Genomic DNA, 52,732 nt, shown 5'->3' with positions numbered 1-52,732 from the left:
GGCAGCGGGTTCACGATTAGATTCAGCGCCACTACATCATAACAGCCTGTTACAGTGTTGGTCACACGGGCATATACCGTAGCGGTAGAAGACTGGTAACTCATCGGGTTGGTGATCGCGTTGGTACCGGCCGCTGCGTTTGCCGCATCGGCATAGAACGCAAGGCTGTACTGCGCAGGGTCAAGCGTACCGTAGATCTCTGCCGCTTTGGTGTTCAGGTTGAAGGTCGCGATACCATCGGTATCACTCGTTCCGTCATCACACAGCTCATAGTCCGCAGGTGCTGTCGCAACCGGTGTAGGGTTGACGATCAGCTGTACCGTTACGATGTCGTAACAGTCCGTAAGGTCTGATTTTACCCTTAGGTATAAGGTCTGCCCATTAGCCGTAAGGTTGTTGTAGGCATTGGTGTTCGGTACTGCATTTACACCAAACTCCGCATCCTGTGGTGTTTCGTGTACCGTTACCGTTACATCAGTAAGGGCACTCTCTATCGCCTGGATCGTGGCGGTAAGGTCAAAGGTTGCAAAACCGTCATTGTTGACATCACACTCGGCTAGTGGGGCCGGTGGCGTGGCTATAGGTGCAGGGATAACGTGAAGCAGTACGCTTGCCGTGGTCCAGCAGCCTGTAGCTGCATTGGTGATCCTTGCATGGATCGTATTGTTGTCCGGGGAAGGGTATGGCGATGCCAGCGGGGTACCACTTCCACTCTGGGCTTCAGGGCCTGTCTCATAGAATACTACCGTATAGCCTGAGGCGCCTGCAGTAATCGCTGTAGCGATCTCATCAAGATGGAACCATGCATTGCCCGGTGTTTCCTCACACTCGGTCGCTTCAAAGTCTGAAGGGTCTGTGCTTAATACCGGTAGCGGATTTACCACTACATTGAAGGAAGCGATGCTGCGGCAGCCAAAGCCTGTAATAACAGCTACCCATACCGGTTGGCTATTGGGAGTCGTATTGCCGAAAGTGGCAGGGCTTGCTATTGGATTATTACCCGACTGAGCATCGGTTGAACTAAGGTAATATGCTGTAGTTAATGTTGTATCTCCTCCCGTTGCCTCAAGGTCTTTGCTTGTCAGGTCAAACACCTGCAGGCCATCGGTATCGTCATCACATAACTCATACGCTGTCATCACCGGGATAGCAGGTCGTGGGTGTACGATCAGCTGGATCGGTACTACAGAACGGCAGTTGGTCGTGGTGCCCGTCTGTACAACACTCGCATAGACTGTACCCAGTATACTGTGGTAGTTTGTTGGGTTAGCAATGGCATTCACGCCAAACTCTGCGGCTGCCTGTGTGCTGTGGTAGGTGATCGTAAGACCGCTCTGGCCGTTTAATATCTCTACTCCTGCTGGGGTAAGATCAAAGTACGCATAGCCGTCAAAGTTGTCCGCACACTCCTCTAATGGGGTAGCTGGGGAAACTGTAGGTGACTGACTTGTTACAAGATTAAGAGTCGTATAACTAACACATGCTCCATTTGAAGCAGATTCTACCCTAACATAAACTGTTTGGTTTGCAGAAATACTTTGATAAGGCGAAGTTAAACTAGCTGTATCATTTTGAGCATCAGCCTGAGTAAAATGATATGTAATCGTATATGCGGTATTGCCTCCTGAAATAGCTGCATTATTGCTATCAAGGTCAAAAATTCCAAATCCGGGTGCACATACTTCCATAGGTTGTGGAGCTGTTACCTGAGGTATTGGACTAACATTGATTGTATCCTGGAAATTTATAGGAAAAACACAAAATGGCGCATTAGGATCAGTTACACTTATAATTGTGTAATTGGTATTGGAAGTAAGTGAAGGAAGCGTAATTGTAGCTTCTCCTGTAGCATCCAAAACTACATTCTGCGTTGTTGGGTTCCCTTGTATTGTATATTGAACAGAAGCATTAGCTGAACCATTTAATACAATTATCCCGTCCTGGTTTGCACAAATAGGAGAATTGGTCGAAGCTCCAACTGTAAGAGGTGTGCTAAGATTAACCGTAACAGAACCATTTAATGTCTGGCTACAGACTACAACTCCACTTGAATTTACAATACTCGCATCAATTAAAGAATATGTTGTATTTGCAGATATGGTCTGAGGAAGAACAAAGTTTCCACCTGCATTTAATATCGCAGACTGAGGACTCCCTCCATTTATAGAATAATGGAAATTTGCATTAGGAGTACCACTAAATGTTATATTAAAACTTTGTCCCGGGCAAACTACTAACTGGGACGCTGAAACAGTAACATTAGGAACCGGATAAACCACCAGAGTAAAATCGGTAACAGTAAAACATCCACTTGAATTGTTTACTACTCTTGCAAAAATCTGTTGAGGGTTTGACGTATTAGAAATAATATTTCCTAAAGGCGACACACCATCGACAGCATCTGCATTAGTCGCATGGAATGTAATTGTATTATTTACCTGGTCAGCATTGATTTGTGGCCTTAAAGCCCCTAAATCAAAAATTCCAATGTTTGGAGTTGTACTGCATGTTCTTACTTCTCCAAGGTCATTAGCTGTTGGAGGTGTTGGAAAAGCACCTGTACCGGTAGTAGCTGTACCTGTCCAGTTTATCTGAAAACCTCCACTTCCTGAAGGTCTGTCAATTGCTATATAATAACTTTGCCCGGCAGTTACATTTAACCAGCGAACATAACCGTTACCATTAGCTCCGGGACCTGATTGCGTAATTGTAGTTGAACCATACATCCCTGTATGATTGTTAGAAAGACCCGCCGCAAGAGGATTAGTAGTACAACAACGTATTGGACTACCTAACGATCCACAAACTGCATTAGCAGGGAACACCCAAAAGTCATAATCTACAACCAATGAGGGGTCATCAGGTATCAAATCGAAACCTAATGTACCTGTCTGTACAATGTTAACTTTCAACCAAATTGAGTTACTTTCAAAGCCTCCGCAAGAAGAAATTTCCTGAGTATCTCCGGGGCCGGTTGAATTAGAAGAAAAACTTCCATTTCCACAAATAGTAATTGCGTCGGCACAATCATTTGGCTGGTTCTGACCTATTGCAACAAAGCAACTCAGCAAGAGCAAACCTAAAGCAAAAATCTTATTCATTTAGCATTTTTAATTAAAGCGGCAAAATTAGGCAGTCTTAAGAGACTACCTAATTTTTTCGCAGTTTATTTTTTTGGATTTTACAATTACCCGCCCATAACAGGCGGGATAACTGATGTAATCAAGCTACCTAATTTTGCCTGTTTATGTAAATCCAGCCGGTTGAGCTACTTCCATCAGTTTTTTCAATACTGTAGAAATAAGTTCCATCCGGTAGTTCATTATTATTAGTATCCTGACCATGCCATTGGTTTAAATAACCTGATCCATAATCAAATACTTTTTTACCATATCTATTAAAGATTGAAATTGTCTTCACTCCAAAACCTGACAGGTTTAGATTATCATTAAGTCCGTCACCGTTTGGAGATATTCCGCGTGGTATTTCGCACATAATACTTACAACTGTATAGCCAACCTCATTAGAGCAATCTCCAGAACTTACTGTAACCGTAAAATTCAATGGTACTTCTAAAGATTCCATAACTGCATATTCAGTTACATTAAACTCTGCATTGTTACTTACAGTTGCACCGTTTTCGTTTTTCCATGTATAATTTACTGTTGAAGGATCTAAAGAAGCATTAACAGGAACGACAGACAACCATGTATTATTGTTTCTGCATTCTTGCGATACCGTTGCTTCAAGATTACCAGCTACAATAACTGTTGCTGAGTCACTTCCTCCTGTATTACATGTAGTCTGGTTAGCATTTACAGTGTATGTTATCACATAAGTTCCAGGATTACTGTTTACAACATCAATCTCTCCTGTTGAAGGATCAAGTATTAAACCCGAAGTCGAACTAAATGTTCCTCCGGTAGTAAAGCCTACTCCTAGTTCAGGCAGCGTATTGTTACTTTCAAAACAATATACATCCTCATAAGTAAACGCTATTACAGGTACTATTCCCTGAACAAGTTCGACTGAAGTTGTAAATGTTCCTCCATCTGTACATAAAACTGCATCTACAGGTAATATGTAAAGAATATCATGTATTCCCGGTGTTGCCGTAGTAAGATCTATTACACCAGTTGTTGCATCTACTGAAACAGTTGTTGAACTGAATACCCCACCTATTGTAAACGAATCAGCAAGAACTGGCACTAATTCATTTCCAGAGTTGATACATGCAGGATTTTCATAACTAAATGTTACCACCGGCGAAGCTAAAGCATTAATGATAACAGTAACAGTAGTACTTCCTGCTTCAAGACAGTCATCCTCTAAAACAGTATATGTCACATCATAACTACCTGCTACTGCAGATGTCAAATCTATCTCTCCCGTAAGCGGGTCAATAAATAAACCTCCAGTTGCACTGAATGAACCTCCTACATAGAAGTTAGTATCTAATGCAGGTGTAGGATTCGTTTCGGCAATACAATACTCTGCCGCATAAGTAAACGCTGTTACAGGAACTGTAGGCTGAACAAGTGTAATCTGGAATGTTGAAGTACCTCCATTAGCACACCCCGAAAGACTAAGGTCTTCTAATACAGTATAAGTAACATCGTGTGTTCCTGCTGTAGCAGTAGATAAATCTATTTCACCTGTTAAAGCATCGACAGTAAGTGTTGTTGAAGCAAATGTTCCTCCTGTAGTAAAGCCTGTAGCAGTTACCGGCAGTAATGCAGCAGCATTGTTAAGACATACATTATTTGGATATGTAAAGTCAACAACAGGTGTAGATGGTTCATTTATTGTTATCGTAACAGAGTTTGTTCCAGGGTTGATACAATCAACAGCAGCCACATCATAAGTCACATTATAAGTACCGGCAGTACTTGCAGAAAGATCAATTGCTCCTGTAATTGCATCTATAGAAAGTCCTGCAGGCGTAGCAGTAAATGTTCCATTTTGAGCAAAATCAGCATCAAGTGTAATTACCGGATCAGCGGCAATTGAGCAATAAGTTGTAGCATCATAAGTAAATCCAACCACCGGGTTAGTCTTATCATTCACGTTTACATCAATCTGTGCCCTTACCCCTTCACATCCTGTACCGTCTAGATAAGCAACATAATAAGAAGTAGTGCCCACAGTCGTTGTACCAGGTGTTGGAGCTGTTGCAAGTGCAGTTCCTCCTGTAGCAACATTATACCAGGCAAGTGTATAGCCCGTAAGTTCGGAAGCAGTAAGAGGAGTCGCTACAGCATCAATACAATATTCTACCGGAGTAGTAACTGCAGGAATTTCGTCATTAGCCACTTTGTTTATCACAATGGTCTCTTCACAGTAACGTGTTTTCCATGTAAATGTATAATCACCTGAAAGAACAAAACCTGAAATTGTAGTTGTAGCAGCATTTGGTGTACCAAACACAACTTCTGAAGGGTTATTCTCATCGGCTATCCACTGCCCTACTCCACGTGCGCTTACTGAAGTATTGTTAATATTACAAGCAAGTGAATGAGGCTGTGTAAGTATTTCATTGTTAGCTTTAATACTTACTGCATCAAGTACGTTTCCAATACCATTATTTTTAGCCCTGAACATAATTCTTGTTGTTGTCTGGCCAACAGGTATATCATAAACACCTGTATGTACAGTCCATCCTGAAGTACTTGGATTATCTTCAAGTAACACAAATGGACCGGCTGTAGGCCCCATAAACATCTGAACCGCATTGTTTTGACTTCTTGCCGCCTGAGCATAGCTATAAGTAAGCTGTGTGATTTCAGTAGTATTAAAATCCTGGTACATACCTTCAATATTTACCATATCAGCAGGATCATAAACATTTGATGAATTTGCCAGCAATTGTGTAAGTTGTCCTCCATCATAAGGGGTTACACCTGAAGTTGCAGAAGCATCCTGAAAATAAATAGAATGATATAAAGCATCAGTACCCGCTATTTTATTTCGCCATCCCGGAACAACCTGCTCCCTATACATACTACCTACCCCAAATCCTACCTCCGGAGTTTCAAAACTACTATTGGCAAGACCTATTGTACAAGGATCAGCAGGAGTTTTAACACACACATCAAATGTATAAGCCCTGGTATTTGCAACAGGAACCGTATTATCAATTCCATTGTTGTTTAAAGTAAGTCTTACTTTATAAGTATCGCCAACAATAGTTGCCGCAGAATATGCTGCAGTTATTATGTTTACATTACTACAAGCCATTTCTTCCATAACAGAACCATTTACATGATATAATGTCATTGTAATATATGGCTGCTGAGGATTCCCTGTAGAGATATAATAATCACCCGAGAAATTATTAAGCTCCACTATATGAGCTGTTGATGTAGCCTGGAACTGATACCAAATATCTCCGTGGTTAACACCTGTACAAGTCATTGGATCTGTCGAAGGCGTAGCCCCATAGAAAGTAGCGTTAGCTGAAGAAACTTCGCAAACATCTCCTGTGTTAACAGGAACTGTTACAGCTTTTGCAGCAGAATCATTTCTTACAAACTTCTTAGGACCTGACCAGAAACTCTTATCTGTAGTACCACAAACCGCTCTTACAAAGAACTCATAACTACCATTTTCAGGTACATTAAAGTCAGAAGCCAATGGAGTATAAGAATTTGTTGTTACAAGTGTACCTGATTGCGGTAATGTACCATTGTTAAGTGGTTGTATAAACACTTCCCATTGAGTTTCTGTACCTCCAGCTGTCCATGAAAGAACACCATCGTTAACAGTCAATGCTGTTGGATTAGGACATGTAACAGGGCTGCAAGAAGCGAATCCTGTATATACAACATCATTCATTGACTGAGACAGGTTTGTACTTGTCCAAATTGTTGTACTACCCTGCATAATGGTTAGATAGGCACCTGCATACTGAGACTGTACCGTACCAATAGCGTCCCATAATAAAGAATACTCAACACCATCGCATAGAAAAGCTGTATAAGTTTGCGATGCACCTGCCGGAGATGAACTTGATAATGTAAACGACTGTGTTATCACACCATTTTGAATAAGCTGTATCTCTCCCGAAATACCACCTGCATTAACATTCCCTAAGGTAAAAGTATATTCACATGCTGTATCAATAGGACAAAGCGTTGTAAAAGTAACAGGACCAACCCAAGGGCTGTCTTCTGTTGCACAAGCAGCTCTAACGTAGTAATCATACATTGTTGCAGCGGTTAATCCTGATTTGGTATATGGATTTGCAGTAACCGTCGTAAGGTAAGCCGGGTTACCATCTCCTACCGGAGCAGCAAGCCCCGAAGGCTGAACATAAACATCCCAAGAGGTTTCAGTACCTGTAGTATCCCATTTTAATTGTACCTGTGTATCAGTAAGATTTTGTATTGTAAGGTTTGTAGGTTGTGAACACACCGGAATGTTTTCTATTACAACTTTGTCAATTACAACAATCTGACCTCTATAATTCCATGGATTTGCCGGTTTTTGAGGTATATGCCATGCAATATTGATATTACCCGTTACTCCGGCAGGAAGATTGATAATCTTCTCTTTCCATTCTGTATTTGTAAGCGGCGCATCATTATCAGTTGTATACAGCATTGTTGTAAAATTAGCCGGCTCTACTCCCGTAGTAGACAACATTACTTCAAGATCATCACTAAAAAATGAATCATTTACCCTATAGTAATATTTAAGGCGCTGCCCGGCGGTAATAGTAATTGTCGGAGAAATTAACCAGTCGTTATTATCACCGTTAGTTCCTGTAAATACTGCTGCTGCATGAGCCCCTTCATAAGGATTTGTAGTTGAATTCGTTCCCCATTTGTAAGCATCTGTATTATCGTTGCGTATTAACCAGCATTGCTCTGTTGTTGAGTCAGGGTTAAATGTCTCTATAAACGGAGCTGCTATAGGCATACATAATGTTTTAAACCTAACAGGACCTATCCAGTTGCTTTGATCAGTACTGTTACAATATGCTCTTAGATAAACTTCATACTGAGTGTCAGCAAGTAAATTTGCTGGAGTTGTAAATTCCGGATCAGCAGTAACCATTGTACCTGTAGAAGGTATTCCGGAACCTTGCGGTTGTACCGCTATCTGCCATTGTGTTTCAATAAAACCTTTAGTCCATGTAAAATGAGCATTGTTAGTTGTAATGTTAGAAACAACAATTGTTGATGGATCAGGACAAGCCGGAGCTTCATCTACTCTCACATCATCAATATATAAATTGGCGGTACCCGGAGGTGTAACCACATAACTTGGTGGTACCCTAAATGCAATATACACAGGCCCGTTGGCATTAATATAAAGGGTTTTCTCTACATAATCAACATTCGTAGTTTCTGTCAATGCAGAAATAACAGTGAAACTTGAAGGATTAGTATCCGTGGTAGACATTAAGATTTCCAGTCCATTCCTTGGTGTAGAATGGAATACGCTGGTTACCGATTTATACTTAAACTTAAGCTCTTTTGTACCTATAACATTAATTGCAGGTGTTATAAGCCAGTCATTATAAGACGTAGGGGCATTGAATGCAGGTCTAACCAACTGTGCCTCTGTTGCTCCCATTGTAAAAGTAGAGCCTCCATTGACATCGGTAATAGTCCAGCAGAATTTATGAGAATTTGCAGCATCTCCATTATTGAAATTCTCTACAAAAGGAACATTAAATACCGTACATAGTGTATTGAATGTTACAGGACCTATCCAGTTACTTTTTTGGGTAGAAGAACAGTATGCGCGTACATAATATTCATAAGCAGTAGATGGATTTACAGTAGCTGTGTAGGGATTAGAACTTACTAATATTCCATCAACTGTAGGAACACCTGAACCAGCCGGCTGAATAGCCACTTCCCATTGCGTCTCAGTATCACCTGCTACCCAGGCTAATTGTGCCGTAGTAGTAGTTACATTGCTTACCATTGGAGTGAGCGGATCAGGACATGCTGGTTTATCTTCAATAAATACGTCGTCAATAGAAATCCTTGTAGCAGTATTACCTGTGCCCGGAGTTACAATAAAGGCAATATTAACAGGCCCTGTTATTGATGTAGGAATATTTATAATTCTTTCTTGAAATGCCGTCATTGAAGCGAAAGAAGTTTCCGGCATAAGTACAGTTGTAAAGTTATCTACTCCTACCCCTGTCGTAGAAATTTTAATAGAATATTTTACATTACCGTTTACAGCCTGATGCTTATATCGTAACCTTTTCTGACCACCTGTGAAGTTTACCTGAGGAGTAACAAAATAATCATTATTGTAATTTTGGTTACTATTTACTGCAATAGTAGCATAAGACGAAAGGTAAGTCCATATCAAACCATCATTATTTACATCTATAGCTGTCCAGCATGCTGCCGGTACCGTTGCCGATGTTCCTGTAAAATTCTGTGAATATGGTGTAGGGAACATTGTACATTGTGTAGTGAATTTGTATGCAGTACTCCAAGCTCCCGGAGTTCCTCCACAAACCGAACGAACATACAAATCATATGATGTACCTGCTGCTAAACCTGTATTAATAAGATTATCAATGTTTGTAGTTGTTGGTGTACCTGTCGAAGCTCCTGTTGGCGCAGCAGAACCCGCCGTCTGAACCCTGTATTCCCATGCCGTAGATAAATTACCTACATTATCCCATGAGAACTTAACACTGGTTTGCTGTAAATCTTTAAAAGTAAATAAAGATGGAGGTGCACACGGAGCCGTATTAATCTTTAACGTAAATGCCATACTCGCAGTTGGTGTCAATTGAGAGGACATCACTACAAGATAGGTTTTACCTGCCTCAACATAAATGTTAGGAATGGTTTTAGTCACATTAGCTGCAGAACCATTAGTCCCACCAAGACAAGAAACGCCTACATTAGCACAACCTTCATATACCAAAACAGCCCAAATATTATTAGGTCCGGTTGAAACATTGCTAACATTTAAAATACCGTTTTGAGGAGCTGTATACGAAAAAAATGCCTTAGCCCCATTCAGATAATTTTGAGTAATTGCCGGCGAAAGGCAGTTTGAACCCTGTGTAGTATAACTAACAGTACTGTTTTGAAATGTATTCAGGTTTCCTGAATATGTATAAGGGGCACCTGTGGCAGGCACTATTATAGGATATGCACATGAAGATCCCGTTGCAAACGTACTAAAATTATATGCTGTCCATCCACTAACAGACTGCGAGCATATCGTTTTAATATAAGCAACATAATTTGTACTTGCTGTTAATGGTCCGGCTGAATAGGTTGTTCCTGTTACAGGGATACCAATCGATGAAGCACCGGGTGCAGGTACAGCTGATGGCTGAACAATTATTTGAAATTGTGTAGCTGTAGGATGTGTCCAGTTTATTGTAGCTGAAGCGTTTGTTACCGCTGTCGCCGATATTGTACTGGCTACAACCGCATCACAAACCTGAGCTGTTTGCAGGCTCACATTATCTATAAACCATGTATCAGCGTTTGGAGTTGCAGCATTTTGATTGTTTACTAAAACAAATGCTACATAAATATTAAGCCCAGGAGCAATACTCCCGGGAATGGTTACCACTTTTTCTTCATAAGTGTTACCATTACTCAATTGCGCTTCCGTATACGAAGCAAGTACCGTGGTAAAACTGCTGATGTCTGTCTGGCTCGCAGTAGACACCCTTACCTCATAAACATTCCCAAAATCAGTTGTGCTGGATTGTTTTGTAAAAAATCGCAGCTCACCATTGGTTGGCACGGTAATTTGGGGAGTTACAAGAAAATACCTGGCAGTATTACCATTGCCAATATTTTCCGCAGATGGATCGATAAAAGCAGCACCAGCACTGCCTAAATAACCATCCGTAGAAATAGTCCATGGAGTTGTGCCAACACCGTTGTTGGTTTGCGCCCATGTTGCCGGCATGCCACTGTCAAAATTTTGTGTAGCAAGCTGTGCAAATCCTGAAGTTGAAATGAAACCCAAACAAATAATCAGTAATAAGCATCTGAAAGTTTTGCCTGAATTCCAAAAACGACTTACACCTGAAAAAAAATCAGGTGGTGATTCAAATAGTTTTTGATTCATAGTTTAATAACGTTTTTGTTAGTTTAGCTAAAACAAATCTTGCTATAATATTCTTAATATACTAATAATATGCTTTTGCAATTCGGTAATTTCAAAACCATAATAAAGTTACAAATAATTAATAACAAGCACTTTACAAAACAAAAAACATTATCATAATGCAATCAGGCAAAACGCCAAAAAAGCATGACATAAATCAAAATAATTGTTAAAAATGAATGGAAAGTAAAAAAATGATTCTTTAAACGAATCGAATTTTTCTTATAAAAATTATCAGCTTAAAGATTGTTTTCTTAGGGTATCCTTAATTCTTTTAACCTCTAGTTTTAGAGTTTCAGATGATTTTCTATTTCGTTTGAGATACGAGAAAAGCAGGTAAGACAAAAAGAAAAATAATAAAATTTCAAGCCCAATCATGATATTATACCTTATCTGCATTGTACTCAATTTTTCATTATTAAGTGTTGTAAATTCTTCAATAGCATCGCCGGTAGATTCTCTTTCAGAAGAGCGTATTAATGCCTGATTCTTTAAAAATAACTGATTGTATTTTTGGTATTCCGCCCAATTACCAACCTGTTTGTAATTATTAGCCAGATTAATATAAATCCCTCTGTTCAATATAAGATCACCAACATTTTTAGATATCTCGGAAGCTTCCAGAAGTACCTCTATAGCTTTCTGATTATTTCCCTGATTATTATAAACTTCTGCGAGCCCTTTAAGCGCAAAAGCTTTTAAACTTTTAGCGTTTACATGGTCTGCATATTTTACTGCCTCATCAAAATTCTCTATTGCCTTGCCATAATCTTCCAGAGCAATATAACAATTCCCTTTGTTATAGTATGTTATACTCATATTAGGATACGTTGAGAGCTCAGAAAAACTTTTAAATTTTTCTATTGCTTTATCAAAATAACCTATTGCAATATCACAATTCAACTGCTCTTTATAGATCATTCCCCTTACGGCATAATTATTACCTCTTGTAAGGTTAAATTTTTTATCATCATGCTTTAGCAACAAAAGTTTATCACATTCGTCAAGGCATTCTATTGCCTTATCATATACTTTCATTTGCTGGTAACGCACTGCATTACGGCTCAATACAATAATCTGTAAATCGGTATTATTGCTTTTTTTTAGGAGGTCGTTTGCAATCTTAAAAAATTGTAACGATTTCTCATAATCTCTTTTAGAAGAATAGGCATCAGAGATTAATAAAAGAGCTTCTACTTTATCTTCAAGAGAGCTTTCATTGCTACTATACAGTGAATCACCTAGTTTAATAACATACTGAGGCTTTTCATAAATATTCATTTTAGCCTTGGCAAATAAACTGTCGGTTTCAGGACTCCTTTGAGAAAAAGCAGGCAAAGTACCCAATAGGGTAAATATCATTATTACAAATTTCCTGTAACCTGTTTGTGACATATTTATGCTTTTTTCTCTGTGACTTCCTTACCAATCAAATCTATAAAAACGGTTGGAGCTATGCCCGTAATCGTTTTAAATACAGTAGCAAAGCTACTATGTGAGGAAAAACCAGATTCCTCTGCAAGATAACTTATCTTATAATTTAGATATTCAGGTTCATTCTTCAGCTTTTCAATGATGTAATTTATCCTTAACTTATTGATATAAGCATTAAAATTATCATTGTAATGCTTATTAATTATCTCCGAAAGGTATTTTGTATTTACATCAAGTTGTGCCGCTAACGTGGCCAACGACATATCTTTATTTATATACTTCGTTGATGCTTCAAATTTTTTCAGTTTGGCCAGGATAACATTCTCAGTTTCTGTAGAAATAGTAATTCTTTTATTAACCTCCTTCTTACCTGAATCTGATTGAATCAGCAATTTATTACTCACTTCAAGATATCCTATTATTTCCTTTAGCTGTCTTCTTTTAGACCTGTTTATCCTGTAAATCACAACACCGGCCAAAGCCAGCGTCAATATTAATATTAGCCCAACATAAGTAATAAATTTGAGCCTGGATTCTTCCTGAGTAAAAATAATATCCTGCTCTTTGTTTAAAAGGCTGTATATGGTATTAACAGCTTCATTTTCCATATTAATGTTTAGATCATTAATAGTAAGAAAACTGCTAAAATATTTTTGATGATCAATTTTATTATCCATTGCGAGACAACACTCTGCAAGCTGATAGGTTACAATTTCTTTTAGAAGCGGATTGTTAAGCCTTTCAATCTTTTGTAAAGCAAGTAGTTGTACATCTAATGCCTTTTTGTATTCTTTTTGGGCAAAATACATCTGACCGGTGCCCAATAAAACTTTAATTTCGAAAACAGTATTTGGTCTTCGTTGTTTTATATAAAAATCAAATGCCTGTTTAAAATAATTCCCGCTTTCAGTAGCTCTGCCTAAATAATTTAAAACAGTACCTTTTATAAGCATCAAATTAGCATTACAGCTGTAAGCATCAGCAATATTTTTATTGTCAGATTCTGCTTTGTCAATTAATTTTAACGAAGCATTGTATTTCTTTTGAAGTAATAAAGCTTCTGCTCTTTCCAACTCACTTCTTACACTAACCGAGCGTATATAATCATTATTATTTATACTTGAGAGTCTTTCGGAAACATCATTCAGATATATTTCCATCTGGCCATATAACTGAAGTTTACGGCATAAGTCAGCTTTAACAAAATCAACTTCAATAGTAAGAGAATCACTTATTTTTTTATTGCTGCCGGCCTCAAAAATATAAGTAGTTGATTTTTGAAGATCACCCTTTGCCTTATAACTATTTGCAAGCAAAAGATTTAGTAGTGCTTTATTACTTTCTGAAAAATCTTTTTTAAGTAAATGGTTAGCTATTTTAATCGTTTCATCCGGATCAGAAAAAACCAGTTCATTGGCTTTTATGAGCAATAGCCTTTCTTCAGTACTTTCCTGCGAAAAAGCCTGAATGCCAAATAGCATCATAAAAAAACAGTGAAATATATTTATAGGCCGTTTAATAAGCCTTAGATAGAGTTTCTTCATATATCGAATTGGGGCAATAAAATAAAAGTCAAAAAACTAATATTCTTTTCACAAAGATAACTACAATTAAAATTGAATTCTTAAAATTAAAACATTATTGCAGCATTCAAATTGTGAAACAAATATCAAATTTCAAAGATTTTTGATTTCATTTAACTTCATAAACGAATAACGGGGCTAAAAGCCCCGTTATTACAAACATTAAACAATTTTCATAAGAAAGTCATTTACCCAATTCTTAATTAGCGATCTGCTTGAATTTTACAGCTGTACCTCCACCTGCAGCAAGATTAATTTCTAATACTGTTTTACAGTCAACTTTTTTAGAATTAATACTCACAGGATAAGGATTTGATTTGTAATCAGCTCCTGCCCCATCTGCATATATTTCAGCCATATATGTTTTACCCGGCTCTAAAAAGTCTAAAGTCAGGTTTAATTTTCGGCTATCTTTATTGGTTATAGCTCCCATATACCAGTCGTTACCTTTCCAGTCTTTACGCGCCATAACTACATAATCACCAATTTTAGCATCCGGTACTTTAGTTTCAGACCAGATGCAAGGCACCTGCTTAATAAATTCAAATTCAGGTTTACCTTCATAGTTTTCAGGTAAATCAGAAGCCATTTGCAATGGACTGAACATAATAACATACAATGCCAATTGTTTAGCTAGAGTGGTCTGAACTTTTGCTCCCTGCGGTGTCTTGTAACTAAAGTCAAATGTACCAGGAGTAAAATCCATAGGTCCGGCAAGCATTCTTGTAAAAGGCATAATGGTAGTATGCTCAGGAGTATTTCCACCATCATCAGACCATGCATCATATTCCTGACCTCTTCCGCCTTCCTGAGCCATAAGATTCGGGTAAGTGCGCTGTAATCCCGTACCTTTTACAGGCTCGTGATTATCTATCATAATATGGTGTTTAGCCGCAGTCTCAATCACTTTCCTGTAATGACGTACTCCATACTGGCTATCATGCCATTCTTTTTTATCAAGATATTTATTAACATAGCCTGTTTTTACACAATTAACGCCATATTTGTTATACATTTTAAAAGCCTCTTCCATCTGGCTTTCATAATTTTTTGTAGCTCCGGCAGTTTCATGATGCCCAATTAGGCGAACATTTTTAGATGCTGCATATTTGGTAATTTCCTCTATATCAAAATCCGGGTAAGGCTTTAGAAAGCTAAAGGCAGAACCGTCAGCTGTCCAATCACCATCCCAACCTACATTCCATCCTTCTACAAGTACACCATCCAAACCATTTTTAGCGGCAAAATCAATATATTCTTTAGTTATTTTCGTAGTAGCTCCGTGTTTAGGTCCTTGTCCCCAGCTGAATTTTTCAAGATGCATTCCCCACCATATACCAATATATTTTGATGGCTCTATCCATGACGTATCCTTAATTTTTGATGGTTCATTCAGATTAAGCGTAAGTGTAGACGTTACTAAATCTCCCGGTTTAATTCCTACCATAATTGTTCTCCATGGCGTATTGAATGGAGTTTCAGCATATACTTTTACTCCATTTGCCCAAGGCACAAGTTCGCTTTTATACTGATTGCCTTTGGTTTTAAGCAATGTCATTGAAGCAAAATCAGTAAGATCAGCCTCATGAATAGCAACATAAAGCTTGTTTTTCATTTCAAAAGTAGCCGGAGTATTAATAGTATCGGTTTTACTCATGGTTGTTTTCCTGTAAAAGCTCTCATAGTAGCTGTTCTCACGGTGTACAGGTATCCACCAAACATCGTTGTCATCTGCAAAAGTAAATTGGGTTACCTCGTTAGCTATCTTAACCTTACCAAGCTTAGGCTGTTTAGGAAAATGATACCTGAATCCAACCCCATCATCAAAAACCCTGAAAATAACATCAACCAGCCTTTGATCACCCTTTTCTTCTTTCAGGTGAACAATAAGTTCATTGTGATTATCTTTTACTTTCTTAAATTCTCCCCAAGGCTGTTCCCAGGTTTGATTAACTGAATGTTCTTCAGTAGTAACAACCTTAAAACCCTCAGTCATTTTGCTCAATTCCTGAAACTCAAACCCCATTAAAGACGGTTCAATTACCGATTTCCCATTTGTAGAAAAACTATATTGAGGCTGTCCTGATTTAGTCAGGCTAAAAACCAGTTCATTATTTTTACCAGGTGATTTTACCGTATATTTTTTTTGGGCATTACAAGACAACGAGACAAAGACAAAGGCTGCCAGGCAATACTTATAAATTGTATTTTTCATTATTTAATTTTAGTTAATTATAACTATTATATTTCATTTAATATTTGTACTGCTTTATCAGGCTGCATTGAAACAAAATAACCAAAAGCTTTATTCAGCTTGTTCTGAACAACTGAATTTCCTTTGTATTGTTTTCTAAGATTATAAAGTTTACTGATTTCGCTAAATCCAACATTTACGTTTTGTACACCCGCAAAGGCTTTAATTTTTTCTACATAAGTATAACCAAACTCAACCGTAGGCTCTATCATGGTACCTTCGCCGAAATCGTTCCATGTTATCAACTGAAGATAATCAACATTAGCGTTTTGAGCCATAGATAATGTAGCATCAAGCGTAGCTCCATTGTTATGATCTATCGTCCAGCCTATAGCATCTCCGCCACCTCCCTGAAGATAATAGTCGTTAAATCCCGGATAAGCGCTACCAATGGCTATTCCCAGATTTGGCATTCTGTTAGCATAAAAATTACTTATATGAGAATTATCCTGATAAACCCATGAATATTCGCCCGAAGCATTTTCTCCGGCATCAGCCGATTCATACCATAAGGTTAAAAAAGTAGGTTTCGGGTTAAATCCGCTCAAAGCATTAGTCCAGTCAGAAGGCTGTGTAAGCGTTATCGGCCCAAAGCATAACAACAAAGGTTTATCGTTGATTTTTATATAATTAGCGTCGTTAAAATAGTTATTCTGCAAATAGCTGAAATCGGTCTTAGCTGCACTAACTACTGTAGGTGAAAGCCCTGCATCAACAATATTGGTTAAAAACCTGTCTTCATAAACTATTGCATATTCCAGTCCAACTTTATCAAGCATTGCTATAAGCTGCTCGGCATTTTCTTTGTTGATTCTGTAATCATTTAAATTATAAGTACCATACCAATCAATAAGAACACCATCAATTCCGGCATATTTCATCATTAACAGGTGGTTTTCTATCACGGCTGCATCACCCGAGTGATATGGCCCAATTAGAGGATAATAATGAGAGGCAATTTCTCTTCTTCCGTTGGCATCAATTATATCGGGATTTTTATTTCCCATTTTCCAGTGATAACCCCACTGCTGGTCTGCACTACTTTCTTTGGTTTCAAACCAAGGCATATAATGCATGTATATCTTAGTATCGTTCGTTTTGGAAACAGCAACCGGATCTAAATTCTCAGTTGGTGCTGTATCGCCAGGCTTATCGTCCTTACTGCAGCTTAATGCTACGGTAATGCTCATAAAACCGACAATTAAAAATGTTGTGTATTTTTTCATAGATGTTTTGTATGTGGAAAAAATGCCAGCCCTTCTATGACTAACCCAAACACAGAAGAGCGGCATTTAAAAAATCTAATAACCTGTATTTTGTACAAGGTTGGCATTGGTATCCATTACCGCTTTAGGAATTGGGAAAATACCTCTGTATTCAGGTGTAGTTCCTTTTTCCCACCATGGCTGGAAATAAGTTCCGAATCTGATATTATCAGTTCTTCTTCTTCCTTCAAAAATAAATTCACGAAGAAGCTCTTTATCAATAAAGTTTAGATCTATCGTTGCAGGCATCTCTGTACCGGCACGGTCGGTAATTTGCTGTACAAACGGAGCAGCAAGTCCAGGCTGGCCAAGTCGAACATAACATTCTGCCTGCATCATCAAAATTTCAGCGTAACGGATTACAACCAAATCATGGTCACGCTCCCATTGTTCACCTGCTTTCATTTCATATTTAGCAAGTCTTACACCTTCGTTTTGTTTCGCGTTTGTAAAGTCAACAATATCCTCTGTGTAAGTAAGTGGTAAACCACTATCCATCAAAAGAACAGATCCTGTTGCCAGGTTTATCTGATCACCCTCCAGCATTGCTTTCTTTCTCTTATCAACATCTTCAAAAGAAGAATAAACTCCAGGTTCTGCACTCATCCCATTTGCGCTCCAAGGGTAATCTCCCGTTGCCGAAATAGTAAATCTATGCAGGTAATGACAGCTCATTGAGCTCATATAGTTACCTACAGTTCCTGCTTTTTGGTCATAAGGAATTGCAAAAATAATTTCCGGAGATGTTTGATTGTTTGTAAGGAAGCTTGCAAAATAATCAGGTGTTAATGTATAACCTGATATATTCTGACACATATTAATACAGTCCTGCCAACGTGCTGTTCCAACAAAAGCTTCAGAGTTAAGATATAATCTTGCCAATAAAGCATAAGCAACATTTTTAGTGAACTTAGAATATACCACGTTTGATTTAAGATATGGTAATGCATTCAGTAATTCCGATTCAACAAAGTTATATACTTCCTGACGGCTAGAATTTGAAGGAAGTCCGGTATCTTCAAAGTTGGTCACGATTGGCACGTTTCCAAACATATCCAACAGCATATAATAATAATATGCCCTTATCGATTTTAGTTCGGCATAAATAGGAGCTTTAGCCTCATCTGTTAATCCAGCTTTATCTACCTGATATATGATAGCATTTACTTTAGCAATACCTGCATAACAATACCTCCACGCAGATAGTATCGCTCCATTTTCAGGATCCCATTGGTGGCGCTGTAATTGCTGATAACGGCCTCCGTCATACCAGTCAGTTCCCCTTGTAGGTATTACTGCTTCATCTGAAGCAACCTCGTTAAGGAAAAATACATATTCACTTCCCGGAAACGAGTTTGAAATCGCATCACTAAATCCTCTAAGCGAAGAATATGCACCGCCAACCAGCGCTTCAATCTCTGTTGGCGTTTTTCCAAATTCGTCATCGGGTATTCTGTCATACAGTTCTTCATCAAGATTGGTACAAGATAAAGTAAAGAGCGAGCTAAAAAATACCGCTGCTATTATTTTGACTTTCATTTGATATATTTTATAGTTTATCTATTCTGTTAGTTGGCAAGCGTAAAGTTCAATCCAAAAGTGATTGTTCTTGGTCTTGGATAGTTGTTAAACCTGTCAATTCCCGGATTATCAAGTCCGCTGAAATTAACTTCAGGATCTACTCCTTTGTAATTAGTAAATACTGCAAGATTTTGTCCTGTAACATATAATCTTAGTTTAGAGGTCGATTTCATTGGCACAGTATAACCCAGAGTAACAGTTTGTAATCTGAAGAATGAGCCATCTTCAATCCAATAGCTTGAATACTGTGGTGAAGATTTGATACCACTTGTAAGGTAATCATCAGTTACATTGTATGATGGAAGTCTGTTAGGATCATTAAGCATCATATCGGTTGCATTAAGTACATCCTGACCAAACATTCCATATCCTGTAAAGCCAAAATCAAAGTTTTTATAGGTAAAGTTCATTCCTAAACCTAAACTGAAATCAGGCTGTGCAGTACCAATTTCCTGATCTTCGTCTCCCACAATTATGTTTCCGTTCTCATCAAGCCCTTCACTCTTAGGTCCCCAGAAAGTTCCAACAGGGTAACCCTCTTTAATGATTTGAGAAAATTGGTTAGACATTCCTGAAAGTCCGTGTAAAGAACCGCTGTAAATAACATCCGTTTTATAGGTCTGGTTAGACAGTCTTTCAATTTTTTGCTTGTTTTTAGCAAAATTAAAGTTGGCATCCCAAGTAAAGTTCTCTTTCTGAATAATGTTTGCATTCAGCGTTAGCTCGATACCTTTGTTCGAAAGGTCTCCAACATTGGCAAGCATTGTACCTACTAAATAAGGAGGCTGCGGTACCTGATACGTATATAAAAGGTCGTTTGTTTCTTTGTTATACCATTCGAATGTACCTGTAATCCTGTTGAATAAACTGAAATCAACACCTATGTTAGTTTGTTTCGTAGACTCCCATTTAAGATCAGGGTTAGGGTTTTGTACAGGAGAGTAAGCAAGGCTCCAGTTTCCTGTAGCAGGATCGTAATAGCTATCACGTCCAACACCAAGAATTGAAAGCGATTTATACTCGCCAATACCGTCCTGGTTACCTGTAACTCCATAACCTCCCCTAATTTTTAAGTTTGTCAGCCAATTTCCTGAAGATTGCATAAACTCCTCTCCAGTAATTCTCCATGCTGCAGATACCGATGGAAAAGTACCCCACTTGTTATTTGCACCAAAACGGCTTGAACCATCCCTTCTTACAGTACCTGTAATCATGTACTTGCTATCAAAAGAGTAGTTAGCCCTTCCGTAGAAAGAAACAAGATCTGATTCTCCTTTATAAGAATAAACATCCCCTAAACGATAGTTGTAACCGGCACCTAAATTATTATAGCTGAAAAGATCGGTAACAAAACCACTTCTCTGAGCTCCAAAACCTTTGTAAATATTGTTATAGTAAGAATAACCACCTGTAGCGTTAACATTATGCTTTCCGAAAGTTCTGGCATACGTAAGGTAAGCTTCTATCTGAGCATTAGTATACTCTCCATACGTTTTTTGCGCATATCCGTTCTCTGTTCTTCCTTCCATAACAGCATAGCTAGGCTTATATGTATCACCCTGAGTAGCATTGTGCTCCAAAGAAAGGTTAACTGTAGCGGTAAAATCATTTAAAAATTTAGCTTCAGTTTTAAAGTAACCTAGCACCCTGTGTCTTTCACTGTCAGCAGTTCTGTTGTTCATAATCTCAACAGGGTTTTCGTTAAGTGTTCCACCTACTTCAGTGTAGTTGCCATTAGCATCTCTTAAAGGGATTGTAGGATTCAGGTTGAAAGCTCTTTCAAAAATCCTGTAGTCAAGCGGATGCCATTTATCGATATTAGCAAAAATACCTGTATCAAATTTCAGGGCTTTATTTGCAGAGTACTGATATCCTGAAACATTAGCACTTAAACGCTCAAGTCCTGTAGTTTTTATTACACCCTCATTATTCAGGTATAATAGTGAAGAACGAAAACCACTCATTTCAGTACCTGAAGAGATACTTATGGTGTGCGATTGTGTAAAGGCTGTTTGTTGCAGCTCTTTTTGCCAGTTAGTGTTTCCACCATAATCTACAGCATCAGCAAGATTGTTCTCTCTTACATATCCTCTCCACTGATCTGCTGAAAGTAAATCAAGGTTATTTGATGCCTGGCTTATACCGGTATATCCGCTATAAACAAAGCTTGTTCCTTTAGTACCACTTTTAGTAGTAATGATGATTACACCATTAGCTCCTCTCGAACCATAAATAGCCGTCGCAGAAGCATCCTTAAGTACATCAACCGACTTGATATCTGAAGGCTGAACAATGTTTATATCAACACCAGCCACACCATCTACAACAATCAAAGGATTGTTACTCGCTGTTAACGATGTACCACCTCTTAATCTTAAAGTAGCGCCGCTACTTGGATCACCTGTACTTTGTGATACGGTAAGACCCGCAACTTTACCTTGTAAAGCCTGTTCGGTCGAAGTAATAACACCTTTTACAAGATCTTCTCCTTTTACTGTAGATATTGCACCTGTAAGATCAGATTTTTTCATGGTACCATAACCTATTGAAACAACTTCAACCCCCTGAAGCATAATAGCATCTTCTACTAAATGAATGTCAAGTGTTGATGCAGAATCATCTACAACTACATTTTGCGAAGCAAACCCAACAGAAGATATTACCAGCGTGCTTCCAACATTTGCTTCAATAACAAATTTTCCATCTGCATCGGTAGCTACTGCATTAGTTGTTCCGGCCTCAAGAACGTTAACTCCCGGCAGCGGTACATTAGTATTATCATATATGATACCCGTAACAAGTCTTTTTCCCTGTGCAAATGCGCCTACAGAAAGAAAAAGCATAAAGATTAAAAGTACCAATGATGTATTAGCCCAGTATTTATGCTGGACAGTATTTGTATTTGTACTGTTCATTAGAATTGGTTTTTGATTAGCTTAGTTAGTCCAGTGGTTTTAGTAGTATGTTAGTATCAGTAATTACCCTGCCATTGTTGTCAACAACATTAACATGTATTTCTGTCACATTTACATTCTGAAGTTTTGTAACCAGATCAACAAAACCTTTAATTTCACTTACACCTCCTGAGAATTCTCCGGTAATTACTACATCTGAAGCAGTAATAGTATAAATAAGCTTATTAACGTTCGATTCATTATTAGTTCTTATTATCCCTAAAAAGTCTCTTTTACTAATTTGTGTAGGGAAGAACATAAATTTTGGTGGCGGGGGCGGAATGTATTCAGCAGCGTTTATTACCTGATCCGGTGTAGTACCTGCCCAATCATCTTTAACCATAAGAAAAACAAGATTTTCCATAACATATCCATCCGGAGCGTTGTAGTAAACCGAAGGAATAAGGTCCATCTTGTAAATACCTCCTCCAAGATTCTTAAGTTGGGTTTTTTCTACTATTTCAGGTAACCATGCCTGATATTCAACTTTTAAATCCCAGTTATTAAGTCCGCTGTGAAAATGTACACTTGTTGCATCTTCAAATCCGGGCTGAAGATTAGCATTAAAAAGTATACTTAATCCTCCTGTCAATGTAGGTGCAGGAGGATAAGCCCTGATAAGTTCATTTGAAGTAGCAAAATCTGCAAACGGAGTATAAGCAACATTCGAAACATCAGACTGCTTAGTACCGGTCTTGTCTTTTAGTCTAAACCAAAAACCGGCACTTGCAGCGATATCTTCAGCACTTTTAGAGAAATAAACAGTTGGAGTAAGTTTAAAACTCCAAACTTTATTTCCTTCATAATGAAGCTTTGCAAAATCTGATGAATTTTCCCAGTTACCTGCATCCGGCTCTGAAGGAGACCATATCCATAAATAAAGATCCTCAGTTTCCGCAAACGTTGTAGCTGAAAGATCAAAAAACCAGGTTACTTCTTCGTCGTACTTATAAATTACAGGGTACGACCAAATCTTAGTTGGTGCTCCCGCATTTTCCTGTGCCTGTATAAAGTTCGGAACCATTATAAAGGCAAGTAATAGTATATGTATAAATCTTTTCATTTTACTTATTAATTAATTGCGTTTAGTTTGAACTTATAAGAAACAAATGCAATACCTCCGGAAACCCTCACAAGGTGCAGTTCCATTTCTTCATTGCTTCCAGGTACTGAAGCTAACCTTAGCTCATCCGTTTTCATTGTTTTTTCAGCATCACTATATAAATATATTCTCACCGCTTCGCCATTTGCCTGCTGAAAATCACTGCTTAATGACCAGTAGCCGTTTAAGGCAAACAAAGGAGGTACATTCCCAGTCACTTCATAAGTTGTTGGCTGGTTGTTTTCATTTACATTGAATTTAATTCTGAAATTGTCATAATTAAACAATGTACTTAAATCCTGTTCCGACGGCTCTGTTTTTGCTGCTTTAGCGACTTCATCAACCATCTTAAGATTCATTAATCCCCATTCTCCCTGAATCTTTTCATTTAGGGTGATGGGATCCACATGGTGGCCATCATCAGCTTCGTTGCAACCAACGGCCAACAAGCTAATCATAGCTAGCAAATAGATAATTTTACATCTCATAAATTTTGTTGTTTTTTGTTAGGTTAAATTGTTCTTGTAAAGAATAAAACGAAGCTACTCGTTAAAAGAGTCTTAAAAAAAACATTCAGCTAAAATCAAGATACTATATCGTTATAATTAATAATAAACAATTGTTTAACAGATAATTAAAAAACAGGCGGCTTTAAAAAAATCAAGATGTAATTTAGATAAAAACAGACTATTTAATCATTAAATAAATGACAATATGTAAAATTTATCGGGTTATTTTTTTACATATAGCACATATAGCACTATTTTTTTAAGGAATTTAAACTTTTTACGGTATATTTAACACCTAAAATAATTATGTTAAAAAAAACACCTTGATTTGCGTAAATATTTGGTAATTCAGGTAATTAACAAATTAGAAAATCCAAAAAAACAGATTTAATTTTTGAATCCGTTTTTATCCATTTGTCCAAACAACACCCTATCTATAAAATGCACAAAAAAGTTTACTTTTTACTCACCTTACTATTTGCTGTTTCAGTTTCTGCCAAAGATATCGACCCTATATTAGACAGTCTCGATCATGCTCTTCTTAAAAAAGAAGTATTCATAAAACAGAAATACGAACGTATAAGACAATTAAAAAAAGATGTCCATAAATATACTTTAAGCAAAGACAATCTTAATCTGTATCATGATTACATGAAGCTGTTTGAAGAATATAAATCCTTTAAATATGACTCAGCTTATTATTATATTGAGTCGGCAAAAGCAAGGGCACATATCTTAAAAGACACTCATCTCCTTTCAAAAACCAAGATAAAAGAAGGATTTGTGCTTTTGTCTTCTGGCCTCTTTAAAGAAGCCATTGATACCCTTAACAGTGTTGAGTTGGGAGGTCTGGATGCAAAAAGTCAATATGATTATTACTCAGTAAAGGCACGTGCATATTATGATCTTGCCGATTACACTAAAGATCAGCGTTATAATATAAACTATATTCAAAAAGGAAACCTACTGTTAGAAAAAGCTATATCTCTTGTAGAAAAAAACACTAATGATTACTGGGCTGCCGAAAGTCTTAAAAGACTAAAGCAACAAGACTGGAAGGGTACCGAAGAGGCCTTTAGTTACTGGGTGAATAATTATAAATTACCACGCGAATATTATGGCATAGCCACCTCATCACTAGGATATATCTATTCTGAAAAAGGAGATAATGATAAAGCTATTTACTATCTTGCTCTTGCCGCTATTGCCGACGTTAAGAATGCAACTAAAGAAACGGTAGCCCTACGTAACCTCGCAAACGAACTTTTCAAGAAAGGCTATCTTGAAAAAGCCAATCATTATATTAACCTTGCTATGGACGATGCAACCTTTTATGATGCAAGACATCGCAAGATCGAGATATCGACCATACTGCCAATTATCGAAAAAGCGCAGCTTAATAAGGTAAATGATAAAAATGATCTTTTGGAAAAGATCGTTATACTACTAACGGTTCTCGCTCTGATAATTATCCTTTTCCTTATTATAATATTCAAACAGCTTAAAGAACGTAACGCTTCCAGAAAAGCTATGGCGGAGTCTTTCGAAAAACTTCAAAAAATGAACAAAAGCCTTAGTGAAGCCAATACAATCAAAGAGGAATATATTGCCTATTTCATAAGGGCAACATCTGATTTCATCAATAAACTGGACCATTTACAAAAAAGCACTATTCAAAAAATAATCTCTAAAAAGACCGATGAAATATTAACCAGTCTGAAAGGCTACAATATCAAAAAGGAAAGAGAAAGTCTTTTCCATCAGTTTGATGAGATCTTCCTTAGGCTTTTCCCTTCATTCATTTCTGATTTCAATGCCCTTTTCCCTCCTGACAACAGGACAATTGTTAAAAAAGGTGAATTACTGAATACTGAGCTTCGTATTTATGCATTATACCGTTTAGGAATACAGGACAGCAATCAGGTGGCCGAATTCCTTGAACTTTCAGTATCCACTATTTATACCTATAAAACAAGGATAAAAAGCAAATCTGATTATAAAGAAGTATTTGATGAAAAGATAATGGCTATTGAAACCATTTAAAAAAAAGCCGGCTACTAGCCGGCTTTTTTCTATTAAAGGTTTTTGCTTATATAACTTCCGTAAAGATCTTTAAACTGATAGCCTTCCGTGTAACGATCTTTGCTTAGCTTTTTGAATTCTGATAATCCCCAAAGGATGAATTCTTTTAAAAAGTATTGGTCTTCTTTAGGAGCATCTGGCTGGTATTTTTGCACCAACTGTTTTAACGGTACTATAGAATCCAACAGTTTTTTATATTCCTTGTCCGATGCATCATCCGGCAGTTCAAAACCACTCTCGTTAAAGAACCAGTCTATCACTTCCTGGTAAGGACCTTTTTCATTTTGTTTTTCAAGCTTCTCTATTTTAGGGAAGAGATCAGGGAATAATGTTTTCACCGCTTCGCTAATCAGATGCTCAGCTACAACAGCAGCTCCCTCCTGCTCTCCTTCATATACCAACTCTACTTTCCCGGTTATTGCCGGAATTACCCCCATAAAATCAGATAACCTCACCGTTGTCTTATCATCACCCGAACGCAATGCTCTTCTCTCGGCAGTACTAAGCAGGTTTTCAAATGCAGTAATACTCATCCTTGCGCTCACTCCACTTTTATAGTCGATAAATTCGCTTTCGCGTGCTTCAAAGCTAATCTGCTCTAACAGGTCTTTCGCTAATGAAGGTACGTGTATGAACTCACTCTGGCGTCCGTCCAGATTTGCCTCCTGCTCGGTGATTGTCCTTGCTATCTTAACCGTTTCCGGATAGTGTGTCAATATCTGAGAACCGATACGGTCTTTAAGCGGCGTTACTATGCTTCCCCTGTTGGTGTAATCTTCAGGATTAGCTGTAAATATAAATTGCAGATCAAGATTCATACGCACTTTAAATCCACGAATCTGAATATCGCCTTCCTGTAAAATATTGAATAATGCCACCTGTATCCTTGCCTGAAGATCGGGCAGCTCATTAATTACAAAAATGCAGCGGTTGGCACGCGGTATCATACCAAAATGGATAACACGGTCATCAGCATAAGATAATTTAAGATTAGCCGCCTTAATAGGATCTATGTCGCCTATCAGGTCGGCAACCGTAACATCCGGTGTTGCCAGTTTTTCATAAAAACGTTCGCTTCTGTGTAGCCAGCTTATTGGGGTGTCATCACCTTTTTCTTCAATAAGTGATTTGGCAAATCGCGAAATTGGATTTAAAGGGTCATCATTAATTTCAGAACCTTGCACAAACGGAATGTATTCATCCAGCAGGTTTACCATAAGCCTTGCCAGTCGGGTCTTCGCCTGTCCACGGAGTCCTAACAGGTTAATGTTATGACGGGACAAAATTGCACGCTCCAGTTCCGGAATTACGGTATTTTCAAAACCCCACACCCCTTCAAAAACAGTTTCGCCTTTGCTTATTTTGGTTCTTAGGTTATTTCTTAATTCATCTTTAATGCCGACACTCTTATATCCGGCTTTTTTTAAATCGCCAAGTGTTTTTATATTTTGTATGTTCATCGTCCGTTATGAAATTTATTTAATTCGTTTTTTCCTGTTGGTCTCATAATCCTCAAAAATCATTTCACCAAGGCCTTTCAGCCCGGTATAAAATGCTTTACCCTGATTTGCCTCTGTAAAGTGGTTTACAAACCGTTGCAGATAAGGGTCGCTTGCAATCATAAATGTGGTTATGGGTATATGAAGCTTCCTTGCCTGGGCAGCCATATTGTAGCACTGGTCTACAATGTATTCATCAAGGCCGTTACTATTCATATAATAAGTACCGTCCCTCTCCTTAACACAGCTAGGCTTGCCATCAGTAATCATGAATATCTGTTTATTCGTATTACGCTTACGGCGCAGCATATCCATAGCCAGCTGCAATCCCGCTACCGTATTGGTATGAAAAGGGCCAACCTGCAAATACGGCAAATCCTTAATGGCTATGGGCCATGCATCGTTGCCAAATACGAGTATATCCAACGTATCTTTAGGATAGCGCGTAGTAATTAATTCGGCTAAAGCCATAGCTACTTTCTTGGCGGGAGTAATGCGGTCTTCGCCATATAGTATCATACTGTGGCTAATGTCTATCATCAACACAGTACTCATTTGGGCTTTATGGTGGGAGTCTTCAACAATAAGGTCGTTCTCGGTAAGCATAAAGCTGTCCACCCCATTATTGACCTGTGCATTCTTAAGGCTTTCGGTCAGGGCTATCCTGTCAAGCCCATCGCCAAAGTGGTATTCCCTGAATTCGCCGGTATGCTCATCGCCGCTGCCGGCATGTTTTGTTTTATGATTACCCGAACCGCTTTTGTTCAGGTTACCAAAAATCTGGTTTAGTGCCTGCTGCCTGATCGATCGCTCCGTCTTTGCCGTGATCTTCATTCCGCCCGAGCCATCATCCTTAACCTCATCTTTTATATAGCCTTTCTTTTTAAGGTCTTCAATAAAATCGTCTATGGTATAGTTTTCGTCGGTAAGCTTATATTCTATATCCAGCTGTCGCAGCCAGTCCAGGGCTTCGTCAAGGTCGCCCGAAGTATAGGTAATGAGTTCGGTAAATATCTCGAAGAGTTTGTCAAACGGAGACACATAGGGAGCTTCATATTGCCTGAATATGAAGCCTTTTTTGTTATTTGTTTCCATAGCCTATAAAATTATTACATAATTGATTTGGCTCAGCAAAACATGCAGAGAAATTTTAGTTAAAAATGACCAATTGATTATGTCATTTCTTAATCCTGATTAAGTTTTTTGATATAACTTAACCTCAACTTTGTATCATAACAATCAAACTCTCCATTATGAAAAATACATTTCAGCTTTATTTGCGCCTGGCACTGGGTATCGGTTTTATTCTTCCCGTTATGGATCGCTTAGGAATGCTCGGCCTTCCCGGATCCCCTAATGTTGGCTGGGGCAACTGGAGCAATTTTGTAGATTATACCCATTCCCTTATGCCCTACCTCAGCAGAAGCATAGCCAATATACTGGGTGGTATCGCTTCCGTAGCCGAAGTTGTTTTCGGCATTATGCTTATCATTGGCTATAAAACAAGATACGCAGCCATAGGCAGCGGAGTACTAACGCTCCTGTTTGCCTTAAGCATGCTGTTCTTTGCCGGCTACAGGGCACCTTTTAATTATTCGGTATTTGTATGCAGTGCTGCGGCATTTTTGCTTTCGGCTGTAGAGAATTATAAGTGGAGTTTGGATGAGAGGTTAAATAATTAAAAAGGATTTTTACCTTCTTTTACCTCTACCAAAAGAGTATCAATATATTTAGAAAGACTATATGAAATTAAACGAATCCATTCAGATGTTTTATCACTATAAAACCCTTCATACACTGGAGGGTCGTCACCTTCGTCCAAGTAAATAAATAAGCATTGAGTCCCTACATTATATACATCAATAACAAAAAACGGTCTTGAAATTACTTTGTTTCGAAACTCAAGTTTCTCACGAACATATTCCTGCAATTCTTCCTGAGATTCATTAACTCCATAATCCAGGACGTAGCAATAATTCCCTGCTAAAAACAATAATTCTCGCAATGCTTTTGGAAAAGTTTTCCCCTGATTGTATAATTGTTCAAGGTGTATAATTTCTGATTCAGGAATAGGCTCATTATTTAAATGTGTCTTTCCATATCTATAAGGATTCTTCTGTAATTCCTTTAGATATTCTATTACCATAGTCTTACTCTTTTATATTCTTACCCCTCATACATATCCATATTGAGCCTTGTTTCTTCAAGGTCGAGCTCGCGCTCAATCTTGCGAAGTATCTCTTCACTGGCCTTACCTTGTCTATGAAGTTCGTCAATCTTTTTGCGTTCTACATTCAGCACGTCTATCTGTAGTTGGGTGTATTCGTTAAAAATATTGGTTGCCAAAATTTCTCCGTTACCAAAGAAATGTGCCGGAAGTTCCGTCTTTTGCAGTCGGTTATATTTTACTTCATACTTGCTCTTAATGTTATTAAGCAATTCATCCTGCAATAGCGAATAATTGTCTTCTATATGAGTAATAGCATGAGATACAATGTTATTACGCACTTCATATTCTTCCGCATACATAGAATAAGGCTCAATTTTTAGTTTCTTAATAACCCAGGGTAACGTTAAGCCTAATAGCACCAATGTTGATACAATAACACAAAACACAAGATAAATGATAAGACTACGATGGGGAAAAGGATCGCCATTCTTAAATGTCAACGGTATAGCAAGCGCCGCAGCCATAGATACCACGCCACGCATACCTGCCCATCCGAATACCACCAGATTACGGCTGTCGAATTCTTCATTATCTCGTATTCTTTTACTCAAAATGCGCGGTAGCATAGCTGCAGGTATTACCCATAAAAAACGTACTATAATAACCACAAAGCTTATTGCGCCACCCCATAACAATAATGATGTCATAGAATATTCACCTATACCATCCATGATCTGGCGTAACTGGAGTCCGATAAGGATAAATATCAATCCGTTAAGAATATAGGCTACCACATCCCAAACGGTAACTGCCATAATTCGGCTCTGATGAGAGAATATCTCCCCCGCCCTGTAAGACAAATATAAGCCTGTTGACACCACCGCAAGCACCCCTGAATAATGGAAATGTTCCGCAATAAGATAGGATGCAAATGGTGTCAGGAAGGTAAACGTTACTTCTATGATCGGATCACAAACAAACTTTTTATGAACAAGATACATTGCATACCCTAATGCCAGACCAATCGCAACACCGGCACCAGCCACCACAAGGAAGTTAATACCGGCTTCCCATAGTACAAAATTACCTGCTGCAACGGCTGCAAGTGCATATTTGTAAGCCACAAGGCCACTTGCATCGTTTACAAGACTTTCCCCATCAAGTATGGTGAGCAATCTGGGATTAAGTCCTAATCCTTTTGTAATTGAGGTAGCTGCTACAGCATCCGGAGGCGAAACAATAGCACCTATCAGAAAGGCTATTGGCCAACTGATATCATCTATCAGTTCATGTGCTACTACAGCTACAGCCAATGTAGTAAAGAATACCAAACCAATGGCCGCAAGGCTTATAGGGCGGATAGCTCCCTTAAAGTCATGCCAGCTTGTATGCCAGGAGGCATGGTATAACAATGGCGGTAAGAATATTACAAATACAATTTCGGGACTCAACGCAATTACCGGAAGTCCGGGAACTATACTAATTATAATTCCGCATAGCACTAATACTATCGGAAAAGGAAAATGGTATTTATTGCTCAGTATGCCTAAAAATGCAATACCAAACAACATCATTATTATAATAGTTACGTTTTCCATACTGGAAGCTGACTTTCTTTTTATTATTATCGGTGTTCAGAATAGGTATTACCTGTCCATAAAGCCTGTAAATGCTGACGTTCTTCTTCCATTAAAGGTAAGGTATTGGCCGTATTAATAGCATCTTCAAGCTGTTTTAGTGTACGAATACCCGCAACAGCTGTTGTTACTGCCGAATGACCGTTGACATATCGCATAACTGTTTCCTGTAACGTTCTGCCTTCCGGAAGATTATGTTTCAGTTCATTTACTATTTTTTCTACCTCAGGAGCTTTAAGATTAAGATAATCCGAAGCCGGTTTATCGACCAGCAAACCTGAAGCCATACTGCCACGGGCTAAAACACCAATATTGTTATTAAACAGCAGGTTTAATGTTTCTTCTTCGGGCCTGCGGTCAAGGTAACTGTATTGAGTCATTACAGCAGCAATGTTTGACCTTTTTACAAATTCTCTAATTACATTCGAGCGTATGGACGACAAGCCATAACTTCTAATTTTACCCATATCAACCAAACGTTCAAAAGCTTCGATGGATTCATCCATAGGATCATCCATTGTACCCCCATGCAACAGGTATAGATCGATATAATCCGTTTGTAATCTTTTCAGGCTATCATCCACAGCGTTCAGAATGTATTCCTTACGCGGATTCCAGTCCCAGCCGCTGCCATCTTTCCTCCACTGATTACCTACTTTAGTAGAGATAAAAACATCTTTACGCTTTGCTTTAAGAGCATTTCCTAAAAGCCTTTCGTTCTCTCCTTTCTCATACAGGTCGGCAGTATCAAAAAGATTAATACCTCCGTCAATAGCCTTATTGATTATAACATCGTTATCTTTTCCTTCGCTTTTAAGCGACATACAGCCAAAGCTTATCTCGCTAACCTTAAATCCTGTTTTATGAATTGTATTGTACCTCATCATTAAAAAAATCGCTTAACCCACATTAATTTTTCAAGCCTTGCCAGGCATTCCATATAGTAATAATCAGCATAGATTATCGAACAATCTATTTCACTCCCGGCAGGTTTATGCCCTGTAGAATGTAACAACAATGCATTGTTCTCATAGCGGCTCTGATAATGGTTAGTTAACTCCGTTATCATTTTCATGGCCTTTTCTTCATATTCCCTTTTCAACTTACTGTCCTTGGTAAAAGTAGCCAGTTCCAGTAATGCCGAAGCCGTAATAGCCGCTGCTGAAGCATCCCTTGGTGCCTGTAGATCTGTATCATTAAAATCCCAATAAGGAATCATATCTTTTGGAAGCCTGTCGAGATAAACCCTTGCCAGCTTATGAGCAAAATCACGGAATTTACGGTCGCCAGTTTCCCTATATACCATTGTAAAACCATAAATAGCCCATGCCTGTCCCCTCGCCCACATACTATCGTCGGACAATCCCTGTGCTGTAACTCCTTTTATTTTTTGACCTGTTTCAGTATCATACACCACAACATGGTATGCGGAATAGTCAGGCCTGAAATGATTTTGCATGGTAGTTTCGGCATGTTTTACAGCAATATCATATAGCTTTTTGTTACCTCCGTGTTTTGATGCCCAAAATAACATTTCAAGGTTCATCATATTATCTATAATGGTATTATGACCGCCATACCTGGCATGAGGCCACGATTGTATTGTACCAACCTTCGTATTGAATAATGTGGCAAGCGTATCGGCAGCCCTGAGTACAGCTTCTTTATATTCCTTTTTACCCGTTAGCTGATAGGCATTACCAAAACTATTAAACACCTGAAACCCTAAATCGTGGTCGGCAGCTTTAGTGTTGGTTAACGGCAGTAAATAGTTTGTATATTTTTCGGCAGCAGCCAATATCTTTTTATCATGACTGGTTTCATAAACGTACCATAACTGACCCGGCCAGAAACCGCTAGTCCAGTCCTTATAATCAACATAGTTCCACTCTTTGCTTTTAGCCGGAATGCTTCGTGGCAACGACTTCCCGTCATTAGGAAGCGCTGTAAGTGTATTTAACGTATGTACTTTACAATATTCAAGCTGTGTTTTCAGGTCGAGCCTTACAATATCTTTTTTAAGAGTCTGTGCATTTACAAAAAGTGTTGTTATGAATAGGAAACTTAAAAACAGTAAGCGTATTTTCATGGATACTAATTGGTGCTGTGATTGATTAATACCCAAAAATATAAAACATTAATTTCTACAGCTATACTTTTTGCCATTAGATTATAACAAAATATTAGCAGTTGAATACTACAGGTAAAAAAGCGAACGATTACCTTTGTAGTATTATTACTTAGCCATGTCAAAAAAGAATAGAAAGCAGGAAGAATTCTGGAACGTTATCACCCACGGGGCCGGTGCTTTACTATCTGTAGCTGCCCTGATACTACTGGCGGGATTTGCTGCTTTCAGAGGTACAAAAACAGATCTTGCCGCTGCCCTTGTATTTGGCATCAGCCTGGTGCTTTTATATTCGGCTTCTACGATATATCATGCCATGCATAAACTAAAATGGAAACGCATCTTTCAGCGTATCGACCATTTATGTATATACATACTCATTGCCGGAACCTATACACCTGTAGCCCTGTTAGGACTGAAAGGTATATGGGGATGGTGCATCTTTGGGTTTATATGGGCATTTGCTATTGCCGGATTCATCTTTAAGTTTTCGCCATTGCGAAAATCTGAAAAACTATCACTCATTCTTTATGCATTAATGGGATGGCTTATAATTATAGCCATAAAACCGTTGATAGAAAATGTAGCAGCAGGTGCTCTTTATTACTTACTGGGAGGCGGACTGTGTTATACTATAGGGATTTACTTTTTTGCAAAAGAAAAGATTCCCTACAACCATACCATCTGGCATTTGTTTGTATTGGGAGGCAGTGCCCTGCACTTCTTCGGGATCTTCTTTTATCTTATCCCTTAATACTATTTCTCTGCAAATGGCGGAGTAAGTTTGTGCTTATATGAAAACAGCACCAGTCCTACTTTAGACTTAATGTTGTATTTTTCAAAAAGCGCAGTACGATAAGCCTCGATTGATTTTACAGATACACTCATTATATCGGCCATTTGCTCGTAGGTATACTCTTTTTCATCGCAAACCAATCTCAGGAAATCATACTCCCTCTCGGTAAGCTTTATCCCACTCTTAGGCTCAGCATTAGCAAAAGGATCATATTTCCTGACACGCTTAAGGATCTCAACCACATTGTTGTAACCAACAGTTGCAATATTATCTATTGCGAATTTCAAGTCCTGAGCAGTACAGTTTTTATGTAAAAACCCTCTTGCCCCATGATGATAAGCAGCATCAATAATCTGTTCATCAAAATGTTGGGTAAGCAAGAGTACCTTATATTCCTCATCTTTTTCTTCCAGCGCTTTTAGCACCTCTACACCATTCAGTCCGGGCATAGAATAGTCTATGATGAAAAGATTAGGTTTATCTTCAATAGGCAAAGCATTCAAAAAATCGTTTCCGTTTTCAAATTCGGCAACAACCTTATAATTGCTTATTTTCTCGAGGAGTTCCCTGAGGCCCTGCCTTACAATTTTATGATCGTCAACAATACCAATAGTAATTTTGTCCATAGGCTTATTTTTCAGAAATGATTATATGTGTTCCCTCACCGGGGGCCGAATCCAGTTTGACCTTAAAGTTAATGATTTCGGCACGTTTTACAATATTTTTAAGCCCTAAACCTGATTTACTATCATTAATGCTATCCGGTATGAATCCTTTACCGTTATCAGCAACAGTAAGTTCAAAGCAAGGTTCTGTTTTCAACGTGATATCCACAACCGATGCACCGGAATGCTTCAGTGCATTATTGATAACCTCCTGAAAAATACGGTAGATAACGATCTTTACATCGCTCTCAAAAGATTTTTTGCGGCTACCACTCAAAATAAGGTTAACCTGCAACTTAGTATTGCTTTTAAGACGCTCCACCTCGGCCTCTATCGCTTTCACAAGGCTTTCCTGTACCAATAGTTGACTGTTAAGGGAGTGGCTAATGCTGCGTATCGACTTAGACAACGTTCCGATAGACTGGCTTAAAGGATTAAGTGCTTCGTTAAGTTCAGGGTTATCGTATTTAAGATTTTCTACAACAAAATTGATATAAGTAAGCTGCTGCCCTGCATCGTCGTGCAGATCCTGCGAAATGTTATTGAGCACCTGCTCCTGGGTTTCCATAATTGTCGCATTAAGCGTCTTTTGGAAATTGAGATCTTTCTCATAAATGAGCTTGGTGTAGCTTTTAACCTTATGGATATACAGCTTAATGATAAGTACGCAAAAAAGTACTATCAAACTAACAAATAGCACACTTATAACGATACCAAAAGCAATATTATCAAGCATGTTTAAATTTCCTTTCTCTGTAAATGTAGATATTTATGAGGGTGTAGTAGATGATGTTGACGAAAAATGCAATAATAGTATAAAGTTTTACTTCAAAAACTTTCACTTTAGCCAAAGGAATATCTCCAAATCCAAAAATAAAACTAAAACCAAAAAAATATATAATAGGTGAAAGAACTAAAATATAATAATTAGATAAGAGTACAGAGAACTTTTCAAGTTTGAGTTCATTAAAACTTTTCACAATAAATACGATTAGGTATAAAAAAGCTCCAACAATAAAAGTATATTTATTAAATATCCATATACCTTCTATAAAAAATAAATTAATTGTTGAAAAAAGCAGAAATGCTATTATTGTAATTATAATAACAATTCTGCTTTTTATCCACATATCCATTAATAACAACCACAAGCAAGTAGTGATTATTATATTTATTGTCGATATCAACGAAATAGAATTTCCACTATATAATAAAAAGGCGCTACTAATTTCTGTAACACCATTAATTAGTAATATAATCATAAGATACTTATTTGCAACGTATTTCAATTTCAATTTCGATAACGCTACAAAAAGAGTAACTAAAACATATAATGGTATTAATTCTAAAAACATAAGTACAAAAATTTATAAAAATGTAGGATCGTGTGATATATCAAATCTTCTTATTTGTGTACCGTTTCTTATCTCAAAAACGACTCTTTCTTCTGTAGTTACCTGACCAGATGGTTTAATAACAGGAGTCATTGCTTTTGTAAAATACAATTGATCTCCACTCTTTAAAAACTTACTAAGAGATTCAAAAAAAGGTTTGGAATAGCAGGTTTCGTCATAAGAGTATTTAAGTTTCTTAAGATTTATCGTATTTCCATTAAAAGTAAATCCAACATAGTACTCATAACATGAAATATCACTAGTAAACTTCTTAATTACATCCCAATCTTTTTCGTAATACTTTATTTCCTCATTGTTTTCAGGATGTGTACGTACCCAACGATTAAATTCATCAACATCTAAAACCTCATGTATCTCATATATACAAGTGTAAGCCTGATTTTCGCAAATTTTAATTCCGTTCTGATCAATCCATCTAGCCCTTTCTCTCAAGGGTAATCCAATATATGTATTATATATCTGATCATTAGAAACACATTGCAAAAACTTGCTTAAACGTTTTGAATCATATTTCAAAACTTCATCTTTTAACATTTCATTTTTATTACTATGTTCTTCGGCAGTAACGGATTCTTGTTGTTTATGATCTTTTTTACAGCTAACAAGAGTAATTAAAAACATGATAAATAAAATTCGTTTCATATAATAAAGTTTAAATTGGTTACTTCTTTTTTGGTTTTTCAAATTTGGTAATTATACATCCTTCCTAACTAGGTAAAACCCTATTTGATTAAGATTTTAACCCTTAAACACACATTAGCTAAAATATAAAATTTTTCTTAATAATTTTAACATTTAAACCTATATATCATTAACAAAAAGTAAAATCGCAACAAAAATCACTTTAACCTAACCCTAACAGCTGCATCCTTAAAAAACCAAACTTTTTACGTAAATTTGCACCTCAATTTTTATGTAATGCCATGAGTAAAGTAAAAGTAGGATTAGTACAGATGAGCTGCGTTAAAGACAAGCAGCCTAATATTGATAAAGCCATAAGGGAAATACGCAAAGCTGCTGCCGATGGCGCACAGATCGTTTGCCTTCAGGAGCTGTTCACTTCACTGTATTTTTGTGATGTAGAGGATTATGAGAACTTTAAGCTTGCCGAAGCTATTCCGGGTCCAAGCACTGAGGCGCTTAGTCCAATTGCTAAGGAGCTTAATGTTGTTATTATTGCTTCTCTGTTCGAGAAACGTGCAGAAGGCCTATACCACAACACAACCGCTGTTATCGATGCCGATGGTACTTACCTTGGTAAATACCGTAAAATGCACATTCCGGACGATCCGGCATTTTATGAGAAATTCTACTTTACCCCGGGCGACCTGGGCTATAAAGTATTCCAGACTAAATATGCTAAGATCGGAATCCTTATCTGTTGGGATCAGTGGTATCCGGAAGCCAGCCGTATTACGGCACTTATGGGTGCAGAGATCATGTTCTACCCTACTGCTATCGGTTGGGCTACAGACCAGGACGAAGACACTAACAAAGAACAGTACGATGCATGGCAGATCATTCAGCGTTCGCATGCAGTTGCCAATGGCGTACACGTTGTAAGCGTAAACCGTGTAGGTTTTGAACAGGATGGTGCCATGAAATTCTGGGGAGGTAGTTTTGTTGCAAACCCTCAGGGTAAACTAATGTATCTAGGTTCTCATGAAAACGAAGAAACTACTGTAGTAGAAATCGATACTAAAAAAACAGATCATTACCGTACACACTGGCCTTTCCTTCGTGACAGAAGAATTGACAGCTATCAGCCAATAACAAAACGTTACCTGGACGGGGAATAGAACCCGTTTCGGGTTCTGAGTTTCGGGTTTCGGATTCTCCCGGCTCCTGAATAATTGTTTACGGATATTTATAACTACTGACATTGATGACTTTTAATACACCAACTCCCAAACAGCTGGGTTTTTCTTTTCCGGCAGAGTTTGCTGAACAACGCGCGCTATGGCTTTCATGGCCTCATAAAGAGGCTTCATGGCCGGGTAAGCTACATACAATCTATAAACCATACTGCGAGTTTATCCTTCAGGTATCGCGTCACCAAAAAGTATGCATTAATGTTGCCGATGCAGCAATGCAACAGTTTGCGCTGACAGAGATTGAAAAATTTGCACCTACGGTTCCTGGAGCAAGGCTAAATGAAATAAGCTTTTACCTGCACCCTACCAACGATGCATGGTGTCGTGACCACGGTCCTGCTTTTGTGGTAAACAAACAAACGGGTGAAAAAGCTATTGTTGACTGGGGTTATAACGCATGGGGCGATAAATATCCTCCATACGACCTTGATGATGTTATCCCAACACGCATTGGTGAAGCATTAGGTTTAAAGGTGTTTCATCCGGGTATCGTGATGGAAGGCGGAAGCGTTGAGTTTAACGGTAAGGGTACACTTATGACTACTACTGCCTGTTTGCTTAACGAAAACCGTAACCCACACCTGAACCAAAAGCAAATTGAAGAATACCTTTCGGAGTATTATGGTGTTAACCATATCCTTTGGTTAGGCGATGGTATCGTAGGTGATGATACTGATGGACACATTGATGATATTACCCGTTTTGTAAATGAAGATACAGTGGTAACTGTTGTTGAGGAAAACAAAAACGACGACAACTATGAACTACTTCAGGAAAACCTTCACAGTCTTCACAAAATGCGCCTTCAGGATGGCAAGCAGCTTAACGTGATTGAGCTTCCTATGCCTAAACCGGTTATTTATGAAGACCAAAGATTACCGGCATCGTATGCTAACTTTTACATAGCTAATAAGAGCATTATCGTTCCTACCTTCCAGGACAGCGTAAACGATACCAAAGCTTTAGATATTATACAATCATGCTTTAAAGACCGTGAGGTTATCGGCATAGATTCTACAGACCTTATCTGGGGACTGGGCAGTTTCCATTGCCTAAGCCAGCAGGAACCTGTTTAGAAAGTACTCAGTTAGCAGTCTCAGTAGGCAGTAAGCTTCACTTAGAGTGAATTACTGAAAGCTGAGACTGCGACTGAAAACTTTTATTGAAAACTATTAATAGTTCTTATCAATTCTTCCTTAGGCACTACCCCACTCTGCCTCCACAACATTTTACCATTTTTGAACAGCATTAGCGTAGGCACGCCTTTTACCTGAAATTGTGGGTTAGCCATTAATGCCTGATTTTTATCAACATCTACCTTTATTATCTTAATACGGTCGCCAAGGGTATCTTTTACTTCTTTAAGTATAGGCGCCAGCATTTGGCAAGGTCCGCACCAGGTAGCAAAAAAATCGACAAGTACAGGTTCAGGGCTATTTATAAGTGCATTGAAGCTTTCCATATCAATAAACTTTAGTGTAACTCAAAAATACAAAAAAAGCCCCGCTCATCCTAAGACTGCAGGGCCAGCACTACGTTAATAATTAGTTATAATAAAGTCGTTGGACACAAGTATTCGGTAACGGGAACTTTTGTTTTGGTTAGTTCAGAAAATCCTCCTTCAACATCCATAAAGTTTTTGTACCCTAAACCATCTAGAATAGAGGCAGCGATCATACTACTGTAACCACCTGCACAGTAAATGACAAAAGGCATATAAAACGAGATTTTTGCCAAATGATGATATAGCGTATTTAATGGTATGTTCACCGCTCCTACTATATGCTGGGTATCGAATTCGCTTTTTTTCCTGACATCTATCACATAAGGTGATCCGGCATAGTACCTTCCAAAATCTTCTGCGGAAATCCTTTTTATGGTATTAACTTTTTTACCTGACTGTTGCCAGGCATCAAATCCGCCTTTCAGATAACCTATGGTATTATCATACCCCACTCTCGAAAGCCGTATCATCGCTTCCTCTTCTTTGCCTTCATCGGTAATTAGTAAGATCTTTTGATTAATATCGGTTACAATTTCTCCAACCCACGTCGCAAAACTGCCCTGCAGTCCTATATTTATACTAAAAGGAATAAAACCTTTAGCAAATACTGATGCTTCCCTGGTATCGAGTATCAAAGCACCGGTGCTGTTGGCAATTTCTTCAAATTCATCAGGAGATAATCCATTTTTAGCTTTCGTTAAAACGGCATCAAGGCTATCAGGCCCCTGTATGTTAAGTAATACATTTTTAGGAAAATAAGCCGGCGGTATAGCAAGACCATTCAGCAGTTCTTTTACAAATTCATCTTCGGTCATGTCACTTCGCAAAGCATAATTTGTTTTTTTCTGATTGCCAAGGGTATCTGTAGTTTCTTTACTCATCATTTTTCCACAGGCACTCCCTGCCCCATGATTAGGATATACAATTAGCGCATCAGATAATGGCATTATTTTTTCCCTTAAAGAATGGTATAAATGCCTTGCCAGTTTATCCTGAGTCAGTTCAGCAACTATATGCTGAGCAAGATCCGGACGACCAACGTCACCAATAAAAAGAGTGTCTCCGGTTATTATACCGTGCTCATTCCCGTTTTCATCAATCAGAAGATAAGTGGTGCTTTCCATAGTGTGCCCCGGAGTATGAAGTGCTTTAATGATACACTTGCCAAGCTTAAATTCCTGTCCGTCTTTTGCAATCAATGCATCATAGGAAGGTTTGGCATTAGGACCAAAAACAATCTGAGCACCTGTCTTTGCTTTAAGGTCAAGATGACCGCTAACAAAATCTGCATGAAAATGCGTTTCGAAAACATATTTTATAACCGCATTATCATCTTCTGCCCTGTCAAGATAAGGCTGTACTTCTCTCAGGGGATCAAAAATTGCAGCTTCACCATTACTCACTACATAATAGGCCGCATGTGAAAGACATCCTGTATATATCTGTTCTATTTTCATAGTTAATTAGATTTAACAGAGTAAAATTACCAACCTTGAAAGACATGTTTTATGATAAATGTCAGGTTCCTGAAAATCATTTTGTAATCTCTTAAGGGTTTATCACAATTGTTAGTTAAACCTACCGAAAGCCCTTTGCAGCCTCTTTTTTATAACAAAATATTTCTTACTTTTATTCTAAACATAAAACGCCATGAAAAAAGTGAATTCAATCTTAGCCGTAATCTTAGGAGTTACATTCCTTACTTTTTCCTGTAACAAGAAAAAAGATGGAGATGATGTGTCAGACAATACCGAAGTGCATGACCATGAAGATCCTACGATACCATTAGACACAACAAAATTTGCTGCTTTTTTTCAAAAACATCCCGACTTTAAACAGTTTGAGAAAGAAGTAAGGCAGTTATATTCAAAACACCATCATTATGTATGGCAGGATAAAGGAGGACTTATTGAGTTTGCCGATGTAATACATAACAGGGTAAACCAGCTCGATAATGAAGGGCTTGAATTAAAAATCCCTTATAAAGAAGAGTTGAATGCTATATTCGATAATCCGCAAAGCAAACCGGATACGGATAGCGAACTGCTTATAAGCTCTATGTATTTTTACTATGCTAAAAATGTGCTTGAAGGTCTCGATACGGATAAAAGACAGGAAGTTGGCTGGTATCTGCCAAGACAAAAGGTAGATTATGTAGCTTATCTGGATAGCCTCATGCTCGATCCTAAACTAATAAAACAGGACGAATCTGAACTATTAAGCCAGTACTACAGCCTTCGCAAAGGACTTAAAAAATACCGTGAAATAGAGAAAAAAGGAAGCTGGGGTACTATCGCTCTAGATGAGGGAGTAAAATCACTTAAACAGGGAGATTCTGCTGCGGCAGTGGTACAAATACGCAAACGCCTTACACTGGAAGGCTACATGAAAAACGACAATGGAAAAGCTGTTTACGACAGTGAATTATACGAAGGACTAAAAGCGTATGAAGATAAACACAACCGTGTTTTCGACGGAAAAATTGGCCCTGCCATAGTACGGGAAATGAATGTTCCTTTAAACCAGCTTATAAAAACCATATCTATAAATATGGAGCGTTGTCGATGGATATCTCCCGATATGGACAAAGCACCTGAAGTTATTGCCGTAAACATACCATCATACCGACTAGTATATTTCAAAAAAGGAAAACCTGTATTTACATCAAAGGTTGTTGTAGGTAAAGAACTGAATAAAACAGTAGTATTTAGCGGTATGATGAGCTACCTTAATTTTGCTCCTTACTGGAATGTCCCAACCAGTATATTAAACAAAGAGATTAAACCCGGTATTGCTAAAGATCCTAACTACCTGGCTAAACATAATATGGAATGGTATCAGGGACGTGTACGTCAAAAACCTGGAGGACAAAATTCCTTAGGTAAAGTAAAATTCATGTTCCCAAACAGTAATAATATCTACCTGCACGATACTCCTGCCAAGAGCCTTTTCAATCAGGATGACAGGGCATTCAGTCATGGTTGTGTGCGTGTAGAAAAAGCCCGTGAACTTGCTGTAATGATTACCAAAGAAGACGGCAACTGGACCGAAGCTCAGGTAGACGCTAAAATGAATGCTTCTAAAGAAAGTACTTATGTACTTAAAAAGAAAATACCGGTATACATTGCTTACTTTACCGCCTGGGCAGATGAGAACGGTAATGTAGCGTTCTTTGAAGACATCTATAAACGAGATGAGAGATTAGCAGGATTGCTGTATGCCGCGAAATAATCCATATTGAAAATTTAAAAAATGAAAGATTTAAGATTCAGCCCGAATTTTAAATCTTTCATTTTGTTTTTATCATTACATCTTAAAAGGATCTATACATCTATAGAATCGTTTAGTGTACATATCCGATCCCAGCTCACTAATCATAACTGCCATTTCCTTACCCGATGACGAATGAATGAATTTTGATTTCATTCCATTAGCTTCACAGATGATACCTACATGCCCTACAGAATTCCTGTCTTTATAGCCATAAAAAACTAACACATCCCCTACCTGAAATTCTTCGGGTTTGAGAGACCTTCCAATTGATGCAAATCCTGATGAACTTCTGGGTAAGTCAATATCAAAATGTTTGAACACAAAATTTACAAACCCTGAACAGTCAAAACCACTCTCGGGGCTACCTCCGGCATAACAATATTTTGTTCCAAGATATTTTTTTGCATAAGCAATTACTTCCTCACGTTCCGATGATTTAGCTATACTTATGGTATCAACAGCGGTTCTTTGCTCCTGCTTTGTTGCTGTCACCTCCTTTTTACAAAACATAAAAGAAAGCGGAAGTATGTACAATAAAGATGTTTTCTGCATTTTCATGGCGTTTACTATTGTTATGAATTCCAAAAATCAAACCATTAGAGCGTATTAAAAAGTTAATTAACCTTTCTAAAACAAAAAAGCCGCTGTCTTAATGACAAGCGGCTTTTTTACTGACTTAAACAATTTAAATCCTGTTGGTTTTATAAACCGTTAATGGTTCAGCCAATAATGGTGATGAATCATTGACAAATTCTAAAAAATGTTCGGTTTGGGTATGCTCAGCAAGACTATCAGCATCCCTCCATATTTCATGGAAAATAAAAATGTTTGGTTCTTCAGCAGACTGATGCAAATCATACTGTATACAGGCAACTTCCTTTGTAGAGCCTTCTACCAGTTTTAGCAGCAAAGCTTTCATTTCTTCACCTTTTTCAGGCAAAGCCTTTATTATTGCGGTTATATTAATTTGCATATTCTTTAATAAAAATGTTTTCAAGATGATTCTCATAGTCTCCTAAAAACGCTTCCATATCCGGGTTTTTCATTACATCATGAAAATGGTGTGATGGCAAAGGTTCTAAACCGGTAAAAGCATTCATACGGTGAAAACCAAACAAAATACCCTTATCTACACTGGTTTCATTAAAAAACTCACCTGGTAACGTAAATGCTTCCACAGGCGCATTCCATGATGTTGTTACCATATATTTACGCCCGTGCAGAGTTCCTCCCGTACCATAATTAATAGCAGGATTTGCCGACGAACGCCCGTCACTATTGTAAATACCATTAGCATGGCCTTCGGTAAAAACTACATCTATATATTTTTTAAAATCGTGCGGTAATTGGAACCACCATATAGGTGTATGGTATACTACTACATCTGCCCATACATATTTTGCAACCTCCTCGGCAGGATCATATCCCTCACTTATGTTAGTTACCTTTACTTCAAAACCTTCACTTTTTGTAAAAAAATCTAATGTTTTGGCAGTAACCGTATCGTTGAACTTACCGCCTGAATGCCCAAAGTTTTGGCCTCCGTTGATGATGAATATTTTAGTCATGATTTATATCTTATGTTTAACGATACAAATTTACGGCGACGTATACTATTATAAAAATAAGATAATTTATACATTTACATTATAATTCTAATAGTTTAAACTATGGTTAATCTGGAATGGTACAGGACATTTAAGGCCGTTTATAAAACAGGAACACTAACCGGAGCGGCACAGGAGTTGTTTATCTCTCAACCCGGAGTAAGTCTGCATTTAAGTTCACTGGAGAATTATACCGGTTACAGGCTTTTTGACCGTAAAGGCCGACGTATGGTGCCTACCGAGCGTGGCAAAGCACTGTATAACTTCATTAACGATGCGCTCACAAAACTGGAAGAAGCCGAAAAGAATTTTCAGCGTAGCACAGAGAAACATACACCAACCATTAGTGTAGGTATGTGCTTTGAGACTTTTCAGATTACGCTGGAACCATACATTGCTACCTTACCTTTTAATGTAATTATTCAGTTTGGGGAATATCCTGAAATGGTGGAAAACCTTGAGAAAGGCATACTCGACCTAATTATTACACCTCAGATGGTAGTTAGTAAAGATGTAGATTATGAGGCTTTCAGTAAAGAGACTATTGTGCTTGTTGGTGGCAATGAAGTTGACAAGGAAGCTCTTACTGCCATAGTCGCGCAAAATGACCGCAATGCTCTCGAAACATGGCTAAAACAGCAAAAATGGTACGGCACTACCGGTGATATGGAACACCTTCGACGTTTCTGGCAACTGAACTTTAATAAGTATCCTGACTTCAGGCCGAATTATATCGTTCCTAACCTGAATTCAATTGTACGTTGTCTGTCGAGCGGTATTGGCCTTGCCGTAATCCCGGACTTTTTGTGCCATCGTGAAATTGAAAACGGACAGATTCAGCTTATCTGGGAAGGAGAGCCCAAACTTACCAATACACTCCACTTTGCTACACGAAAGAAAACCATGTATGCAGATGAAATAGAAGTAATTAAAAAGATTTTCAGGGATGAAACTGTATTAGCGGAGATGCTCAATAAATCTTAATTCTTTTCGAAAGAAAGAGTGACTGAAGTTCCTTCGTTTTTATTACTTTCTATATTGAGACCAATATTGAGTATATCGCATAACCTTTTTACAATAGACAAACCAAGGCCAGTACCTTTTACACTGGCATGCTCCAATGCCTCAGAGCGATAAAATTGTCCGTATATCTTGCCGAGATCATTTGCAGCAATACCAATCCCTTTGTCTGTTATACGGCAAATCACATTCTTATTATCATTAAAGAGTTCAATTGCTATATTTCCTCCATCATGAGAATATTTAATCGCATTAGAGAGTATATTTTCTATTATAAGCCCTGTCATTCCTGCATCGGACACCACTTCAAAATGCTCGGTAAAATCAAAATCAACAGTAAGGTTTCTTACTTCAATTTTTGGAGAATAACGCTCTAATGCCTGAAGTAAAACCTCATCCAATACCACGGTTTGTAACTTAGCAGCAAGTTTTTGGTCTTCAAACCTTGCCATAAGCAAAAGCTGATCGACCATATGATTTAGCCTGTTTACCTCACTTACACAATAGTTTATCTTTTCATTATATTCTTCGGTAGTACGTGGTTTTCTTACCAGTACTTCAAGCGTACCTTTTATAACTGCAAGTGGCGTACGAAGTTCGTGTGAAGCATCAGATGTAAATTGTTTCTCTCTGACTATAGCACTTTCAATTTTATCCAACAACCCATTAATTGCCAAAGAAAGCACGTAAAGTTCATCTCTTTTTTTAGGGAGCTTTACCCTTTCGTTAAAGTTATTATCCGTTATACTTTTGGTAGTAGCAATAATATCAAGTGCCGGTTTCATGGTTTGGCCAGCAACGATTCTGGTAATAAAAAAAAGTACTAATAAAACTATGGGATAAGCTAATAACAAAACGAACAATAAATTATCAAGTACCTTATGTGGTTGCTCGATAGACATAGCAATGATTACATAGCCTTTAAGTTTACCTTTAAAAAACAATGGCGCCTGTACCTGGCGTATCGACAAGCCTGTTACCTGGGTATCTTTATAAAATTTTGAATTCTTATTTTTATAAAACTTTAAGTTTTCTCCTTTTAGATTTGGAGATTTTTCTACAGAATTACCATGATCGTCAAAAGCCTGTAAAAAAACCGGATTTATTACAATTTCCTTATGCTCGCTTTCATCCCATTCTTCCTTATCAACAAGACCAACGAATTCGTCCTGATTTTCAACATATGAAGTATGAAGGTTAATTTCAGCCTGTAATTCTTTATTAATATCCTCATTTACCGAAAAAGACACAATCCTGTATATAATTGTAAATACAACAAGTATCAACAATGCCGTAGTTACAAGGTTAAACAGTGCAATCCTGTTTTTTATAGATACAGGAGTTTTAATCGATCTCATTGGCTATATATCCTACACCACGTATGGCTTTAATGTAATTCTCTTCTTTTGTAAGTCCCAGTTTTTTACGGATACCATTAATAAACACATCTATAACACCGGTATCATAATTAAAATGTATGTTCCATACATTCTTAATGATTTCAGTTCTTGTACATACAGTTCCCTTATTCTTTAATAAAAATTCGAGTAAGGCAAATTCTTTTTGGGTAAGCATAACCTCAGTATCATTATAAAATACCTGATATGTATCCGTATGCATAGTAATAGGACCAAGCATATATTGCGGCTTTTCTTCTATAATATTACGAAGCTGAACTTTTATGCGTTCCAGCAATTCTTCGAAACTAAAAGGTTTCTTGATATAGTCATTAGCACCAGCCTGTAACCCCGTAATCGTTTCCTGCACAGTATCTTTAGCCGTAAGAAAAATAATAGGCGTGGACTTATTAGATTTCCTAATCGTTTTACATATTTCCAGACCGGAGATCTTTGGTAGCATCCAATCCAGTAATATCACATCAAAATGTTTTTTTAATGCCATAACGAGTCCAGTATCTCCCGAAGATTCTATAGTTATCGTATAACCTTCCTCTTCAAGTCCCTGCTTCAAAAAATCATAAATACCTTTCTCGTCTTCAACAACCAGAATATCCATCTCCTAATTTTTAATAAAGTTATAGATTTTACCTAAGTTACAAACTCTTGTAAATGTTTTTTTAAAACTGAATAGCTATCGAACATCCCAATTGGTTACCATTATAGAACGGTGCAATAGCTGTTGTATATTTTTGTTCTTTACCACTGTCTTTTCCCATAAACAATTTGCTGGTATAGGGCTGTATCCAGTAGGCAATTTTAGTGCTTAATATCCCTATACCCGCACCGGCTGCTACATCGGTAAGCCAGTGCCTGTTGTTATAAATCCTGAATAAGCCGGTACCTGTGGCTACCGCATATCCTGCAACACCATACCATATCGACTTGTCTTTATACTCCTGCCATAAAAATTCGGCACCTGCAAAAGCAGTAGCCGTATGACCCGATGGAAAGGAATTATTTGAGCTACCATCGGGACGTCCCACCTTAGTAATCGATTTTAACCCTAAAACCGTACCGCTCATTATCAGATAAGATGTCGCCATAACAATAGTGCGATCTTTAAAATTGTTTTTTCCCTGCACACCCATAGCATTTAAAGCGTAAACAGAAGCCATAGGGGCATACTGCGAAAAATCGTCTATTGTTATCTTTTCATCTATATCTTCTTTAACCTCATCACGCAACTGTTTGTTAAGCCCTATAAGAGTATGGCTCTCTAAGCCAATAGCTCCATAACCCACAAGCACAGTGGGAATTATAAGTTGTTTATAATTAAATTTGTAATAGTCTGAGGCTGAAGTTGTATCAGCAACTATTGAATCGTTTACTACCTGAGCTCTAAGCACCGGCGCGAAAAGCACCATCATAAATAAAAACTTCGCTTTCATAATAATATAGTATGGGGTATTACTATTCCCTCGTGGCATGCGCTGCGGAGTTTTATTCTATAATCCTATTTTTTAATTAATAATATACTTTAATAATAATTACTTTTTTAATAGCTTATGACTAAACATATAATCTGCTGTCTGATACCAGGAAATAGCCTCATCTAAAAATCCGGTCTCAATATCTTTAGCTTTCAAACTATTGTCTTTTATTGAATAACTATAAAAATTTTGCTTTTTCTGATCCGACAGTATCATCACTTCATCCTTTTTCATAAGGGTCAGTTTTCGATAAGTACCCATAAGAGCCCTCTCATTAAAATCAGGCTGAAGTACATCTTTACCAAAGAAATTTGACTCATAATCCCAATGCATCAGGGAAAATAAAGTTGGAAAAATATCAATCTGAGAGCATTGCTTTTCTATCTTTCGTTTCTCGGCTCCAGATAAGTTGTAGATAATGGCAGGTATATGATAGTTAGCCACATCAATCTCATCTTTACCGGCACTGCTTGCACAATGATCGGCAACAAAAACGAATACTGTATTTTTAAACCACGGCTTGGTTTGTGCTTCCCTAAGCATTTTACCCAAAGCAAAGTCTGCATATTTTACAGCACCATCACGGTTCTTGCCTGATGGTATATTTATCCTACCTTCCGGATATGTATATGGCCTGTGATTTGAAGTAGTCATTACAAAATTAAAAAACGGCTTACCCTGCTTATAGTGCTCATCGGCAACCGACATCATTTTTTTATAGATATCCTCGTCGCATATACCCCATGCATTTTCAAATGTTACTTCGCTGTCTTTAATATTATTTCGTTTCGCTTTAATATTATCATTCAGTACGCTACCTCTGCCCCTGTCATAAATAGTAAACCCATTACCTCCAAAATAGCTGTTCATGTTATCAAAATAACCATCACCACCATAAAAAAAGCTATTATCATATCCATGGTCTTTAAATACTGTTGAAACAGTAAACAGATCGTGATTTTCAGGACGCTTTACTATACTCTGCCCCGGCGTAGGAGGTATACATAACGTTACAGCTTCCATCCCTCTTACGGTTCGGGTTCCGGTGGCATATAGATTTGAAAATAAAATACTATTTTGAGCCAGATTGTCCATGTTTGGTGTAATGTTCTTTTTATTACCAAACTCTTTCATAAATGAAGCGCTCATACTCTCCATAAGGATAAAGACAACATTTGGCTTTTCAGAGATTCCCTGAGCGTCCACCTCTCTTTTTATAGCGTAGCCACTTCCGTCAAAATGAGCATTTTTTTCAGCAACATTATGCCTGACTAAAGAGAAAGCATTCTTTTCATTTATAGTAGTATAAAAATCGACATAATCCATTCGGTTATTTCTAAACTCAGCAAAGAATGAATATATACCCGCTTTAGAAATTTCATTGTTGTAACGGTTGGAAGACCACTCGGCATCGGTGTTCTTAACAAAACCAATGAAAAAGAACATTACTGTAATCCCAATCATAACCACAGTTACCCTTTGCCTGAGTGATATGCCTTCCGAAAATGTATTTTTAAAAACAAATCTTTTATGAAATATATAAAACACAACCGCTGTGGCTAAAAGAACTATCCCTATAAGCAATGGAAGCGGATATGATTCTTTTATATTACTTATAACCTCATGGGTATATATAAGATAGTCAACAGCAATAAAATTAAAGCGAGTCCTGAACTCTTCCCAAAAAGTAAGCTCTGCCAGAAAAGTAAACATCAATAAAAATACTGTAAGATTAAAGAATATATACACTAAGGCTTTATCTACTTCTGAACCTATAAATCTGTTCGGCATGATAAACAGATAAAGAATTGATGGCAAAACAATAAAACCGCAGGTTCCTAAATCAAAAAACAACCCGGTACCCAATGTCATGAGAATGTTTAACGGATTCCATGAAACATCTGCAGCCTGCCAAAAATAAAATACGACCCTTAACAATAAAGACAGAAGCAAAAAGACCTTTACAAAATTGAATAACAAACTAAGTCTTTTTGAAAGATGAAACTGTGTTTTAAATGATCCCTTAATTTTCATAATCGCTACTTTGTGATTACAAAATAACGGCTGATAAATTTGAAAATTGAGTCATCAATTCTCTCTTAAGCGAATCTTAAGAATGAAATAATAGAAGTACTAAAAACAAAAGTAATTACTTACAAATCAACATCGAAACAAAAACAAACAACTGAATATCATGTTTTTAAAATCAAAAAAACAACTTTATAAAATCTCTTTTTTGGCACAAAACTGCCAAATCTGATTAGCTAAAAAACGGTATCTTTACGCTTCAATTAAAGCTGAAAAGCCAGTAGTATATGGAGAATGCACCACATCTGCGTACAGTTAATGTTACGCGATATCTTACCCCTCTCCGTGAAGGGGGCTCGTTGCCTGCTTTAGCAGAAGCAGACGACGAATTTAAGTATGTTCTTAAATTTAAAGGTGCCGGACATGGCACAAAAGCACTTATTGCCGAACTGCTTGGAGGAGAGATTGCCCGAACGCTTGGGTTACCTGTTCCGGAACTTGTTTTTGCTAACTTAGATGAAGCCTTTGGCCGAACCGAAGCCGATGAAGAAATACAGGACCTGCTACAGTCCTCACAAGGACTTAACCTGGCACTGCATTACCTGTCAGGAGCTATAAATTTTGATCCGGTTGTCACAGCTGTAGATGCAAAAACAGCTTCACAAATCGTTTGGTTAGATGCCTACATCACCAATGTTGACAGGACATTCCGTAATACGAATATGCTTATATGGCATAAAGAGCTGTGGCTTATAGATCATGGTGCAAGCTTTTATTTCCATCACTCATTCAGTGATCCTGTGGGGCATGCAAAGAGCACATTTGGCCTTATAAAAGACCATGTGTTATTGCCACAGGCATCATTACTTGAAGAAACCGATACCGAATACAGGGCTACACTTACCCCGGAGAAAATTCGAGGCATTGTAAATCTTATCCCTGACGAATGGCTACAGTGGGAAGAACTTGAAAAGTCGCCCGAAGAAATCAGGGACGTTTATGCAACCTTCCTGTTAACCCGATTAGAGAATTCATCAATATTTGTAAAACAGGCCAATGATGCAAGAAAAGCACTTATATGAGTATGCTGTAATTCGCGTTGTGCCAAGGGTTGAACGCGAAGAATTCATTAATGCAGGAATTGTAGTTTTCTGTAAACGAAAACGCTTCATCAGGGTTTTATTTACCGTAGATGAAGCCAAAATAACGATGCTTACCCCTGATGCTGATATAGACCAGATTCGCCGTAATCTTGAATCTTTCCAGAAAATTGGCGAAGGAGCTATTGATGGTGGCCCAATTGCACGACTTGAAGTTCCGGAACGCTTTAGATGGCTTACTGCTGTGAGAAGTTCTGTCATACAAACTTCAAGACCACATCCCGGATTATGTGATGATCTGGAATTCAGAGCACAAAAATTGTATGAAGATTATGTTTTATAGTTTAAACAGCCTCTAAAATTAAAGTTACTTCTTACAATTAAAAACATAACAGTTACAATTTAATACATCATAAGCAAAATGTTAAAAAAATATTCTATTTTTACTTCGTTTAAGGAGGGCACTACATGGAACTTTACATAAAATATAATATAGACATGATGTGTAAAGTCCTGCTGCAGCAACAGCTGGATAAATTTAATATCGATTGCAAAGTTACTGAACCTGGATATGTTAAATTTAAAGAAAACATACCCATGGAGACTTACAACAAACTCATAGAATCCTTAAAAGAATTTGGTATTGAGATTGTTGACAACCAAAAGAGCATATTGGTTCAGAAAATAAAGAATGCTATTATAGAGATGCTGTATGCTGACAAGGGGGTACAATCGTTGAAAATATCATCTTACCTTTCAGAAAAATTAGGTGAGAGTTACAGAACATTATCTCAGGTATTTTCTGAGGTAACTTTTATATCAATTGAAAATTTCATTATTTTGCACAAGATAGAAAGAGTTAAACAATTACTGCTAACAGAGAATTTGTCTCTTACTGAAATTTCATTCATGATGAACTACAGTAGCGTTGCCTATTTATCCCAACAATTCAAGAATATTACAGGAGTAACTCCTACTGCGTTTCAAAAGATTATGAAACAGAAACGTTATACTGAAGCTTAAATCACGTAAAATAAATTAATGCGACCGACAACACTGCACATAATGCTGGCCGATGATGATGAAGATGATCGTCTTTTTTTTAAGGAAGCCTTTGAAGAGGTAAAGATAAACTACAGGATATCTGCTTTTAATGATGGCGAACAATTAATGAATCATCTTTACGAAACTAACAACCCTTTGCCAGATATCATTTTCCTTGACCTTAATATGCCAAGAAAATCAGG

At 37.7% G+C, this 52,732-nt stretch carries 39 protein-coding genes and 1 pseudogene (1 of these 40 running past the window's edge); 11 read left to right on the top strand and 29 right to left on the bottom strand.

Translation table 11 applies throughout. The features are described 5' to 3' along the window. The 10 genes and pseudogenes from DEU42_RS05580 to DEU42_RS05535 all read right to left on the bottom strand — a co-directional run. Positions 1–3,101, bottom strand: a pseudogene (locus tag DEU42_RS05580) (hypothetical protein); the annotation flags it as partial. 130 nt (positions 3,102–3,231) lie between these two features. Beyond that, complete coding sequence (locus tag DEU42_RS05575; RefSeq protein ID WP_114757298.1) at positions 3,232–11,076, bottom strand: choice-of-anchor J domain-containing protein; 7,845 nt, start codon at positions 11,074–11,076, stop codon at positions 3,232–3,234. A gap of 273 nt (positions 11,077–11,349) precedes the next feature. Beyond that, on the bottom strand, positions 11,350–12,510 hold the full coding sequence (locus tag DEU42_RS05570; RefSeq protein WP_114757297.1) for a tetratricopeptide repeat protein: 1,161 nt from the start codon (positions 12,508–12,510) through the stop codon (positions 11,350–11,352). Positions 12,511–12,512: 2 nt separating this feature from the next. Further along, positions 12,513–14,033 carry a helix-turn-helix domain-containing protein gene (locus DEU42_RS05565; RefSeq protein WP_158537854.1) on the bottom strand — a complete coding sequence of 507 codons (1,521 nt, stop codon included), beginning with the start codon at positions 14,031–14,033 and terminating at the stop codon, positions 12,513–12,515. Between the two features lie 298 nt (positions 14,034–14,331). After that, positions 14,332–16,347, bottom strand: coding sequence for a glycoside hydrolase family 97 protein (locus tag DEU42_RS05560; RefSeq protein ID WP_114757295.1), 2,016 nt, complete (start codon positions 16,345–16,347; stop codon positions 14,332–14,334). A gap of 26 nt (positions 16,348–16,373) precedes the next feature. Continuing rightward, positions 16,374–17,612 (bottom strand): glycoside hydrolase family 71/99-like protein, encoded by a 1,239-nt coding sequence (locus tag DEU42_RS05555; RefSeq protein WP_114757294.1) that lies wholly within the window; start codon positions 17,610–17,612, stop codon positions 16,374–16,376. A gap of 75 nt (positions 17,613–17,687) precedes the next feature. Beyond that, positions 17,688–19,190, bottom strand: coding sequence for a RagB/SusD family nutrient uptake outer membrane protein (locus DEU42_RS05550; protein WP_114757293.1), 1,503 nt, complete (start codon positions 19,188–19,190; stop codon positions 17,688–17,690). A gap of 29 nt (positions 19,191–19,219) precedes the next feature. After that, the gene (locus DEU42_RS05545) at positions 19,220–22,147 is read right to left on the bottom strand and encodes a SusC/RagA family TonB-linked outer membrane protein (RefSeq protein WP_114757292.1); all 2,928 of its coding nucleotides are present in this window, start codon (positions 22,145–22,147) and stop codon (positions 19,220–19,222) included. A 25-nt stretch (positions 22,148–22,172) separates the two neighbouring features. Further along, on the bottom strand, positions 22,173–23,249 hold the full coding sequence (locus DEU42_RS05540; protein WP_114757291.1) for a hypothetical protein: 1,077 nt from the start codon (positions 23,247–23,249) through the stop codon (positions 22,173–22,175). 8 nt (positions 23,250–23,257) lie between these two features. Further along, on the bottom strand, positions 23,258–23,776 hold the full coding sequence (locus DEU42_RS05535; RefSeq protein ID WP_114757290.1) for a DUF5004 domain-containing protein: 519 nt from the start codon (positions 23,774–23,776) through the stop codon (positions 23,258–23,260). A 462-nt stretch (positions 23,777–24,238) separates the two neighbouring features. Here DEU42_RS05535 and DEU42_RS05530 point away from each other — a divergent pair, with 462 nt between their 5' ends. After that, positions 24,239–25,840 carry a DUF6377 domain-containing protein gene (locus DEU42_RS05530; protein WP_114757289.1) on the top strand — a complete coding sequence of 534 codons (1,602 nt, stop codon included), beginning with the start codon at positions 24,239–24,241 and terminating at the stop codon, positions 25,838–25,840. 32 nt (positions 25,841–25,872) lie between these two features. Here DEU42_RS05530 and DEU42_RS05525 read toward each other — a convergent pair whose 3' ends face one another. After that, positions 25,873–27,339, bottom strand: coding sequence for a sigma 54-interacting transcriptional regulator (locus DEU42_RS05525; RefSeq protein ID WP_114757288.1), 1,467 nt, complete (start codon positions 27,337–27,339; stop codon positions 25,873–25,875). A 15-nt stretch (positions 27,340–27,354) separates the two neighbouring features. Then, positions 27,355–28,473, bottom strand: coding sequence for a vWA domain-containing protein (locus DEU42_RS05520; RefSeq protein ID WP_114757287.1), 1,119 nt, complete (start codon positions 28,471–28,473; stop codon positions 27,355–27,357). Positions 28,474–28,631: 158 nt separating this feature from the next. On the opposite strand from DEU42_RS05520, the gene DEU42_RS05515 reads away from it, so the two are divergent. Then, the gene (locus DEU42_RS05515; RefSeq protein WP_114757286.1) at positions 28,632–29,060 is read left to right on the top strand and encodes a DoxX family protein; all 429 of its coding nucleotides are present in this window, start codon (positions 28,632–28,634) and stop codon (positions 29,058–29,060) included. Here DEU42_RS05515 and DEU42_RS05510 read toward each other — a convergent pair. From DEU42_RS05510 to DEU42_RS05495, 4 genes are read right to left on the bottom strand one after another with little or no spacing between them, the layout of a single operon-like run. Further along, positions 29,057–29,524 carry a hypothetical protein gene (locus DEU42_RS05510; protein ID WP_114757285.1) on the bottom strand — a complete coding sequence of 156 codons (468 nt, stop codon included), beginning with the start codon at positions 29,522–29,524 and terminating at the stop codon, positions 29,057–29,059. The two genes, DEU42_RS05515 and DEU42_RS05510, sit on opposite strands and share 4 nt — an antisense overlap. A gap of 20 nt (positions 29,525–29,544) precedes the next feature. Continuing rightward, complete coding sequence (locus tag DEU42_RS05505) at positions 29,545–31,146, bottom strand: Na+/H+ antiporter (RefSeq protein WP_114757284.1); 1,602 nt, start codon at positions 31,144–31,146, stop codon at positions 29,545–29,547. A 26-nt stretch (positions 31,147–31,172) separates the two neighbouring features. After that, the gene (locus DEU42_RS05500) at positions 31,173–32,072 is read right to left on the bottom strand and encodes an aldo/keto reductase (RefSeq protein ID WP_233506624.1); all 900 of its coding nucleotides are present in this window, start codon (positions 32,070–32,072) and stop codon (positions 31,173–31,175) included. Continuing rightward, positions 32,072–33,274 (bottom strand): glycoside hydrolase family 88 protein, encoded by a 1,203-nt coding sequence (locus DEU42_RS05495; protein WP_114757282.1) that lies wholly within the window; start codon positions 33,272–33,274, stop codon positions 32,072–32,074. The genes DEU42_RS05500 and DEU42_RS05495 overlap by 1 nt, the downstream gene beginning before the upstream one ends. Before the next feature lie 157 nt (positions 33,275–33,431). Here DEU42_RS05495 and trhA point away from each other — a divergent pair, with 157 nt between their 5' ends. Continuing rightward, the gene (gene trhA, locus DEU42_RS05490) at positions 33,432–34,067 is read left to right on the top strand and encodes a PAQR family membrane homeostasis protein TrhA (RefSeq protein ID WP_114757281.1); all 636 of its coding nucleotides are present in this window, start codon (positions 33,432–33,434) and stop codon (positions 34,065–34,067) included. A gap of 2 nt (positions 34,068–34,069) precedes the next feature. Here trhA and DEU42_RS05485 read toward each other — a convergent pair whose 3' ends face one another. The 4 genes from DEU42_RS05485 to DEU42_RS05470 are packed head-to-tail and all read right to left on the bottom strand — an operon-like array spanning position 34,070 to position 36,831. Further along, positions 34,070–34,735, bottom strand: a complete 666-nt coding sequence (locus tag DEU42_RS05485; protein WP_114757280.1) for a response regulator transcription factor — start codon at positions 34,733–34,735, stop codon at positions 34,070–34,072. A 4-nt stretch (positions 34,736–34,739) separates the two neighbouring features. Next, a complete protein-coding gene (locus DEU42_RS05480; RefSeq protein WP_114757279.1) occupies positions 34,740–35,510 on the bottom strand; it encodes a sensor histidine kinase in 771 nt (256 codons plus the stop codon). Continuing rightward, positions 35,503–36,129, bottom strand: a complete 627-nt coding sequence (locus DEU42_RS05475; protein WP_114757278.1) for a hypothetical protein — start codon at positions 36,127–36,129, stop codon at positions 35,503–35,505. Before DEU42_RS05475 ends, DEU42_RS05480 begins: the two co-directional genes overlap by 8 nt. A 12-nt stretch (positions 36,130–36,141) precedes the next feature. Continuing rightward, positions 36,142–36,831 carry a hypothetical protein gene (locus tag DEU42_RS05470; protein WP_147278065.1) on the bottom strand — a complete coding sequence of 230 codons (690 nt, stop codon included), beginning with the start codon at positions 36,829–36,831 and terminating at the stop codon, positions 36,142–36,144. 281 nt (positions 36,832–37,112) lie between these two features. On the opposite strand from DEU42_RS05470, the gene DEU42_RS05465 reads away from it, so the two are divergent. Further along, positions 37,113–37,988, top strand: a complete 876-nt coding sequence (locus tag DEU42_RS05465; protein WP_114757276.1) for a carbon-nitrogen hydrolase — start codon at positions 37,113–37,115, stop codon at positions 37,986–37,988. An 86-nt stretch (positions 37,989–38,074) separates the two neighbouring features. Beyond that, positions 38,075–39,139, top strand: a complete 1,065-nt coding sequence (locus DEU42_RS05460; RefSeq protein ID WP_114757275.1) for an agmatine/peptidylarginine deiminase — start codon at positions 38,075–38,077, stop codon at positions 39,137–39,139. An 83-nt stretch (positions 39,140–39,222) separates the two neighbouring features. On the opposite strand, the gene trxA is transcribed toward DEU42_RS05460, so the two are convergent. Together trxA and DEU42_RS05450 are read right to left on the bottom strand one after the other, a co-directional pair. Further along, the gene (trxA, locus tag DEU42_RS05455) at positions 39,223–39,525 is read right to left on the bottom strand and encodes a thioredoxin (RefSeq protein WP_114757274.1); all 303 of its coding nucleotides are present in this window, start codon (positions 39,523–39,525) and stop codon (positions 39,223–39,225) included. A gap of 86 nt (positions 39,526–39,611) precedes the next feature. Further along, positions 39,612–41,024 carry an MBL fold metallo-hydrolase gene (locus DEU42_RS05450; RefSeq protein ID WP_114757273.1) on the bottom strand — a complete coding sequence of 471 codons (1,413 nt, stop codon included), beginning with the start codon at positions 41,022–41,024 and terminating at the stop codon, positions 39,612–39,614. Between the two features lie 193 nt (positions 41,025–41,217). Between DEU42_RS05450 and DEU42_RS05445 the strand changes: the two genes are divergently transcribed. Further along, positions 41,218–42,798 (top strand): murein L,D-transpeptidase, encoded by a 1,581-nt coding sequence (locus DEU42_RS05445; RefSeq protein WP_114757272.1) that lies wholly within the window; start codon positions 41,218–41,220, stop codon positions 42,796–42,798. A gap of 75 nt (positions 42,799–42,873) precedes the next feature. On the opposite strand, the gene DEU42_RS05440 is transcribed toward DEU42_RS05445, so the two are convergent. From DEU42_RS05440 to DEU42_RS05430, 3 genes are all read right to left on the bottom strand, one after another. Next, on the bottom strand, positions 42,874–43,392 hold the full coding sequence (locus DEU42_RS05440; RefSeq protein WP_233506623.1) for a C40 family peptidase: 519 nt from the start codon (positions 43,390–43,392) through the stop codon (positions 42,874–42,876). 133 nt (positions 43,393–43,525) lie between these two features. Beyond that, positions 43,526–43,813 (bottom strand): putative quinol monooxygenase, encoded by a 288-nt coding sequence (locus DEU42_RS05435; protein ID WP_114757270.1) that lies wholly within the window; start codon positions 43,811–43,813, stop codon positions 43,526–43,528. Next, positions 43,803–44,408, bottom strand: coding sequence for an NAD(P)H-dependent oxidoreductase (locus DEU42_RS05430; protein ID WP_114757269.1), 606 nt, complete (start codon positions 44,406–44,408; stop codon positions 43,803–43,805). The genes DEU42_RS05435 and DEU42_RS05430 overlap by 11 nt, the downstream gene beginning before the upstream one ends. Before the next feature lie 102 nt (positions 44,409–44,510). On the opposite strand from DEU42_RS05430, the gene DEU42_RS05425 reads away from it, so the two are divergent. Continuing rightward, positions 44,511–45,431 carry a LysR family transcriptional regulator gene (locus DEU42_RS05425; RefSeq protein ID WP_114757268.1) on the top strand — a complete coding sequence of 307 codons (921 nt, stop codon included), beginning with the start codon at positions 44,511–44,513 and terminating at the stop codon, positions 45,429–45,431. Here DEU42_RS05425 and DEU42_RS05420 read toward each other — a convergent pair. The 4 genes from DEU42_RS05420 to DEU42_RS05405 form a co-directional block, all read right to left on the bottom strand. Continuing rightward, positions 45,428–46,825 (bottom strand): sensor histidine kinase, encoded by a 1,398-nt coding sequence (locus DEU42_RS05420; RefSeq protein ID WP_114757267.1) that lies wholly within the window; start codon positions 46,823–46,825, stop codon positions 45,428–45,430. The genes DEU42_RS05425 and DEU42_RS05420 overlap by 4 nt on opposite strands. Then, entirely contained in the window at positions 46,812–47,483 is a 672-nt protein-coding gene (locus DEU42_RS05415; RefSeq protein ID WP_114757266.1) for a response regulator transcription factor, read from the bottom strand. The genes DEU42_RS05420 and DEU42_RS05415 overlap by 14 nt, the downstream gene beginning before the upstream one ends. Before the next feature lie 61 nt (positions 47,484–47,544). Then, positions 47,545–48,315, bottom strand: a complete 771-nt coding sequence (locus DEU42_RS05410; protein ID WP_114757265.1) for a phosphatase PAP2 family protein — start codon at positions 48,313–48,315, stop codon at positions 47,545–47,547. Between the two features lie 99 nt (positions 48,316–48,414). Beyond that, positions 48,415–50,391, bottom strand: coding sequence for an LTA synthase family protein (locus tag DEU42_RS05405; protein WP_114757264.1), 1,977 nt, complete (start codon positions 50,389–50,391; stop codon positions 48,415–48,417). A gap of 281 nt (positions 50,392–50,672) precedes the next feature. Between DEU42_RS05405 and DEU42_RS05400 the strand changes: the two genes are divergently transcribed. The 4 genes from DEU42_RS05400 to DEU42_RS05385 all read left to right on the top strand — a co-directional run. Continuing rightward, positions 50,673–51,467: a HipA family kinase gene (locus DEU42_RS05400; RefSeq protein ID WP_114757263.1), complete on the top strand. Its 795-nt coding sequence runs from the start codon at positions 50,673–50,675 to the stop codon at positions 51,465–51,467. Continuing rightward, positions 51,445–51,828 carry a DUF3037 domain-containing protein gene (locus DEU42_RS05395; RefSeq protein WP_114757309.1) on the top strand — a complete coding sequence of 128 codons (384 nt, stop codon included), beginning with the start codon at positions 51,445–51,447 and terminating at the stop codon, positions 51,826–51,828. The genes DEU42_RS05400 and DEU42_RS05395 overlap by 23 nt, the downstream gene beginning before the upstream one ends. Positions 51,829–51,953: 125 nt before the next feature. Next, complete coding sequence (locus tag DEU42_RS05390) at positions 51,954–52,508, top strand: helix-turn-helix domain-containing protein (protein WP_114757262.1); 555 nt, start codon at positions 51,954–51,956, stop codon at positions 52,506–52,508. Between the two features lie 18 nt (positions 52,509–52,526). Continuing rightward, positions 52,527–52,732, top strand: the start of a protein-coding gene (locus DEU42_RS05385; RefSeq protein WP_114757261.1) for a response regulator. 241 nt of this gene lie beyond the right edge of the window; only the first 206 of its 447 coding nucleotides appear in the window; it begins with the start codon at positions 52,527–52,529; the stop codon falls past the right edge of the window.

Source organism: Flavobacterium sp. AG291, from assembly GCF_003350375.1.
Classification (GTDB): Bacteria; Bacteroidota; Bacteroidia; order Flavobacteriales; family Flavobacteriaceae; genus Flavobacterium; species Flavobacterium suzhouense.
Note: the sequence above shows the minus strand (reverse complement) of the source record. Positions and strands in the feature narration are given on the sequence as shown.

Bases quoted from the DNA above. Each gene is read 5' to 3' on its own strand.
- DEU42_RS05560 (WP_114757295.1), bottom strand. From the start codon at position 16,347: ATGAAAAATACAATTTATAAGTATTGCCTGGCAGCCTTTGTCTTTGTC.
- DEU42_RS05545 (WP_114757292.1), bottom strand. From the start codon at position 22,147: ATGAACAGTACAAATACAAATACTGTCCAGCATAAATACTGGGCTAAT.
- DEU42_RS05460 (WP_114757275.1), top strand. From the start codon at position 38,075: ATGACTTTTAATACACCAACTCCCAAACAGCTGGGTTTTTCTTTTCCG.
- DEU42_RS05570 (WP_114757297.1), bottom strand. From the start codon at position 12,510: ATGTCACAAACAGGTTACAGGAAATTTGTAATAATGATATTTACCCTA.
- trxA (WP_114757274.1), bottom strand. From the start codon at position 39,525: ATGGAAAGCTTCAATGCACTTATAAATAGCCCTGAACCTGTACTTGTC.
- trhA (WP_114757281.1), top strand. From the start codon at position 33,432: ATGTCAAAAAAGAATAGAAAGCAGGAAGAATTCTGGAACGTTATCACC.
- DEU42_RS05550 (WP_114757293.1), bottom strand. From the start codon at position 19,190: ATGAAAGTCAAAATAATAGCAGCGGTATTTTTTAGCTCGCTCTTTACT.
- DEU42_RS05470 (WP_147278065.1), bottom strand. From the start codon at position 36,831: ATGAAACGAATTTTATTTATCATGTTTTTAATTACTCTTGTTAGCTGT.
- DEU42_RS05575 (WP_114757298.1), bottom strand. From the start codon at position 11,076: ATGAATCAAAAACTATTTGAATCACCACCTGATTTTTTTTCAGGTGTA.
- DEU42_RS05415 (WP_114757266.1), bottom strand. From the start codon at position 47,483: ATGGATATTCTGGTTGTTGAAGACGAGAAAGGTATTTATGATTTTTTG.
- DEU42_RS05435 (WP_114757270.1), bottom strand. From the start codon at position 43,813: ATGCAAATTAATATAACCGCAATAATAAAGGCTTTGCCTGAAAAAGGT.
- DEU42_RS05520 (WP_114757287.1), bottom strand. From the start codon at position 28,473: ATGGAAACAAATAACAAAAAAGGCTTCATATTCAGGCAATATGAAGCT.
- DEU42_RS05535 (WP_114757290.1), bottom strand. From the start codon at position 23,776: ATGAGATGTAAAATTATCTATTTGCTAGCTATGATTAGCTTGTTGGCC.
- DEU42_RS05390 (WP_114757262.1), top strand. From the start codon at position 51,954: ATGGAACTTTACATAAAATATAATATAGACATGATGTGTAAAGTCCTG.
- DEU42_RS05425 (WP_114757268.1), top strand. From the start codon at position 44,511: ATGGTTAATCTGGAATGGTACAGGACATTTAAGGCCGTTTATAAAACA.
- DEU42_RS05510 (WP_114757285.1), bottom strand. From the start codon at position 29,524: ATGGTAATAGAATATCTAAAGGAATTACAGAAGAATCCTTATAGATAT.
- DEU42_RS05440 (WP_233506623.1), bottom strand. From the start codon at position 43,392: ATGCAGAAAACATCTTTATTGTACATACTTCCGCTTTCTTTTATGTTT.
- DEU42_RS05405 (WP_114757264.1), bottom strand. From the start codon at position 50,391: ATGAAAATTAAGGGATCATTTAAAACACAGTTTCATCTTTCAAAAAGA.
- DEU42_RS05410 (WP_114757265.1), bottom strand. From the start codon at position 48,315: ATGAAAGCGAAGTTTTTATTTATGATGGTGCTTTTCGCGCCGGTGCTT.
- DEU42_RS05465 (WP_114757276.1), top strand. From the start codon at position 37,113: ATGAGTAAAGTAAAAGTAGGATTAGTACAGATGAGCTGCGTTAAAGAC.
- DEU42_RS05500 (WP_233506624.1), bottom strand. From the start codon at position 32,072: ATGATGAGGTACAATACAATTCATAAAACAGGATTTAAGGTTAGCGAG.
- DEU42_RS05480 (WP_114757279.1), bottom strand. From the start codon at position 35,510: ATGCTTGATAATATTGCTTTTGGTATCGTTATAAGTGTGCTATTTGTT.
- DEU42_RS05395 (WP_114757309.1), top strand. From the start codon at position 51,445: ATGCAAGAAAAGCACTTATATGAGTATGCTGTAATTCGCGTTGTGCCA.
- DEU42_RS05475 (WP_114757278.1), bottom strand. From the start codon at position 36,129: ATGTTTTTAGAATTAATACCATTATATGTTTTAGTTACTCTTTTTGTA.
- DEU42_RS05400 (WP_114757263.1), top strand. From the start codon at position 50,673: ATGGAGAATGCACCACATCTGCGTACAGTTAATGTTACGCGATATCTT.
- DEU42_RS05445 (WP_114757272.1), top strand. From the start codon at position 41,218: ATGAAAAAAGTGAATTCAATCTTAGCCGTAATCTTAGGAGTTACATTC.
- DEU42_RS05530 (WP_114757289.1), top strand. From the start codon at position 24,239: ATGCACAAAAAAGTTTACTTTTTACTCACCTTACTATTTGCTGTTTCA.
- DEU42_RS05505 (WP_114757284.1), bottom strand. From the start codon at position 31,146: ATGGAAAACGTAACTATTATAATAATGATGTTGTTTGGTATTGCATTT.
- DEU42_RS05485 (WP_114757280.1), bottom strand. From the start codon at position 34,735: ATGGACAAAATTACTATTGGTATTGTTGACGATCATAAAATTGTAAGG.
- DEU42_RS05565 (WP_158537854.1), bottom strand. From the start codon at position 14,033: ATGATGCTATTTGGCATTCAGGCTTTTTCGCAGGAAAGTACTGAAGAA.
- DEU42_RS05515 (WP_114757286.1), top strand. From the start codon at position 28,632: ATGAAAAATACATTTCAGCTTTATTTGCGCCTGGCACTGGGTATCGGT.
- DEU42_RS05450 (WP_114757273.1), bottom strand. From the start codon at position 41,024: ATGAAAATAGAACAGATATATACAGGATGTCTTTCACATGCGGCCTAT.
- DEU42_RS05495 (WP_114757282.1), bottom strand. From the start codon at position 33,274: ATGAAAATACGCTTACTGTTTTTAAGTTTCCTATTCATAACAACACTT.
- DEU42_RS05555 (WP_114757294.1), bottom strand. From the start codon at position 17,612: ATGAAAAAATACACAACATTTTTAATTGTCGGTTTTATGAGCATTACC.
- DEU42_RS05525 (WP_114757288.1), bottom strand. From the start codon at position 27,339: ATGAACATACAAAATATAAAAACACTTGGCGATTTAAAAAAAGCCGGA.
- DEU42_RS05420 (WP_114757267.1), bottom strand. From the start codon at position 46,825: ATGAGATCGATTAAAACTCCTGTATCTATAAAAAACAGGATTGCACTG.
- DEU42_RS05430 (WP_114757269.1), bottom strand. From the start codon at position 44,408: ATGACTAAAATATTCATCATCAACGGAGGCCAAAACTTTGGGCATTCA.
- DEU42_RS05540 (WP_114757291.1), bottom strand. From the start codon at position 23,249: ATGAAAAGATTTATACATATACTATTACTTGCCTTTATAATGGTTCCG.